The organism is Nostoc sp. MS1 (assembly GCF_019976755.1).
In the GTDB taxonomy this organism is placed as follows: domain Bacteria; phylum Cyanobacteriota; class Cyanobacteriia; order Cyanobacteriales; family Nostocaceae; genus Trichormus.
In genome coordinates, this window is sequence record NZ_AP023441.1 from 6,067,519 (window position 1) to 6,125,189 (window position 57,671).

47 protein-coding genes, 21 tRNA genes and 1 pseudogene (2 of these 69 only partly in view) are annotated in these 57,671 nt (G+C 40.8%); 44 read left to right on the top strand and 25 right to left on the bottom strand.

The window, feature by feature from the left end:
- Positions 1 to 333, bottom strand: partial view of a helicase-related protein gene (locus tag NSMS1_RS26090; protein WP_263432542.1) — the 5' portion only. It extends 27 nt beyond the left edge of the window; the window shows 333 of its 360 coding nt (coding positions 1-333); it begins with the start codon at positions 331 to 333; the stop codon falls past the left edge of the window.
- Between the two features lie 275 nt (positions 334 to 608).
- On the opposite strand from NSMS1_RS26090, the gene NSMS1_RS26095 reads away from it, so the two are divergent.
- Both NSMS1_RS26095 and NSMS1_RS26100 read left to right on the top strand, forming a co-directional pair.
- Complete coding sequence (locus tag NSMS1_RS26095) at positions 609 to 1,004, top strand: transposase family protein (protein WP_411908648.1); 396 nt, start codon at positions 609 to 611, stop codon at positions 1,002 to 1,004.
- A 288-nt stretch (positions 1,005 to 1,292) separates the two neighbouring features.
- A complete protein-coding gene (locus tag NSMS1_RS26100; RefSeq protein ID WP_224087574.1) occupies positions 1,293 to 2,600 on the top strand; it encodes an NF041680 family putative transposase in 1,308 nt (435 codons plus the stop codon).
- Between the two features lie 157 nt (positions 2,601 to 2,757).
- Here NSMS1_RS26100 and NSMS1_RS26105 read toward each other — a convergent pair whose 3' ends face one another.
- From NSMS1_RS26105 to NSMS1_RS26115, 3 genes are all read right to left on the bottom strand, one after another.
- The gene (locus NSMS1_RS26105) at positions 2,758 to 6,705 is read right to left on the bottom strand and encodes a DUF2157 domain-containing protein (RefSeq protein ID WP_224087575.1); all 3,948 of its coding nucleotides are present in this window, start codon (positions 6,703 to 6,705) and stop codon (positions 2,758 to 2,760) included.
- 579 nt (positions 6,706 to 7,284) lie between these two features.
- Positions 7,285 to 8,154 (bottom strand): GGDEF domain-containing protein, encoded by an 870-nt coding sequence (locus tag NSMS1_RS26110; RefSeq protein WP_224087576.1) that lies wholly within the window; start codon positions 8,152 to 8,154, stop codon positions 7,285 to 7,287.
- Between the two features lie 201 nt (positions 8,155 to 8,355).
- The gene (locus NSMS1_RS26115; protein WP_224087570.1) at positions 8,356 to 9,462 is read right to left on the bottom strand and encodes an IS630 family transposase; all 1,107 of its coding nucleotides are present in this window, start codon (positions 9,460 to 9,462) and stop codon (positions 8,356 to 8,358) included.
- A gap of 257 nt (positions 9,463 to 9,719) precedes the next feature.
- Between NSMS1_RS26115 and NSMS1_RS35190 the strand changes: the two genes are divergently transcribed.
- The 31 genes and pseudogenes from NSMS1_RS35190 (at position 9,720) to NSMS1_RS26265 (ending at position 23,763) form a co-directional block, all read left to right on the top strand.
- Positions 9,720 to 9,851 (top strand): hypothetical protein, encoded by a 132-nt coding sequence (locus tag NSMS1_RS35190; protein WP_263432521.1) that lies wholly within the window; start codon positions 9,720 to 9,722, stop codon positions 9,849 to 9,851.
- Between the two features lie 99 nt (positions 9,852 to 9,950).
- The gene (locus tag NSMS1_RS26120; RefSeq protein WP_263432520.1) at positions 9,951 to 10,100 is read left to right on the top strand and encodes a helix-turn-helix domain-containing protein; all 150 of its coding nucleotides are present in this window, start codon (positions 9,951 to 9,953) and stop codon (positions 10,098 to 10,100) included.
- Between the two features lie 29 nt (positions 10,101 to 10,129).
- Complete coding sequence (locus NSMS1_RS26125) at positions 10,130 to 10,636, top strand: HARBI1 family protein (RefSeq protein ID WP_224095360.1); 507 nt, start codon at positions 10,130 to 10,132, stop codon at positions 10,634 to 10,636.
- A 1,031-nt stretch (positions 10,637 to 11,667) separates the two neighbouring features.
- Complete coding sequence (gene ppsA / locus NSMS1_RS26130) at positions 11,668 to 14,136, top strand: phosphoenolpyruvate synthase (RefSeq protein ID WP_224087577.1); 2,469 nt, start codon at positions 11,668 to 11,670, stop codon at positions 14,134 to 14,136.
- A gap of 317 nt (positions 14,137 to 14,453) precedes the next feature.
- Complete coding sequence (locus NSMS1_RS26135) at positions 14,454 to 14,684, top strand: hypothetical protein (RefSeq protein ID WP_224087578.1); 231 nt, start codon at positions 14,454 to 14,456, stop codon at positions 14,682 to 14,684.
- Positions 14,685 to 14,768: 84 nt separating this feature from the next.
- Positions 14,769 to 15,319: pseudogene (locus NSMS1_RS26140) on the top strand (HNH endonuclease).
- Between the two features lie 200 nt (positions 15,320 to 15,519).
- Positions 15,520 to 15,594, top strand: a tRNA-Asp gene (locus NSMS1_RS26145).
- Positions 15,595 to 15,679: 85 nt separating this feature from the next.
- Positions 15,680 to 15,754, top strand: a tRNA-Cys gene (locus tag NSMS1_RS26150).
- A 201-nt stretch (positions 15,755 to 15,955) separates the two neighbouring features.
- Positions 15,956 to 16,023 (top strand) — tRNA-Lys (locus NSMS1_RS26155).
- Between the two features lie 34 nt (positions 16,024 to 16,057).
- Positions 16,058 to 16,154: transfer RNA gene (locus tag NSMS1_RS26160), tRNA-Glu, on the top strand.
- A 6-nt stretch (positions 16,155 to 16,160) separates the two neighbouring features.
- Positions 16,161 to 16,267: transfer RNA gene (locus NSMS1_RS26165), tRNA-Tyr, on the top strand.
- Positions 16,268 to 16,271: 4 nt separating this feature from the next.
- Positions 16,272 to 16,359, top strand: a tRNA-Ser gene (locus tag NSMS1_RS26170).
- Positions 16,360 to 16,364: 5 nt separating this feature from the next.
- Positions 16,365 to 16,438: transfer RNA gene (locus NSMS1_RS26175), tRNA-Arg, on the top strand.
- Between the two features lie 5 nt (positions 16,439 to 16,443).
- Positions 16,444 to 16,520: transfer RNA gene (locus tag NSMS1_RS26180), tRNA-Phe, on the top strand.
- 9 nt (positions 16,521 to 16,529) lie between these two features.
- Positions 16,530 to 16,604 (top strand) — tRNA-Asn (locus tag NSMS1_RS26185).
- A 5-nt stretch (positions 16,605 to 16,609) separates the two neighbouring features.
- A tRNA-Gln gene (locus NSMS1_RS26190) sits at positions 16,610 to 16,686 on the top strand.
- A 5-nt stretch (positions 16,687 to 16,691) separates the two neighbouring features.
- Positions 16,692 to 16,767: transfer RNA gene (locus NSMS1_RS26195), tRNA-Gln, on the top strand.
- A gap of 6 nt (positions 16,768 to 16,773) precedes the next feature.
- Positions 16,774 to 16,851: transfer RNA gene (locus tag NSMS1_RS26200), tRNA-Leu, on the top strand.
- Between the two features lie 4 nt (positions 16,852 to 16,855).
- Positions 16,856 to 16,932 (top strand) — tRNA-Pro (locus NSMS1_RS26205).
- A 3-nt stretch (positions 16,933 to 16,935) separates the two neighbouring features.
- Positions 16,936 to 17,009, top strand: a tRNA-Leu gene (locus NSMS1_RS26210).
- 20 nt (positions 17,010 to 17,029) lie between these two features.
- Positions 17,030 to 17,107: transfer RNA gene (locus NSMS1_RS26215), tRNA-Leu, on the top strand.
- A 4-nt stretch (positions 17,108 to 17,111) separates the two neighbouring features.
- Positions 17,112 to 17,186, top strand: a tRNA-Lys gene (locus tag NSMS1_RS26220).
- A 6-nt stretch (positions 17,187 to 17,192) separates the two neighbouring features.
- Positions 17,193 to 17,266 (top strand) — tRNA-Leu (locus tag NSMS1_RS26225).
- A gap of 1 nt (position 17,267) precedes the next feature.
- Positions 17,268 to 17,338: transfer RNA gene (locus NSMS1_RS26230), tRNA-Met, on the top strand.
- Positions 17,339 to 17,345: 7 nt separating this feature from the next.
- Positions 17,346 to 17,439 (top strand) — tRNA-Thr (locus NSMS1_RS26235).
- 84 nt (positions 17,440 to 17,523) lie between these two features.
- Positions 17,524 to 17,597: transfer RNA gene (locus NSMS1_RS26240), tRNA-Ala, on the top strand.
- Between the two features lie 86 nt (positions 17,598 to 17,683).
- Positions 17,684 to 17,768, top strand: a tRNA-Ser gene (locus NSMS1_RS26245).
- Positions 17,769 to 18,019: 251 nt separating this feature from the next.
- Positions 18,020 to 19,474 carry a dolichyl-phosphate-mannose--protein mannosyltransferase gene (locus NSMS1_RS26250; RefSeq protein WP_224087579.1) on the top strand — a complete coding sequence of 485 codons (1,455 nt, stop codon included), beginning with the start codon at positions 18,020 to 18,022 and terminating at the stop codon, positions 19,472 to 19,474.
- Between the two features lie 262 nt (positions 19,475 to 19,736).
- On the top strand, positions 19,737 to 22,043 hold the full coding sequence (locus NSMS1_RS26255) for a sensor histidine kinase (RefSeq protein ID WP_224087580.1): 2,307 nt from the start codon (positions 19,737 to 19,739) through the stop codon (positions 22,041 to 22,043).
- Positions 21,988 to 22,434, top strand: a complete 447-nt coding sequence (locus NSMS1_RS26260) for a response regulator (RefSeq protein WP_224087581.1) — start codon at positions 21,988 to 21,990, stop codon at positions 22,432 to 22,434. The genes NSMS1_RS26255 and NSMS1_RS26260 overlap by 56 nt, the downstream gene beginning before the upstream one ends.
- A 168-nt stretch (positions 22,435 to 22,602) precedes the next feature.
- Positions 22,603 to 23,763, top strand: coding sequence for a hybrid sensor histidine kinase/response regulator (locus NSMS1_RS26265; protein ID WP_224087582.1), 1,161 nt, complete (start codon positions 22,603 to 22,605; stop codon positions 23,761 to 23,763).
- A gap of 125 nt (positions 23,764 to 23,888) precedes the next feature.
- Here NSMS1_RS26265 and NSMS1_RS26270 read toward each other — a convergent pair whose 3' ends face one another.
- Complete coding sequence (locus NSMS1_RS26270) at positions 23,889 to 24,776, bottom strand: Uma2 family endonuclease (RefSeq protein ID WP_224087583.1); 888 nt, start codon at positions 24,774 to 24,776, stop codon at positions 23,889 to 23,891.
- Positions 24,777 to 24,906: 130 nt separating this feature from the next.
- Here NSMS1_RS26270 and NSMS1_RS26275 point away from each other — a divergent pair, with 130 nt between their 5' ends.
- Positions 24,907 to 25,425: an adenylate kinase gene (locus tag NSMS1_RS26275; protein WP_224087584.1), complete on the top strand. Its 519-nt coding sequence runs from the start codon at positions 24,907 to 24,909 to the stop codon at positions 25,423 to 25,425.
- Positions 25,426 to 25,486: 61 nt separating this feature from the next.
- Here the strand turns inward: NSMS1_RS26275 and NSMS1_RS26280 are convergent, their stop codons facing one another.
- The 6 genes from NSMS1_RS26280 to NSMS1_RS26305 form a co-directional block, all read right to left on the bottom strand.
- Complete coding sequence (locus tag NSMS1_RS26280) at positions 25,487 to 28,150, bottom strand: amino acid adenylation domain-containing protein (protein WP_224087585.1); 2,664 nt, start codon at positions 28,148 to 28,150, stop codon at positions 25,487 to 25,489.
- Between the two features lie 119 nt (positions 28,151 to 28,269).
- Positions 28,270 to 29,646, bottom strand: a complete 1,377-nt coding sequence (locus tag NSMS1_RS26285; RefSeq protein WP_224087586.1) for an ATP-grasp domain-containing protein — start codon at positions 29,644 to 29,646, stop codon at positions 28,270 to 28,272.
- A gap of 38 nt (positions 29,647 to 29,684) precedes the next feature.
- Positions 29,685 to 30,515 carry an O-methyltransferase gene (locus NSMS1_RS26290; RefSeq protein ID WP_224087587.1) on the bottom strand — a complete coding sequence of 277 codons (831 nt, stop codon included), beginning with the start codon at positions 30,513 to 30,515 and terminating at the stop codon, positions 29,685 to 29,687.
- Positions 30,516 to 30,608: 93 nt separating this feature from the next.
- Positions 30,609 to 31,841 (bottom strand): sedoheptulose 7-phosphate cyclase, encoded by a 1,233-nt coding sequence (locus tag NSMS1_RS26295; protein WP_224087588.1) that lies wholly within the window; start codon positions 31,839 to 31,841, stop codon positions 30,609 to 30,611.
- A gap of 1,289 nt (positions 31,842 to 33,130) precedes the next feature.
- Complete coding sequence (locus NSMS1_RS26300; protein ID WP_224087589.1) at positions 33,131 to 35,053, bottom strand: heavy metal translocating P-type ATPase; 1,923 nt, start codon at positions 35,051 to 35,053, stop codon at positions 33,131 to 33,133.
- Between the two features lie 188 nt (positions 35,054 to 35,241).
- Entirely contained in the window at positions 35,242 to 36,057 is an 816-nt protein-coding gene (locus NSMS1_RS26305) for a pentapeptide repeat-containing protein (protein WP_317986549.1), read from the bottom strand.
- A gap of 116 nt (positions 36,058 to 36,173) precedes the next feature.
- Between NSMS1_RS26305 and NSMS1_RS26310 the strand changes: the two genes are divergently transcribed.
- The 3 genes from NSMS1_RS26310 (at position 36,174) to NSMS1_RS26320 (ending at position 38,207) form a co-directional block, all read left to right on the top strand.
- Positions 36,174 to 36,380, top strand: a complete 207-nt coding sequence (locus tag NSMS1_RS26310; protein ID WP_224087591.1) for a hypothetical protein — start codon at positions 36,174 to 36,176, stop codon at positions 36,378 to 36,380.
- A gap of 234 nt (positions 36,381 to 36,614) precedes the next feature.
- Complete coding sequence (locus NSMS1_RS26315; RefSeq protein WP_224087592.1) at positions 36,615 to 37,070, top strand: DMT family transporter; 456 nt, start codon at positions 36,615 to 36,617, stop codon at positions 37,068 to 37,070.
- An 82-nt stretch (positions 37,071 to 37,152) separates the two neighbouring features.
- Positions 37,153 to 38,207, top strand: a protein-coding gene (locus tag NSMS1_RS26320) for an IS630 family transposase (protein WP_224085966.1) whose coding sequence is annotated in 2 segments (ribosomal slippage) — positions 37,153 to 37,545 and positions 37,548 to 38,207 — 1,053 coding nt in all. Because the reading frame shifts where the segments join, the coding sequence is not laid out codon by codon here.
- 226 nt (positions 38,208 to 38,433) lie between these two features.
- On the opposite strand, the gene NSMS1_RS26325 is transcribed toward NSMS1_RS26320, so the two are convergent.
- The 13 genes from NSMS1_RS26325 to NSMS1_RS26385 all read right to left on the bottom strand — a co-directional run bounded on the left by NSMS1_RS26325 (position 38,434) and on the right by NSMS1_RS26385 (position 51,489).
- Complete coding sequence (locus NSMS1_RS26325; protein WP_224087593.1) at positions 38,434 to 39,012, bottom strand: antibiotic biosynthesis monooxygenase; 579 nt, start codon at positions 39,010 to 39,012, stop codon at positions 38,434 to 38,436.
- A 67-nt stretch (positions 39,013 to 39,079) separates the two neighbouring features.
- Positions 39,080 to 39,667 (bottom strand): isochorismatase family protein, encoded by a 588-nt coding sequence (locus NSMS1_RS26330; RefSeq protein ID WP_224087594.1) that lies wholly within the window; start codon positions 39,665 to 39,667, stop codon positions 39,080 to 39,082.
- Positions 39,668 to 39,726: 59 nt separating this feature from the next.
- Positions 39,727 to 40,035 carry an antibiotic biosynthesis monooxygenase family protein gene (locus NSMS1_RS26335; protein WP_224087595.1) on the bottom strand — a complete coding sequence of 103 codons (309 nt, stop codon included), beginning with the start codon at positions 40,033 to 40,035 and terminating at the stop codon, positions 39,727 to 39,729.
- A 36-nt stretch (positions 40,036 to 40,071) separates the two neighbouring features.
- On the bottom strand, positions 40,072 to 41,757 hold the full coding sequence (locus NSMS1_RS26340) for an alpha/beta hydrolase (RefSeq protein WP_224087596.1): 1,686 nt from the start codon (positions 41,755 to 41,757) through the stop codon (positions 40,072 to 40,074).
- Positions 41,758 to 41,820: 63 nt separating this feature from the next.
- Positions 41,821 to 42,621 (bottom strand): nickel/cobalt transporter, encoded by an 801-nt coding sequence (locus NSMS1_RS26345; RefSeq protein WP_224087597.1) that lies wholly within the window; start codon positions 42,619 to 42,621, stop codon positions 41,821 to 41,823.
- Positions 42,622 to 42,656: 35 nt separating this feature from the next.
- The gene (locus tag NSMS1_RS26350) at positions 42,657 to 43,109 is read right to left on the bottom strand and encodes a DUF6640 family protein (protein ID WP_224087598.1); all 453 of its coding nucleotides are present in this window, start codon (positions 43,107 to 43,109) and stop codon (positions 42,657 to 42,659) included.
- Between the two features lie 93 nt (positions 43,110 to 43,202).
- Positions 43,203 to 43,919, bottom strand: coding sequence for an SDR family oxidoreductase (locus NSMS1_RS26355; protein ID WP_224087599.1), 717 nt, complete (start codon positions 43,917 to 43,919; stop codon positions 43,203 to 43,205).
- A 30-nt stretch (positions 43,920 to 43,949) separates the two neighbouring features.
- Complete coding sequence (locus tag NSMS1_RS26360; RefSeq protein ID WP_224087600.1) at positions 43,950 to 44,408, bottom strand: ester cyclase; 459 nt, start codon at positions 44,406 to 44,408, stop codon at positions 43,950 to 43,952.
- Positions 44,409 to 44,438: 30 nt separating this feature from the next.
- Positions 44,439 to 45,086, bottom strand: coding sequence for an NADPH-dependent F420 reductase (locus NSMS1_RS26365; protein ID WP_224087601.1), 648 nt, complete (start codon positions 45,084 to 45,086; stop codon positions 44,439 to 44,441).
- Positions 45,087 to 45,129: 43 nt separating this feature from the next.
- The gene (locus NSMS1_RS26370; RefSeq protein ID WP_224087602.1) at positions 45,130 to 45,468 is read right to left on the bottom strand and encodes a helix-turn-helix transcriptional regulator; all 339 of its coding nucleotides are present in this window, start codon (positions 45,466 to 45,468) and stop codon (positions 45,130 to 45,132) included.
- A gap of 4 nt (positions 45,469 to 45,472) precedes the next feature.
- Positions 45,473 to 46,579, bottom strand: a complete 1,107-nt coding sequence (locus NSMS1_RS26375) for an alkene reductase (RefSeq protein ID WP_224087603.1) — start codon at positions 46,577 to 46,579, stop codon at positions 45,473 to 45,475.
- 610 nt (positions 46,580 to 47,189) lie between these two features.
- Entirely contained in the window at positions 47,190 to 47,822 is a 633-nt protein-coding gene (locus tag NSMS1_RS26380) for a response regulator (protein WP_224087604.1), read from the bottom strand.
- 133 nt (positions 47,823 to 47,955) lie between these two features.
- Positions 47,956 to 51,489, bottom strand: coding sequence for a GAF domain-containing protein (locus tag NSMS1_RS26385; protein WP_224087605.1), 3,534 nt, complete (start codon positions 51,487 to 51,489; stop codon positions 47,956 to 47,958).
- Between the two features lie 437 nt (positions 51,490 to 51,926).
- Between NSMS1_RS26385 and NSMS1_RS26390 the strand changes: the two genes are divergently transcribed.
- From NSMS1_RS26390 to NSMS1_RS26410, 5 genes are all read left to right on the top strand, one after another.
- Entirely contained in the window at positions 51,927 to 52,907 is a 981-nt protein-coding gene (locus NSMS1_RS26390) for a decaprenyl-phosphate phosphoribosyltransferase (RefSeq protein WP_224087606.1), read from the top strand.
- A gap of 95 nt (positions 52,908 to 53,002) precedes the next feature.
- Complete coding sequence (locus tag NSMS1_RS26395; RefSeq protein ID WP_224087607.1) at positions 53,003 to 53,587, top strand: YqeG family HAD IIIA-type phosphatase; 585 nt, start codon at positions 53,003 to 53,005, stop codon at positions 53,585 to 53,587.
- An 87-nt stretch (positions 53,588 to 53,674) separates the two neighbouring features.
- Positions 53,675 to 54,013, top strand: coding sequence for a DMT family transporter (locus NSMS1_RS26400; RefSeq protein ID WP_224087608.1), 339 nt, complete (start codon positions 53,675 to 53,677; stop codon positions 54,011 to 54,013).
- Between the two features lie 281 nt (positions 54,014 to 54,294).
- Positions 54,295 to 54,879 carry a glycosyltransferase family 39 protein gene (locus NSMS1_RS26405; RefSeq protein WP_224087609.1) on the top strand — a complete coding sequence of 195 codons (585 nt, stop codon included), beginning with the start codon at positions 54,295 to 54,297 and terminating at the stop codon, positions 54,877 to 54,879.
- A gap of 260 nt (positions 54,880 to 55,139) precedes the next feature.
- Positions 55,140 to 55,877, top strand: a complete 738-nt coding sequence (locus NSMS1_RS26410) for a hypothetical protein (RefSeq protein WP_224087610.1) — start codon at positions 55,140 to 55,142, stop codon at positions 55,875 to 55,877.
- Positions 55,878 to 56,027: 150 nt separating this feature from the next.
- Here the strand turns inward: NSMS1_RS26410 and NSMS1_RS26415 are convergent, their stop codons facing one another.
- Positions 56,028 to 56,978, bottom strand: coding sequence for an NAD-dependent epimerase/dehydratase family protein (locus tag NSMS1_RS26415; protein ID WP_224087611.1), 951 nt, complete (start codon positions 56,976 to 56,978; stop codon positions 56,028 to 56,030).
- Between the two features lie 141 nt (positions 56,979 to 57,119).
- On the opposite strand from NSMS1_RS26415, the gene NSMS1_RS26420 reads away from it, so the two are divergent.
- Together NSMS1_RS26420 and purD are read left to right on the top strand one after the other, a co-directional pair.
- Positions 57,120 to 57,383: a hypothetical protein gene (locus NSMS1_RS26420; protein ID WP_224087612.1), complete on the top strand. Its 264-nt coding sequence runs from the start codon at positions 57,120 to 57,122 to the stop codon at positions 57,381 to 57,383.
- Positions 57,384 to 57,558: 175 nt separating this feature from the next.
- Positions 57,559 to 57,671: the beginning of a phosphoribosylamine--glycine ligase gene (gene purD / locus NSMS1_RS26425; protein WP_224087613.1), read on the top strand. The gene runs 1,165 nt beyond the window's last position; only the first 113 of its 1,278 coding nucleotides appear in the window; the start codon lies at positions 57,559 to 57,561; the stop codon falls past the right edge of the window.

Genomic DNA, 57,671 nt, shown 5'->3' on the forward strand with positions numbered 1-57,671 from the left:
TTCTTTGCCAATATCATTACATAGATGGGTTGCCCTTCCCAACATTTGCTCGTAGAGAATGCGAGAATTGATGCGACGAATAAACACCAAATTACAAATTGAGGGAACATCAATACCTGTGGTTAGCAAGTCCACTGTTACAGCCACTTTCGGATTAACTTCATTGCGGAACTTGCGAATCAACTCTAATGGCTTATCTGCATTGCCTGTAATCTTGACAATTGCATCATCCTCCACACTGCCATAGATAGCCTGAAACGCTTGCTTTAGCTGGTTAACAACAATATCCGCATGACCATCGGTAGCACAGAAAATTAAAGTTTTTTCAGGCAATGAATTGTAGACAGCTATGAGCAAGTCAGAGAAAGACCTGGAGATAATAAAGAGCAAGAAGAATATTACTCAGGTAAAGCAAGTAAACATAAGTAAGTCGGTGGGAAAAAACAAAACTAAGTTAAAAAAGGTAAACAAAGCTATAACCCTCTTCGCTTCTCCGCAGTTGCTCCACTTGGGCAAAGCCCAAGACCGCACTGCTCTCTGCCTCCTGCCTTGCAATAGCGATAATTTTTAACACTGAGCTACTTACATTTAAAAGTCAGATAATTATCTTGCCTAATGGCAGCGATATCGTTGATGTTGTGGCAGGAGAACCGGGTCCAAAAAGTGATATAACTTTATTCCGAGAAAACCGTGATAACTTTGAGCCACAACAGAAATTTCAGGGAGACTTAGGATATCTAGGCGAAGATTTAATTGATACTCCTATTAAAACACCAAGAAAAGGAAAGTTAACAATTGACCAGAAACAACAAAATCAAGAGTTTTCGTCCAAACGAGTATTTGTTGAACACCGAATCCGTTCAGTAAAAATATTTCGAGTTGTTCAAGAAAGATTTCGGTTAAATCCGAAAAAATATGCTGAGGTAATTTTGACAATTTGTGGACTAGTAAGATTCCGAATTGGCGCACTTATATTACCACCAGAAATCCACGCAAGCGCCTGAGATGAAATTAATGCACATCACCATATATTTTGGTCTTGTTCTCTATAATAAATATCTCAAACCCGTATTTTATCATATTCACTAGTTAGCTTTTGATGCTTGCATTTACGTCTCATAAGCTAGCCACAGCAAAGCTTTGATAGTTTTCGGAGATGTCTATTGGTGAATTTTACTCCTGGAGTTTAGACTAAATAGCCGCGCGACGAAGAAAAAATAAGGGGTGTGCTTGAACACAGGCCCCTTATTAGCAGAACCTGAGAGAAGAACCACCAACTCTCATCTGCCAATATGAAACGTGCCAAATTAGAGGAATTTCGTCAAGCAGCTTATAATCATTTGGGAAGAGCGCATGATGCAACATTTGAACTGATGGATGCAGTATTGCTGACTCGGAACGCTTACAGTTTGGCAGATTTAGCGCTATCACCAGCATTTAGACGTAAGTGGTCAAGCATCTACGAAGCATTACAAGATAGCAGACCGCAGCGACAAAAATTGATGCAGTTATACATCAAACAGATGCCACAACAGGGTCGTCCGTTGTTAGCAGGCGACCACACAGGTTGGTCACGCCCAGATGCAGTAACTTTGCAGGAGAGGACAATTGAACACAGCAGTGTCACCATAGCCGCAAACAAACCAATTACCGTTGGTCAGGGATATAGTACCATTGCTTGGATACCAGAGGATTCGGTCAGTTGGGCGTTACCTTTGAGACATGAGCGAATTAGCAGTTGGGAAAACCCGATACAAAAGGCCACCTGGCAACTACAGCAAGTGTGTGAAAATTTACCAAATAGACCAATTACAGTTTGGGATAGTGAGTATGGCTGCGCTCCTTTTGTGTTGAAGACGAACAATATCAAAGCGGACATTCTGGTTCGTTTGCGTTCAAATCTTTGTTTATGGGGCGCACCACCACCATATTCTGGCAAAGGGCGACCCAGGAAACATGGTGACAAATTCAAACTCAATGAACCACTCACATGGAGTGAAGCCAATGAGACTATAGAAGTCAACCATCCTCAACTGGGACGGGTGAAGGTGAGCTTGTGGTTTAATTTACACTTTCATCAAACTGCGACACGCCCAATGTCGCTGATTCGAGTTGAGCGTCTGGATGCAGAAGGCAACCTACGTATATCAAAACCTTTATGGTTGGCTTGGGTGGGAGAAGAAATGCCACCACTAGAAGAAGTTTGGCCACTCTACCTCCGACGTTTTACTGTTGACCACTGGTATCGTTTTTTGAAGCAACGCTTGCACTGGACATTACCTAAATTGAGTAGTCCCAAGCAATGTGAGCGTTGGAGTGACCTCATGCCTCTGATGACTTGGGAATTGTGGTTGGCTCGTGATATCGTTGCTGATAACCCTTTACCTTGGCACAAATCATTAGACAATTTGACTCCTGGCAGAGTTGCTCAAGCAATGGGGAGCATTTTTGCGGTGATTGGTACTCCAGCCCGTTCGCCTAAACCTCGCGGAAAGTCTCCAGGCTGGAAACCAGGAAAACCACGACAACGTAGAATTCGCTATCCCATAGTCAAAAAAACTACAACTAAGCCCCGCAAGAAGCAACCAGAATCTGCTTAGTACCTTAGATTTTCATCTCTAAAGCCTGTTTCTTTTCAACTCAGCGTTGCTGGGTCGTTTCTTGTTGCTTAGTCTAAACTCCAGTTTTAAAAAATCTGATACAGATGCAAACGCCCAAACCTTTACTACGTATCACTTTCTTAATTTTGAATTTATATTACTCCCATTCCTCAAATTGATTACTAGTATTACGAAGTAGAGAATTTAGTTGTGCGCGGCGGGTTTCAAAGTTAGCAGCGATGGAGATTAAGGCAATACCCACCAATAAACCGACTACCCATTTTAAGAAGGGGTAACGCAAGCTAAAAATTACTAACTGGTAAATGCTGGTAATGAAAAAGGTGGCTGTACCAACATAGAGAAATGCCCTAATTCGCAAAGCCAGTCCCGCAAAGATGGCAATTAAAGCAAAACTTCCAGGTATGAGGGGGGCATTTTGATAGAATAGAATTGCCCAGAAACATATTATGCCACTACCAAAAACTCGTAAGCTGTGACGACCTACTTTAGAGTCCGGTTGTGTTAGTTGTGGATCTATTTGGGCGATATACAGCAGTGATAAACCAATAACTGTGACGTACCATAAACTATCTGTAAGGCGTAATTGAGCAAACCAGTTAAATAATGCCCAATTTATCAACACCAGACTGATATAGGTAAAACGGATGTTTTCGGCTACCTTGGCTAAGAAGACGTAGAAGCCGGCGGCGATAAGTAGAGTGAAGGGGTGAACGTAGAGTCTGGTTTCCCCTAAAATTACCAGTGGCACAATATAGGCGGCTTGTTGCCAAGGTTTTTGTGACCATCCCCAACGTTGCCACGGTAATATATACAAAAAGTAGGCAAATACGCAAGCGATCGCTCCATTCCAAGGTACTAAGGGGCCTGTAATCCATTGTCCTACGGCAGTTTCTCGCCAGTAAACTCTCATCCCTGCTACTAACAAGAAGCCCAGGTAAACCCATAAATCTGCTGTACTGATGCGTCCGAAGACACGCGACACAGATGAGTCTGGTGCATTTTTACCTTGCAGGATGGCGTAGACAATTAAAACGGCTCCCGTTCCTAACCCCACAAGGCGGTTAACTTGGATAGGAAAGCTAATTGCTGTCATCAGTAAGGCGCTACTCCACAACCAATGGAGATGAGCAATTACTTGTAGTTCTTGGGTACTCAGGCGGAGGTAGTTTTTCAGCCAAGGGGTGAGGATGCGGTAGGCTGACATGATACTTGTGCCAAGGGCAGCCATAGCAATTAAGCCATCACCCAAACCGCCACCAGAGGCTTGTAACATTTGATAGAACAAGATTTCATAAGCGGAGACGGATACGCCAGCAATCCCCAAGTAAAGCAGGGGTTTGAAGTCTTGGCTACGTCGCCCGACACCAATGAAAATTAATGATACGCCTAAAGAACACAACCCAGACCAATCGGTAAAGGTGTTAATTCGTAACAGGACGCTAAATAGACCATAGAATATAGGTAGGATGTGGAAACTGCTGGGTAGTTTGGTTAATTGGTAACGTCTTCGCCACCATTCGCCTAAAACTTGCGTAAATAAACCCAAGGCAATGTTAGCGATCGCAATCCGAATAATTGAAGGTTCACGAAATCCTAGTACCTCAGCTACCATTAACTCAACACACCAACCAATTCCATAAAATGCCCAGTCTGTGGGTTGTCGCCAACTGCGATAAATAATTGCGCCTAAAGTTATGGCTATGGCAATTAAGTATAAAATTCCTGGCTTGGTAAAATCTTGGTAAATACCCAAGGAATGGTATGTAAGCAGCGATAATTCTACACCACATAGTGCGATCGCCCATTTATCAGCCGCAACTGCATATACACCTGCTAATTCCTGACTACGGCGTAATAGTAATGTGCGTCCTAACCATAAACTTAAAGTGGCGATCGCACCCACAATATACCATCCGGCAATGGCTAGGCGTGGTAAACCGGGAATACCTTCCCACAACAACGCCGCAATCAAACTTAAGCCAAAGCCAATGGTAACGCCTGCAACTTCTTGCTTGGGTAGATAGTGGCTATTGGCATACATCACACCCGTACTCACAGCCAAACTAATTAATCTGGTTCCGGGTAAGGGTAGGGTTAATAGCTGTGTCATCCCTACCGTTAGGATACTCAATAGACTATTAGTGGTGCGTTGCTTGGCAGTTGTACGACTGGCTAAACCTGTCAGGGTTATGGGTGTGGCTATCCACATTATGATCCACCAATGCCCTTTGTTGTATTCGCCCACCCAAGCGGGTTCGATATGAGTCCACAACAACAAGAAACTGATAATAGCTAACCCTAGTCCGATGTGCCATGCACTACGTCGCCATAATCCAGTTCCCAGACTATACGCCCACTCTACCACCATGAGGACGATGAGAATGCTTGCCCACAGGGGTACAGTGAGGCGGGGGAATAACTTATCTATGATTGATACTAGGGTTAATAATCCGCCAACGTGGGTGAGGTAAACTAAGGGAACAGGTACAGGAGAACGTCGTTGGCTGACGGTTGCTAAGGTGATGGTGGACAGTAATAAATTCAGCGATCGCAAGGTAGGATTAACTGTGGCGATCGTTGTTAAACAAGTGCCAAATATCAGTGCTAAAAACTCACCACATTGTGCCAATTCTCGCTTGCGCTGATGATGAAAGATTTCTGTGAGAACTACGACGAGAACTAAGTAAGGAAATAAGGCAATACTCAGTAATGCCCAAGGTTCATTTTGTGCTTGGGTAAGTTGCGTACCAACAATGATCGCTAATTTCTGCACTCCAGCAGGAACTAACCGCCAACCTAACCAAATCGCCTGTAAACCAACGACAAATGATAAGACAAAATCTGCTTGTAAGTTGTATCTGTATAGCCGCACTCCTTCAACCCATAAGATTAAACCACTAACTGCGATCGCCTGTTCTGGATGATCTATGACAGCTACTAGCCAACCGATGAATAGGAGGATACCGCCGAGTTTTTCCCAAGGGAAGGGGGTGGTGGTTCGGCTACGCTCACCAACCGGGGTTAGGGGAGTGGGGGGAGATGAGGGGGTTGTTTGTGGTTTTCTTTGTTGTTGTGCTAGCCAAGTTGTTAACCAACCGCAAACACCAATGGCTAAACCTAATTGGGTAATATCAACGCCAGCGACAAAAATAGCTCGTGATAAAAGCAGTAATAAAGAATAGACTATTACGGCAGCATAGATATTAATAATCTGTTTCTGGGGTTGTTCGCCTTCGTTTGCCAAGGGTATATATTGGCGGTGTTGCTGTCGGCGGCTGTGATAAATTGTGATGATGGTTGTGCTGATCATTGCCGCATAAACGGCAATCAAGGGGAATCCTGATAATTTCCAGCCCCAATGCAGATAACTTAAACCGAGAATATTTATTAAGGGTAAATTTCCTCTGGGGAAGTTACCGATAACTATGGGATTTCTACATAGCGATGTTGTCACTACTGTTAATATCGGGGCGGCGATCGCTAATGTTATCCAGTCTAGAGGATTATGCCACAACCCGAAGCTGTCCATTGCCCAGAAATTAACGGGAACTAATAACAGAGTGACAATTAATAATGTCTGCGCCGTCAATCTCAGGTTATTTTGTCTACCAGCCCAGAAACTGAACCCCCAAAAACTCAAAGTATAAGCCAATAAAACTCCATACTGCCCAGAAGCCGGGAATTTCTCCCACTGACTTGCAGCTAGTACACCAGATGAAACTACAACTAAAAATACTCCCAGAAACAGCAGCCACCGCACACTTAATTCTTCTCCCAAAGACTGCAACATTCGGGAAACGATGTTAGGTTGTGCTGGTTGTTTTGGTTGTTTTCTTTTTGGTTCTGGTAACTGGGCTATTAATGACTTTTCTGGTGTTCTGATTGCACCTATCCGTTCCTCTTCCGGCGAAGATTGGAGTTGTAACTGTACCCGACAAACAAGATATTCTCTACATATTTGCCTAACTTGAGTATCGCTTATCAAACCCAAACGCAACCATATATCCAACCCTTCTAGTAGTTGAGGATGGGAGGAAGGTAGCTTAACTTCGATTCTTAGTGAATGATCAGGAGGCGATGACATAAATCGCAGAGATATCGGAATATATATACATCTTCATTGGCTAAGTTTATAATTACGCGATCGCTGTGCCACTTGTTCTGCTGACTATTAAATTTTTTACAAGAGGCTAGAGGTTACGGGTCAAAGTATTTTTAACTAAAGCAAAAATGATGTAATTAAGATTTTATACTTAGTTATTTTTGCTATAACTAAACTTTATATTTTATATAGCTTTCTTCTATATCAATTATTGTTGACTAATTTATAAAGAATCTGTTACCTTTTTTAACAAAGGACAACAGTTGAGCTAAAAAAACTAGAAGCCTGCAAAACTTCACATTTATCCTTCAGGCAGTGGAGTTAGTACGATTAACTTGATGCGGTTATGATACGACCAACTTACCGCTTTCAGAAAAATTTCTTGTGTAGTTAGTTCATCACAATTGAATTAAGGTATCGGTATTTTCCATCGACATTTGGACTTCTCCTAATCACCTCGGTTGCATAGCCGGGGTTTTTTATTGGTCATTAATCATTAGTCATTAGTCATTAGTTATTTGGCTTACTCCCTACCAACACGCGCTAAACGCGCCGCTACCGCTAACAGCACTTATCACTCATCAATCCCAACTCATACAATTCATGTTCCAATAAGTTTTTACCTTTCTTTTTAGCGGAGTACATTAAATTATCAGCGATTTCGATAATTTCATTAACTGAACGTGGGGGACGCTCAAAAGTAACAGCGCCAATACTAAAAGTGACATGCAGATTTTCTTGCTGCATAGAACATAAAAGAGCTTGTTGTACTCTTTTTAGTACTACTTCAGCTGCTCCATAACTGGTACGTGGTAGTAAAATAGCAAATTCATCACCACCTATTCTGGCAATTACATCAATTTTTCTCAGGGTGGTTGTAGTAGTTTGGGCTACTAGTTGTAGTAAGCGATCGCCAAAATTATGCCCAAACTGATCATTAATTTGCTTGAAGTCATCCACATCGACGTAAGCTAATGTTAAAGGTTCTTGGTGTCTCAATGACTTTTCAATCTCACTATTGACTATATCTAAAAAAAAACCTCTATTGGTTAAACCTGTTAAATTATCTGTTCTGGCTAATTTTTCTAGATTTTTTAAGGTAACTTTTAGTTGTGAAAGCAGATGATTCACAAATAAAAAGAAAGCTAACATTACTAGTGCATTCCAAAAATGTATTAAAGGATGCAGATGGTAGTTATCCTGAATTTGATTAACTATGAGACTGCTCATATCACTGGCTACTGAGATTAAAAATCCCATATCCTGGTTAACAAACCATGAAGAAATACCAATAGGAATTAAATATAGTACTGATACGGAAATCTCTGGGGGTATATAGTAGTCAATTAAACTAATAACTAACATAAGCAATATGCTTAATAAGCTTGAGAACCATTTAGGTTTAGCCTCTAATGTTTGGATAAAACGCATATAACCTCTCCTAACAAGCTTTTTTGCCATTTCTTGCACACCGCCGTGTCTGTTATTATACTCAAATTTTATCTATACTTTATTAAAACTTAACTTATTAGTACCGAAAAATTACTCTTGACAAACTGAAAAACTCAATAGCCAAAAAATTTAAGACTGAGAGTCTGTGCTATATATTACTAAGCTGTTACGCAGCTAAAGTTAATAAACAGCATTACCTTTATTTTTAATCTTGCGTTCCCATTTAATAATAAGTCCACCTTGATTGAGCAATTTATTTAACAATTCTTCTAGCTGTGATACAGACTCAAACAATCTATGAGCTATATATTCTTTAGCTGAATGCCAAAGCAATTCAATTAAATTATAATCTGGACTATAAGGTGGAAGAAATTCTAGAATAATATTTGGCATTTCTGACTCAATTTTAGATAAAATATCTTTCCTTTTATGGAAACTAGCATTATCTAGTATGATAACTATTTTCGCTGAACCATCTTTAAATTCTTCAACTGATTTCCCTTGTTCTACCCATTCTTGTAACAGAAAATTATTTAGAGATTTAATCTGTTCATAGAATACATCTGCATTTCCTTTTTTTATGACAAAATTTATTCTTTTCTTGTCATGATAACGTAACCCTCCCATAATATTTACTCTTCCTCTTCTCCTTTGCCCTGTAACTTTTTTCCTTGTACCTTTCTTACCCCAACTTTTTCTTCTTATCACTCTTAAACTAAATCCACTTTCGTCCCAAAACCATACTTGTAAACGCTCTGGAGTTTTTTTGGTTATTCTTAAATATTCTGATAGCTTTTCTTGAAATGCCTTACGCTTTTCAGGATTCTGTTTGTCCTCTAGGCTATATTTTGCCCAGAGGTAAACGTACTTTTTTCGCTCTAATATTCTCCTAACTTGAGAGCCGCTTAACTTAATTCCTGTTGTTTCTTCAAGATATGTTGCTAATCTTGCCGCCGTCCATCGACCAAATTCATATCCATTTTCTACTGGGTCTTTCTCAATTATTTCTAATAACAAATTTTCATATTCTTTGGTAACTTTGCGGCAGTTACCTTCTCTTCTTCCATCTAAAAAGCTTTCTAAATTATCCGGGTCGCCGTGAACTGCCCAATATGCGACTGTCGGATATGCAATCTCTAAAAAATTGCTAATTTCTTGATATGTTTTTCCATCATTTATCAACAGAATAATCAGAATCTTCTCTCTTACATAAGGATTTTCATGCTCTTTTAGTGTTTTCAGTAGCCTTTCCTTCTGCTCTTGAGAAAGATGGTTTTTTGCTGGCATATATGGCCGATAATAGTTTTACTTAAGTTTATATTATACAATTAAGCTGCGTAGCAGCTTACTATAGGTATCATATTTTATGAAAAAATAAAAATAATTTGATTTTGTAGTTGTAAATTTATTGTTTAGATTACGTAATTTCAAGTTTTCAACCATAACAAATCAACAAGAGTTCGTAAAATAAGCTCATTAGACATCTCCAAAATAGTATATTTTGTGGTAAAAGAACATCATGAGAAGTTTTTTGACACTAAAATATGAGTAATATACTGAATCACATTGAGGAGAATCCGAAAGAAACAAAGCGGTTAATTGGTATGGAGTATGAACAGTTACAACAATTAATCCAAAATACAGAGCAGTTACACCATGAGAAACAAGCGTTGTGAGAATCCAAGAAAGTTAGAATTATTACTGGTGGTGGAGGTCGTAAACCAAAACTATCTATCAAAGAACAAATAATTTTAACCTTAGTATATCTGAGGCATATGACAACCTTTCAACTTTTGGGTATCCAGTTTGGAGTGAGCGAGTCTACAGCAAATGACACATTTAACTATTGGTTGCCACTCTTGAGAGAATTGTTACCATCCAGTTTAATTGAACAAGTAAAAAAAAAGAATCTGACTATCAAGTAGTTAAAGAGATACTCACAGATTATGAATTAATTGTAGATAGCTATGAGCAAGTCAGAGAAAGACCTGGAGATAATAAAGAGCAAGAAAAATATTACTCAGGTAAAGCAAGTAAACATACATTTAAAATTCAGATAATTATCTTGCCTAATGGCAGCGATATCGTTGATGTTGTGGCAGGAGAACCGGGTCCAAAAAGTGATATAACTTTATTCCGAGAAAACCGTGATAACTTTGAGCCACAACAGAAATTTCAGGGAGACTTAGGATATCTAGGCGAAGATTTAATTGATACTCCTATTAAAACACCAAGAAAAGGAAAGTTAACAATTGACCAGAAACAACAAAATCAAGAGTTTTCGTCCAAACGAGTATTTGTTGAACACCGAATCCGTTCAGTAAAAATATTTCGAGTTGTTCAAGAAAGATTTCGGTTAAATCCGAAAAAATATGCTGAGGTAATTTTGACAATTTGTGGACTAGTAAGATTCCGAATTGGCGCACTTATATTACCACCAGAAATCCACGCAAGCGCCTGAGATGAAATTAATGCACATCACCATATATTTTGGTCTTGTTCTCTATAATAAATATCTCAAACCCGTATTTTATCATATTCACTAGTTAGCTTTTGATGCTTGCATTTACGTCTCATAAGCTAGCCACAGCAAAGCTTTGATAGTTTTCGGAGATGTCTATTGCTAAGTATTTATACGAAAAAATAAAATAATTGTGACTTCTGGATGCAATAAATACACGTAAGTACGCTATTTGTTTTTGTGCAGATACCTTTGGCAAAGAATCTATTCTTTTGGCAAAACTATTAGCATAAGATATATCAGGTTACACCAAATTATGTCTTTGTAGTTCTTTCAAAGAAACTAAGATGTTTTCAGACAAGTCAAAGATTATGAACTCATAGATAGTTCTCTAATTTTGGAAGTTAGTTATGTAAGTTTATAGTAGAAAAGATGTCTACTAAATTTGCATTGAATTAAAATTGATTCTCAGAAATATTAACAGCGAGATGAGTGTACTCGTTTGCTAGATTTGTCTGTGTTTGGGGATCTAGCAATGGCTAATAGATAAGTATCTCTGTGCCTTTTAGCAATAGCCTCATAACTTAAAATAGTTGTATAAAATCTAAAAGATGTTTTATATGCTGGAATCAGATAGGTAATGTGACTAATTCCAAGAATCATTTTTATTTCAAAATCAATACAAAAAGAGGTTGATAGTGTAACAAATTATTACGCGAAACATCCATCAACAGACATAGATTCATCTAACTAGCGGAAGTCAAAAACCGAAGAATTAGATATGACTTGAATTATTTACAACAAATTTGCAGGATTTCTAGAGTTTTGGTTTGTTGAGAATCATGAACACATAGCATAGGAAACCAAAACTAATTTTTTTTTGCTATGGTGATCCCAAAGGAATTATTAAGTATACAGCGAAGGCAAAAACATGGTTCTTCGTATCTCTTGACTTATGATTGTCAATTAAAAAAAATAAATCCAAAAAACTAAATTCTTCAGAACCAGAGCAATATTAAGAGGTAATACTTATGGTGACAGTATCTCAAAACACTTATACACAGTTATCTAAAGAGAAATCGCTTGTTCTCTGGTTTGATGAGGTTGGTATTAAAGATATTGGCTTGGTAGGGGGTAAAAATGCCTCATTAGGGGAAATGATTCAACAGCTTACACCCAAAGGCGTAAACGTACCGACAGGGTTCGCCACAACAGCCTATGCTTATCGCTATTTCATTCAGTCGGCTGGGTTAGAAGCCAAGTTGCGCGAATTATTTGCAGATTTGGATGTGGAGGATGTGCGAAACCTACAAGAACGGGGGCTAAAAGCGCGATCGCTCCTCATGCACACCCCATTTCCTCTAGAATTACAAGAAGCGATCGCCACTGCATATCGCAGTTTATGTGACCAGTACAACCCTGACACAGATGTCGCCGTCCGTTCCAGCGCCACCGCCGAAGACCTCCCCGATGCAAGTTTTGCTGGACAACAAGAAACCTATCTCAATGTAGTAGGTGTAGAACAAGTATTAACAGCTTGCCACAAATGCTTTGCTTCCCTATTTACAGACCGAGCAATTTCCTATCGCCACACCAAAGGCTTTGACCATTTTAATGTTGCCTTGGCTGTGGGTGTGCAGAAAATGGTACGTTCTGACCTCGCCACATCTGGAGTCATGTTTTCTATTGACACAGAAACAGGTTTTAAAGATGCAGCATTAATTACAGCCGCCTATGGTTTAGGTGAAAACGTTGTCCAAGGTGCAGTCAATCCAGATGAATATTATGTTTTCAAACCTACATTAAAAGCAGGATTTAAACCAATCATTGATAAAAAATTGGGCAGCAAACAGTTAAAAATGGTCTATGATCAAGGCTCCCAATCTACAAAAAATGAACCCGTATTAACCCAAGAACAAAATCAATTTGCTCTAAGTGATGCAGAAATTTTACAACTAGCTCATTGGGCTTGTTTAATTGAGGATCATTATTCCCAAGCCCACGGTAGTTATACCCCGATGGATATCGAATGGGCAAAAGATGGCATTACTAACCAACTTTTTGTAGTGCAAGCACGTCCTGAAACCGTCCAGTCGCAGAAGAATGGCAACGTGTTGCGGAGTTATCGATTGGTATTAGGTAATAATGACTCCCCACTCCCCACTCCCCACTCCCTACTCCCCTTAGTTACTGGTCGTGCTGTTGGCGAAGCAATTAGCCAAGGGAAAGCACGAGTTATTTTAGACCCCAAACAAATAGAACAATTCCAAGCTGGGGAAGTTTTAGTAACTGAGAGAACTGACCCTGACTGGGAACCAATTATGAAACGTGCTAGTGCGATTATTACAAATTCTGGTGGTCGTACCTGTCATGCAGCAATTATTGCACGAGAATTAGGTGTGCCGGCGATCGTGGGGTGTGGTAACGCTACGCAAGTTTTAACAACTGGTCAAGAGGTGACAGTTTCTTGTGCGGAAGGAGAAGAAGGGAAAGTTTATCCAGGCTTATTACCTTTCGAGGTCAAAGAAGTTCCCTTAGAAAACTTACCTCGCACCCATACCCAAATCTTGATGAATGTGGGTAATCCTCAAGAAGCTTTTAGTTTATCTGCTATTCCTAATGATGGAGTTGGTTTAGCGCGGACAGAGTTTATCATTGCTAATCAAATCCAAGTTCATCCTTTGGCGTTGATCCACTTCGATAAATTGGCGGATGCAGAACAAAAAGCTAAAGTTGCGGCAATTACAAAAATGTATGATGACAAGCCGCAGTATTTTGTTGATAAGTTAGCCCAAGGAGTCGGAAGAATTGCGGCGGCCTTTTATCCCAAACCCGTGATTGTGCGAATGTCAGACTTTAAGAGTAATGAGTATCGCAACCTTGCAGGCGGCCCCCAATTTGAACCAGAAGAAGAAAATCCCATGCTTGGTTGGCGGGGGGCAGCACGTTATTATGATGTGGGTTATAGAGAAGGCTTTGCTTTAGAGTGTCATGCTATTAAACGAGTACGGGATGAGATGGGTTTAACTAACGTCATTCCCATGATTCCTTTCTGTCGCACACCAGAAGAAGGACGCTTAGTTTTAGCAGAGATGGCTAAACATGGTTTGAAACAAGGCGTGAATGACTTACAAGTTTATGTAATGTGCGAATTACCGAGTAACGTCATCCTAGCTGAACAGTTTGCCGAGGTGTTTGACGGCTTTTCCATTGGTTCCAATGACCTGACGCAATTAACACTGGGGTTAGATAGAGATTCGGCTTTGGTTGCACGACTGTTTGACGAACGTAGCCCGGCTGTAAAACAAATGGTGAAAATGGCGATCGCGTCTGCAAAAAAACAGCACCGCAAAATCGGCATTTGCGGACAAGCACCAAGCGATTACCCAGAATTTGCTCAGTTTTTAGTAGAAGAAGGAATCGATTCTATCAGTCTCAATCCCGACTCTGTATTAAAGACTATGCTGGAAATCGCTAAGGTAGAACAGCAAAGTAAATAACTTCTCTCCTTACTATCATTGCACCTTGCCAAAAAGCCCAGTCATTATGACTGGGCTTTTGTGGGATTATAGTCCCCTGGCTATTTATAGAAGTTATTTATAATCCATTTGTCTGATATTGACTACAGCCCCTAGATTTACTATTTCGGAAATTCGTTATACCGATTCCCAAAATTTTTGTAGCATATTTGCCAAGAAATAAATTATCCATCTTGTGGGGCGGACATCTTGCCTATCCTCGCATACAGGTAGTGGACAAAATAATACTACAATTGTAGTATATAACTAGCGTCAATTACAAATACTACAAAAATTCAATGATCAGCAAGTTTCCATTAACTATTAATAACTCGGTAGATTGCCGACCCCATCGGGGTACAGGCAGAGCAATTTCCTTGCGAGAAGTTGCTAGCTTCTACATGCGTAGCGTATTTGAAGCAATTTACCTCATCAGCGATAAATCCATAAGTGTTGGCATTTTTGGAGCATTAGCCTCTTGGCTGAATCAAGACAAACTCAACCAAAGCGGGGGGTGCAATGTTGTCTAGCACCCACACAGAAAGTATCAACTACCTGACCCCCGCTCCTTATCATCAGAGGCGGGGGTTATTTTTTGAGGAGTAATCAACATTATGGAAGCTCAACCACCAAGTCAGCCCCACACACTACAAAATTCAGTTGTAGTGTTCTCGAAAAACTACTTACCACTAGCACGCATCAATATCAAACGAGCAATTGTCCTTTTAGTCACAGGTCAAGCAGAATCAGTGAATTTTGGTACTACAAAGCAGTGGGAAGTTCGTTCGCCCAGTGTTGTACTACAAGTATCTGAACATATCCGTTTAACTGTTGGCAATCCTGAACGGTATTGGAAAGTACCTGCTGTAAACCGTCGTGAGATTTTGAGGCGAGACAATCCTGCCAATACTGCGGTAGCACCAAAAATTTAACGCTTGACCATGTAATTCCCCGTTCAAAAGGTGGACAACATACTTGGGACAACGTTGTCACAGCCTGTTCCAAGTGTAATTCAACAAAGAGCGATGTCTGCGACGGGCTACGCCTACGTTTACCCCATGAAGCAGGAATGGTACTCAAAACCAAACCCAAAGCTCCAATTCACCCAGCAGTTGCATTTGCTGAACAATTCTGGAACGCACAACGCCTGAGTGAAAACGAGTAATTGACTTCAAACTCAATCAGAGAGGGTAATACAACGATTACATCATGCTGCCCTCTCACCTCCCAAAAAATTTTGTAGTATCCCCTTGACACTTTGTAATACATTATGTAGTATATATGTAGTGAAGCAATAGAGCCTCCCAAAAAGGCATAGAGCAAACACTTCAGAACCATGAAAACTAAATAATTGCCACCCAACGTGGGGGTGTAACTCAGTTGGTTAAGAGTGCCTGTCTGTCGAACAGGAAGTCGCGAGTTCAAGTCTCGTCATCCCCGTGTAGCCTTGTGGACAAATAGAAAAGTCGCTTTGATTCTCAGTCAAAGAGAAGCGGGTGCAACTCCCGTCAAGGCTTCCAAGTGTGTCCGAGTAGCCAAGTGGGAAGGCGTTGGTCTGCAAAACCAACCATCGTGGGTTCAATCCCCACCTCGGACTCCAAACGTCGCAGCGTCACCTAACGGTAAGGTACTCGGCTCTAGCCCTTGGATATACGGGTTCAACTCCCGTCGCTGCTACCAAATGCACAGATGGTGTAATGGCAGCATCAAGGTCTCCAAAACCTTTGGTCAGGGTACCCTTCGGGAAGCCTACGGCTACAAATCCTTGTCTGTGCGTTGCCGTGTCCTAATCGAAAAAGCTTACATACTCGCCTAATGGTAAGGCAACTGTCTTTTAAACAGTCTATTCAGGTTCAATTCCTGTGTGTGAATCAACAGCTTTTTCAACTTGCACGGCATACATGGTGCAGAAGCGAAGTGGTCGAGCGGCACGTCTTTCAAGCGTGTAATTAGCGGGTACTCTTCGAGAACGCTTACGCGAACAAGTCCCGTCTGCACTGCCTCATGGGTTGGTATCCAAGTCTGGTTTAAGGAAACCGTCTGTAAAACGGATGCCTCTGTGCTTCGTAGGTACTCTTCGAGAAGGCTTCGCCAACAAATCCTACCCGACCCATCAAGGAGAGATTGCTATTGGTAGGGCAAGCTGTTTGCTAAACAGTGGTGAGATTCAACATCTCACTGTGGGTTCGACTCCCTCTCTCTCCGCCTTTGAGAACGTGGTGTAACTGGATAACACATCAGTCTACGAAACTGAAAAGTGAAGGTTCAAGTCCTTCCGTTCTCGTCTATCCCCTGGTAGCTCAGTTTTGGTAGAGAGCGCTGGTCTGAAAAATCAGAGGTCGTCGGTTCGATTCCGACCTGGGGGACTGGCACATTGCCCCATAGCTTAATGGCAGAGCAAGCGGCTGTTAACCGCGAGGTTGTAGGTTCAAGTCCTACTGGGGCAGCCATTCATTGCCGAGTGGACGAATTGGTAGAGTCACCTGTCTCTGAAACAGGAATTTGTAGGTTCAAGCCCTACCTCGGCAGCCATTCATTGCCCTGTGGTGTAACTGACAACATCCCTACCTTTGAAGTAGGAGATTCCAGGTTTAAATCCTGGCAGGGCAGCCAAAATATACTCCTGTAGCCCAACTGGCAGAGGCGGCTGTCTCAAAAACAGTCTGTGTACGGGTTCGACTCCCGTCAGGAGTACCAATATCGGGATGTAATTCAGTGGTCTAGAAGCCTTGTTTTGGGGACAAGGAGTCGTAGGTTCAAATCCTACCATCCCGACCATTTACCCCTGTGACGCAATTGGCAGACGTAGCCCGTTTAGACCGGGTTTGTTGCAGGTTCAACTCCTGTCAGGGGTACTGGGCATTTGCCCAACTATGCTCCCGTGGCGAAATTGGTAAACGCTTCCGTTTGAGCGACGTAATTTTTGCAGGTTCAATTCCTATCGGGAGTACCAAATTGGGTCGTTGGCAGAGCGGATATGCAGCCGCCTTTTAAGCGGACTTATCCAGGTTCAACCCCTGGGCGACCCACCAAAATTCGCCCCTGTGACGCAATTGGCAGACGTAGCCCGCTTAAACCGGGTTTGTTGCAGGTTCGACTCCTGTCAGGGGTATGCGGGGATAGAGCAAGAGCGGCTCGGCAGTCTCATAAGCTGCAAACGGTGAGTGCAACTCTCACCCCCGCTTCCAAATGCTAGTGTGGCTCAACGGCAGAGCGATCGCCTTGTAAGCGATAGGTTGCGGGTACCCTTCGGGATGCCTACGGCTACAACTCCTGTCACCAGCTTTAATGCGGGTGTGATGTAATGGCTAGCATCTGGGTGCGCCACACTCAGCGCATGGGTTCAAGTCCCTTCACTCCTGCCAATATGGGTCTGTAGCTTAATTGGGAAAGCGTCTGCCTTGCAAGCAGAAAGATGTCGGTTCGAGTCCGATCAGTATCCACTGATGGTGTCTGAAGCCAAAGCGAACGCGGCTCTGGTTTGTGGAACCAGTCATAGCGGGTTTAAGTCCCGTCTGACACCCCTTAAGGAAGATGCCGCTAAATGGTCGGCAACCGGTCTTGAAAACCGGGGTACAGGTAAATCTGTAGGGGTTCGATTCCTCCATCTTCCGCCTTCCACCTGAAGCCGAAAAGTGAGGCGCTGTGCTGATAACACAGTCATAGGAGGGGCAGTACCTCCCTGGTGGACTTACCCATAAAAACGAAAAATCTAGGGTTTAGATAAGGGTATAGCTGTTCAAAAGCCGTACTCCCAATCCGAACGGACAACCTTGGTACGTAAGTCCTGCAAAAAATATAGATAACTGTTGACTATGGACTCTTGACTATACATTATGGACTATGGACTAATGACTAATGACTAATGACTAAAAACCTTTATCGCAATGGCTTATTAACTATCTTTTTTCTATCCCTCTCCTTACGGTTTTGGGGACTGGGGAGATTTAATACTCTTGTATTCGATGAAATTTATTATGCTAAATACGGTCAAGACTATCTTAACCACTTGCCGTTTTTTGATGGTCATCCACCTTTTGGTAAATATATGATTGCTTTGGGGATGTGGCTGAGTAGCTACATTCCTTTTTGGCACGAGGGTGTCAATGGGTTGACAGGTGCAATGCGATCGCCTTGGAGTTATCGTTGGATGGATGCTCTGTCTGGCTCGTTTATTCCTATATTTACGGCTAATATTGCCTATCAAATCAGTAAACGTCCTGGATTTGCTTTACTTGCTGGTTTATTTACTGCCCTTGACGGTCTATTTCTTGTAGAATCTCGTTACGCACTCATCAATATTTATATTGTTATATTTGGTTTATTAGGGCAGTGGTTATTCTTATTAGCGTTATCTAATTACAGGGAAAAACGTAATTTATATCTAATATTGGCTGGTGTGGCTTTTGGTTGTTCAATTGCCACAAAATGGAATGGATTATTTTATTTAGTTGGTATTTATTTAATTTGGATTGTAGGCTGGTTTTGGCAGTTAATTGTAGGCAAGAATCACTTCACTGATGAACAGGAAACTAATACCCAAAATATATTGCCATTATACAAGCTAACACAAGTCAATATTGGGCAGATTATATTATTTTTAGGCATAATCCCTAGTGTAATTTATAGTTTGATTTGGATTCCCCATCTACAAATAAATACCAAATATAACTTTATCCAAGTTCATCAAGAAATCCTGGCTTTTCACGAACGTCTGGGAGGTAATACTGCACAAGTACACCCTTATTGTGCTGCTTGGTATAAATGGCCGTTGTTGACTAGACCAATGGCATATTATTATCAAACGGCTCAAAGTGTTAATGACCCATTACCTGTATGGGGGCCGCCTTTACCTGCTGGTGCGGGGAAAGTTATTTATGATGTTCATGCAATGGGTAATCCTTTTTTATGGTGGTTTAGTGTTGCAGCTTTATTATTTCTGTTAGGGATGCTGATAGCAAAAGTTTCGATTCCTTTAAGCGAACAACAGCCCCTTACTTTGCCAAAACAACTTTCTGTTGATAGTTGGATTGCTTTATATATACTGTTGAATTATGCAGTCAATTTATTACCTTGGACTAGGGTGTCGCGGTGTGCATTTATCTATCACTATATGACGGCTGTAGTGTTTGCGTTTTTAGCGATCGCCTGGTTTGTTGACCAATGTCTCCGCAGTTATCATCTCCCATTGCGAATTGCAGGTGTCACAATTTCTTTTATAATTATCGCTGCGTTCATTTTTTGGCTACCTGTTTATTTAGGTTTACCGATTTCTCCTGAAGGTTACAATATGCGGATGTGGTTTAGGTCTTGGGTATAAGTTTAGTTATTTGTGATGATTCTTGATGACATCGCTGCATTATGCCATGACTTTTTGTTACATAGCTAAATATTTACGGGTTAATTAATCACAGTTATTTTACATTTCTTATCTCTATGTATCTTTACTGACTGTTAGACTGTTAGCGCAAGCAATCAGTAATTTGTAATTCATAATTTAAGGAATGTAAATATTTAATTCCTTAGCTTAAAACTATATCAAAGTTATTTTGCTGATTCCCAAGAATCAAAGAGGATTCGTAATGAAAATAGACTTAGAATCACAGACAATTAATATAACTAGCTTAAAAGAAGCACCTATTCATCTTTCTGGACAAATTCAACCGCACGGAGTGCTTTTAGTCTTAGATGAGCCTGAGTTAAAGATATTACAAGTTAGTAATAATACGTGGAGTATTCTAGGCATCAGTGCTGAAGATATATTGCAAAAAAAGTTAGAAGACTTACTCGATTCCTTCCAAATCGAAAGGATTCAAGCAGGCTTATCCTCTGGAAATCTGGAATTTATTAATCCGACGAAAATTTGGATACGCAAAAAGGGTGATGATTATGCAGTATTTGATGCCGTTTTTCATCGCAATGCTGAAGGATTCTTGATTGTCGAGTTAGAACCTGCAATTACTCAAGAAAATATCCCGTTTCTTAGTTTTTATCATCTGGCGAAAGCTTCAATCAGCCAATTGCAGAAGACAGCTAATTTGCGGGATTTTTGCCAGATAATTGTGCAGGAAGTGCGAAAAGTCACGGATTTTGACCGGGTAATGTTATATAAATTCGATGATGATGGACATGGTAGCGTCATTGCGGAAGAAAAATTAGATACCCTAGAACCATACTTAGGACTGCACTACCCAGAATCAGATATTCCCAAACCAGCGAGAAAGTTATTTACTTCTAACTCTATCCGGGTGATTCCTAACGCTCAGGCTCAAGCTGTACAGATGATACCATCTGTAAATCCAGTAAGCGATCGCCCAGTAGATTTAACTAACTCTATTCTCAGAAGTGCGGCGGCTTGTCACCTAGAATATTTGCATAATATGGGTGTGGGTGCTTCCTTAACTATCTCATTAATTAAAGACAACAAACTTTGGGGATTAATAGCTTGTCATCATCAATCAGCAAAATATGTTTCCTATGAATTACGCAAAGCCTGCGAATTTTTAGGAAGGGTAATATTCACCGAAATCTCCGCTAGAGAGGAAACTGAAGATTACGATTATCGGATGAATCTTACACATATTCAATCGCTCTTGGTTGAATATATGTCGCAAGAAGATAACTTTATCGATGGTTTAGTCAAACATCAGCCTAATCTGTTAGATTTAACTGGCGCTAAAGGTGCGGCTGTGTGTTTTGGCGATCATTTCACCTTAATTGGTGAGACTCCCAAAGAGGAAGATTTAGTTTTCTTAGTTCAATGGTTGAAAAATAACGCCGAGGAAGACTTCTTCTTCACTGACTCCTTACCACAAATTTATCCAGATGCGGAAAGATATAAAAACGTAGCTAGTGGTTTATTAGCGATTCCTATTTCTCAACGCAACTACGTTTTGTGGTTCCGTCCAGAAGTAATTCAAACTGTTAACTGGGGTGGTGATCCTAATAAAGCATTTGAAGTTAATCAGTCCAATGGAAATGTGCGTCTGTGTCCGCGCAAATCTTTTGAATTGTGGAAAGAAACAGTCCGCCTCACCTCTCTACCTTGGAAGTATGTAGAAATTAAAGCCGCTTTAGAATTACGCAAAGCCATTGTCAACATTGTGCTGCGCCAAGCTGATGAATTGGCTCAGTTAGCACAAGATTTAGAACGTTCTAACGCTGAACTGAAGAAGTTCGCTTACGTTGCATCCCACGACTTACAAGAACCACTCAATCAAGTGGCGAATTATGTACAGTTGTTAGAAATGCGGTATCAAGAAGCACTAGACGAAGATGCCAACGAGTTTATCACCTTTGCGGTTGAGGGTGTGAGCTTAATGCAAACACTCATAGATGATGTATTGGCATATTCTAAAGTAGATACACAGGCGATCGCATTTCAACTAACCGAAGTAGAAAAAGCCTTAGAGAAAGCCTTGGGTAACTTGCGCCAACGCATCGCCGAAACAGGCGCAACCATAACTCACGACCCCTTACCAACCGTCATGGCTGGTAGCACGCAACTGATGCAGCTATTCCAAAACCTCATCGCCAACGCCATAAAATTCCGCAGTCACGAAGCACCACAAATTCATATAGGTGCAGAAAGACTAGAAGACGAATGGCTATTCTCCGTCAAGGATAATGGAATTGGTATTGATCCGCAATTTAGCGATCGCATTTTCGTCATATTCCAACGCTTACACACGCGGGACGAGTATCATGGTACAGGTATGGGTCTAGCAATTTGTAAAAAAATTATTGAGTGCCATAGGGGGCGAATTTGGGTAGAATCTCAACTCGGTCAAGGTGCTACCTTCTACTTTACAATACCAGTTGGAGGTCGAGAGCGTGAGCGTAGAAACGGAAGAAAAACACAGAACAATCTTTTTAGTCGAGGACAATAAAGCCGATATTCGCCTGATTCAAGAAGCATTTAAAAATAGCCAATTACCGCACGAAGTGGTAACAGTTAGAGATGGGATGGACGCAATGGCTTATCTACGCCAAGAGGGAGATTATACCCATGCTCCGCGTCCAGACCTAATTCTCTTGGATTTGAATCTACCTAGAAAGGACGGTAGAGAAGTGCTGGCGGAAATTAAAGCTGACCCTGTACTCAAACGTATACCCGTAGTAGTGTTAACAACATCTAGAAACGAAGACGACATTTTTCACAGCTACGACTTACACGTCAACTGCTACATCACCAAATCCCGTAACCTCACCCAGCTCTTCCAAATCGTCAAAGGAATTGAAGAGTTCTGGCTTTCTACCGTCACTCTACCGCCGGAATGAGGGATGAGGGAGATGAGGGGGATGAGGGAGATAAAGTAACTACTAATTATTTCCTATTTCCTTCTACTCTTAATATTTCCACTCCCCCCACTCCCTCATCTTCCCACTCCCTACTCCCTACTCCCCACTCCCCACTCACAACTCACAAGGGGGTAAAACCAGAAAATTATGGTTGGACACTCAGTCAGGATTTTGTTAATTGAGGATAGCCTTGCAGAAGCTCGGTTATTGCAGGAATATTTGCATCAAGCTGAGTCCAAGCAATTTGTTCTGGTTCATGTGAAGCGGTTACAGGAAGCACTCAATGAACTAAGACAAAACAGCTATGATGTGATTTTGTTAGACCTGACTTTACCCGACAGCCAAGGCTTATCATCATTACCTTTACTGATAGCTTGCGCTCCCAGCATACCAATTGTTGTGCTGACAAATACTAACGATGAAGATTTAGCGATCGCCGCAGTTAGACAGGGAGCGCAAGATTATCTTGTTAAGCGACAGGTAAATGTGAATGTATTAGTGCGTGCTGTCTGTTATGCGATCGAGCGTAAACAAGCATTGGAAAGTTTACGCACACTCAATACAACATTAGAACACCGAGTTGAAGAACGCACGGCGGAATTAGTGAAAGCACAAGAAATTAACCAGTTTAAATCTGAGTTTGTCTCTATGCTTTCCCATGACATTCGTAATCCTTTAAATACTATTTTGTTAGCTGCTGGTTTATTACAAAATAACGAAGATAAATTAACTCAAGAAAAAAAACGCTCTCATTTACAAATGATTCGGGTTGCTATCAAAAATATGGCACAAATATTAGATGAAGTTTCTTTAATAGGTAAAGCCGAGTCTGGTAAACTCCAGTGTGAAATCATTGCCATAGATTTAGAAGGATTCTGTCGCCAATTATTACAAGAAGCGCAATTAAATATTAACGAAAAGCAACTAAATATAATTTTTACCTGTAATAAAACATCCAACGAAGCCTTACTAGATGAAACCTTATTACGACACATTTTAGGGAATGTGCTAGGCAACGCCATCAAATATTCCCTTCCTGGTGGTACAATCAATTTTGAATTAACTGTTCAAAACCATGCAGTTATGTTCAAAATTCAAGATTGGGGAATTGGTATTTCTCCAGAAGACCAAAAGCAACTATTTCAGCCTTTCCATCGTGGAGAAAATGTAGGCGGAGTTGCAGGTACAGGCTTAGGACTAGCTATTGTCAAAAAATGCGTTGATGCTCACGGTGGCGAAATTATCGTCAACAGCGAGGTTGGTGTGGGTACGACTTTTACTGTCATCCTGCCATTAATTAATATTTAATACACAATTTTAGTTTAGTTTGGGAACTTCATCATATTCTAGATATTGGTAATAGGTAATTGAGTTTGACAATGACCAATCACCAATTACCAATTACTAATCAACAAATTTACACTTCTCCCATCCTAAATATTCAGTGCCTCTATTTCAGATGCAGTCAAACCTGTTATTGTAGCTACCTGTTCTACAGTCATTCCTGTTTGCAGCAAATTACGTGCAGTCTGTTGTAATTGTAACTCTGCTCTTTGAGCGCGTTGGGCTTCTTGTTCGGCACGTTGGGCTTCTTGTTCAGCGCGTTGACGTTCTTGTTCAGCACGTTGACTTTCTTGTTCGGCACGTTGGGCTTCTTGTTCGGCACGTTGGCGTTCTTGTTCAGTGAATGAACGTTCTTTTTCCTCAGCCGTTGGTAACAACTCCCCTGTCAAAGTAGCCCAGCGTAACCAAGTTGTCTCAACGCCTTTGTAATTTCCTTGCCAACGTAACAAAGCTAAACCTAATGCTTGACTGACTAAGAGATTTTCTGCATTCGGTGCGATCGCTTGATAAACTCCACCGACCAGAGAAAAACCAGCCCAGTCATCAGGGTTGAAAGGATCGTACCAGAAATAGTCCGGGACACGCATCTGATTTTGATAAATCAGCTTTTTCTCATTTTTATCATTAGCAGCTGTCCGGGGCGAGAGTAATTCAATCACGACATCAGGCCCTTTACCCTCTTCCCATACAACCCAACTGCGGCGTTCACCTTTAGGAACTCCCAACACAGCAAAAAAATCTGGGCCTCTAAAGTCTTGGTTTTTTAGCTGCGCCATACTGAAGTAGACAAACATATTGCCACTTGCATAACCATCCTCTTGTTCTTCTAACCAAGTACCAAAGGTATCAATTAACAATTCCATCTGCATTTTGTGCCTTTGGCTTTCCATTGGTACACCGTCATCGTAAGGTAGTTCTGCTTGGGTGGGAGGTGCGTTTACCTCTGTTGCTGGCGGGATAGTTTCTAAGGTTGACATAATGTCTACTCCCTGGACATTGTAAATTAATTTTTTGCCAGGATCACTTGATTTTGATTATAGCGATCGCCCATCTGTTAGGACTATCCTAAGTGGCTTAAGATTACTGAAGTAGATGAGGATATTGCTAATGAGAAAAGTAGCAGTGTTTGGCAACGCTGGAGGCGGTAAATCAACATTAAGCAAGAAACTATCCCAAATGACTGGTTTGCCATTTTATCCCTTGGACAAGATGAAATATCAATCAGGGGGTGCTGAGGTTTCCGTGGAAGAATATCAGCGTACCCATCAGCAAATCTTAGCTACCGACCAATGGATTATTGATGGATTCGGTAATATGGAAACTCTCTGGCCAAGACTGGAAGAGGCGGATACGCTAATTTTCATCGATCTACCGCTATATGTGCATTTCTGGTTGGTAACTAAACGACTAATCACTGGTTACTTTAGACAGCCTGAAGGGTGGCCGGAAAATAGTCCTATCCTGAAGGGTTCGCTTAATAGCTACCGTGTGCTTTGGTTATGTCACAAACTTTTGATCCCAAAATATAGGGAGTATATCAAGCAGGCTCAAAACACTAAGACCGTTTATCACCTGCGCTCAACTCAAGAGATTGCCCAATTTTTTAAATCAATTGTGAAAAATTAACCAACAGATACATTCCACAAAGTAACTACGTTAGCGGAGCGGGGCGTTAGCCCATTACGAATTACGAATTAATAAGGCAATCTTTTAAACGTTGTGCTAACACCTGTATATGAGGTTCCAGTACAAAAGAATAATGGTGTCCAGGTACATCAATAATCTTAATTTCCTCCGCCGCCATCACAGAAAATAACTCTACCCAAACTAAAGTCGGGTCAGGAGCCATGATATGTTTTTCTCTAGCTCTAAACACAGTAACCTTCCCTGGATATGGCTTTCTTGTATAGGAATAAGTCGCTTTGAGTGTCCCAACTAAAACATCAAGAATGCGGCGATTATTTTGACGTTCTACACCAGGAGGAAATATCCCAGCTTTTCTTGCCTTGTTAATAATATAATCAAGTTTTTCTTGTAACCCTAAATCCTCTATTTCTTCAGGTGTAACAAGGTTATCTTGACCAAACATTCCCCCAAACACTCTAGAAAGCACCCCAACCAAATAAACATCATCAATTGGCTTTTGTTTATCTAGTAATATGGGTACATAAGAATCTAATATCGCCAGCAAAGATACCTCTTGTCCTTGTCTACGCAACTGCTGTGCGACCTCATAAGCTACAACCCCACCAAACGACCAACCACCAAGACGATAAGACCCTTGCGGCTGAAATTCTCTAATAGTTTTGACGTAGAGACTAGCCATATCTTCTACTCGCGCCAAAGGTTCTTCATCACCATAAAAACCTTGAGCTTGTAAGCCGTAAAATGGCTGGTCATTGCCTATATAATGAGCGAGTTTAAAATAGCATAAAACATGACCACCAGCAGGATGTATACAAAAGAAAGGTTGTTGTGTACCTTGTGGTTGAATTGATACTAAAGGTGTATTATAAATTGGCTGGTTGCTTTGAATAACCTTTGCTAAATCTGCAATTACAGGATTTGTTAAAACTGTTGCTAATGGTATTTCTTTATTAAAAACCTCCTCAATTTTAGCAGTTAAATGTAGCGTCTTTAAAGAATCACCACCAATAGCAAAAAAGTTGTCTGTTACACCTATTTTCGGTAAATGCAGAATATCCGACCAAATTTGCACTAACTTTGCTTCTACCTCATTGCGAGGCGCGATATAAGCAACAGTTTCTACAAAGCTAGATAATTCTGGTTTTGGTAATGCTTTTCTGTCTACTTTACCACTTGGAGTTAAAGCTAGGGTTTCCAACATCACAAAAGCGGCTGGAATCATAAAATCTGGTAGCTTTGTTTTGAGGAAATCACGCAGGCTATTAATTGTAGGTTTTTGCTCATCATAGGTAATATAAGCAACAAGCTGTTTTTCTTGTGCATGATCATCACGCGCGATGACTACAGCTTCTCTTACTTCTGGGTGAGAGGATAGAGTATTTTCAATCTCTCCGATTTCGATTCTATAGCCACGAATTTTTACTTGAAAATCGGCTCGTCCAATATATTCAATGTTACCATCAGGTAAATAACGAGCTAAATCACCTGTTTTATAAAGACGCTGAGATGCTGAATTTGCAAAAGGATTAATTATAAACTTCTCATTAGTCAATTTTTCTTTATTCAAATAACCACGAGCGACACCCACACCTGCAATATAAATTTCTCCAGTGTAACCTATAGAAATTGGTCTTAAATCTGCATCAAGAATGTAAATTTGAGTATTAGCAATGGGACGACCGATAGGTACACTTTTTAAGTTACTGTTTTTTTGACATTGCCAAAAAGTGACATCTATCGCCGCTTCTGTAGGGCCATATAAGTTATGTAATTCGCATTCCAAACGTTGGAAAAATCTATTTTGTAAATCTACAGATAAAGCTTCACCGCTACAAATAACTCTTTTTAAAGATGTACATTTTTCCACATGGCGATTTTGTAAAAACGCTTGCAGCATTGAGGGGACAAAATGTAAGGTGGTGATTTGCTCTTGAGTAATTACATTGATGAGGTAATCACTATCTTTATGCCCACCCGGTTTAGCTATTACCAAACGTGCGCCAGTGATTAAAGTCCAGAAAAATTCCCAAACGGAAACATCAAAGCTAAAGGGAGTTTTTTGTAAGACACTATCTGTAGAATTTAGTTGATAAGCTTCCTGCATCCACAACAGGCGATTACAAATTCCTTTGTGGGTGTTCATCGCACCCTTTGGTTTACCTGTGGAACCAGAAGTGTATATTACATAAGCTAAATTATCTGGTTGAATATTGCTTTGGGGATTAGTATTTGGTTGGGTGGAAATTTTATCCCATTCTGCATCTACACAGATAGTTTGTGCTTGATGTAGAGGAATTTGATTTAATAATTTTTCTTGCTTTAGTAGTACCTTTACCTGAGAATCTTCTAGCATATAAGTTATGCGTTCTTGGGGATATTCAGGGTCAATAGGTACATAGGCTCCCCCAGCTTTGAGGATGCCTAAAATACATATCACCATCTCTAGGGAACGTTCAATACAAACACCTACAAGTATTTCGGGTTTTACTCCCAGTGTTTGTAGATAATGTCCTAGTTGGTTGGCTCTAGAATTTAACTCTTGATAAGTTAGTTGTTGTTGTGCGAAAGTGATAGCGATCGCATCTGGTGTTTTCTCTACCTGCGCTGCAAATAACTCATGTAACCCTTGAGATAGGTCGTAATCTCTTTCTGTCGCGTTCCACTCTGCAAGTAACTTATGTATATTTAAATCTATAGTTTGCATATCTTCTCACTCTGCTCATAAATAAAAAAATTGGCTCACGCATTCGCCGTCAGGCGTTCTCGCAGAGTAGGCGCAAAGGCGCAAAGAGGAAATCCTCCGCGTCCCTCTGCGTTTAAAACCTAATCTCCTCCTAATTCCACTAGCTTACCGATGTTGAAATCTATCCGCGTCCACCCCTTCAACCGACGCAAATTATTCAACAGCAGTAGAGGAATTTGCCAATGATGTACCATCAAAAACGGGAAAGGATCATCCGGCTGATAAATCGCATCAGTCCCCCGCCAAATATTACCTAACCATCTTCCCAACTGGCTAAAAGAACGAATCCCCGTCAAACGCCAAACTTCGTGATAAGTCCAATAAGTAGGCTTACTTGTCGCTAATGGCTGTAAGGTTTCCGTTGTCGCTTGCTTACTCAGGTATGCCTCTGCTACCTGGGGATGGTCGTAAAATGTAGTAATCGCTGAGTGGGTGCGGGGGTTACACTCAATGGCGTAAACTGTCCCGTCCTCTGCTTGGATGAAGTCAAAGGAAATCTGTCCTGTCAGCTTGAGTTCCTTGACAAAACGCTGTACCCATTCCTGAATTTGCGGGTTGTCTACATTCTCATAGTTGACTTGAAACGCTGAAGATTCACAACAGCAATGCAGCCTTAATTCCCCATCCCGGACTGTGCTGTGGGTGCAAAATTCTTTACCGGGAATAAATTCCTGCATAATCCACGGTTTTTCAGGACTAATTGGCAAACTTCTTACGAATGCTGCTGTTTCCTCTGGAGTTGCACAGGGAAGTTTGGTTAAGTCTAACCGCCGCACTGAGTCGTAGGGTATGCTTTTGAGGATGTATTTACGAGACTCACCGGAAAAGTCAAAGTTAATAACTTGTTCTGGCGAGGTAATTTTAAAGGATTTGGGTATTGATAAACCAAGCGATCGCGCTTTCTCTACCAATGCAAATTTATCATCCAACATTTGGGTAATATCTGCGTCAAAGTGAAACACTTCGCAATAACGCGATAATTCCGGTTTAGCTAATGAGTCATAATAGCTACCCACCGGACTGGTGACAGGAACGTAAATATCAATATTTTCTCGTTTGACAATATCTACCAAAGCCTGGATATAAGCTTGGGGATTTTCCTGTGGTGCGGGAACTGTATAAAACTTATCTACCGACCTGGAAAAACGATGACCAGTTAACCAGTATTTATGAGTTTCCAACAAGACAACTCTGTGTCCAGCCGCATGAAATGACCTAGCTAATTGTAAAGCCTTGGTCATTTTCCCACCACTGATAAGAATGTTTTGCGGATTTGCTGCTTTGACTGATTTCGGTCGAAAAATGAGCCAGGAAATAAAAACAATAGTGGCATTAATTGGCAATGCTAATAACAGCAAAGCTAAAGTACCAATATTTTGTAAAATTGCCGCCACTCTTGTCTGCCAAGGAATAGACTGTGTAGCAGATGAAGAAGAAAGAGAAAGGGATTGTGCCATAATATCAATTCAAAATTCAAAATTCAAAATTCAAAAAATCAAGAATTACGAATTATTGTCAATCCATCTCTTAACGGCAATAATACTTGTTCTACACGGGGGTCATTGGCTACTGTACGATTAAATTGAGCGATCGCTTCACCATTAACACTGCGTTCATCAGCAGGTAAATAAACTTCTCCTTGCAATAAAGTATTATCCACGCAGATAAACCCATTTGCTGCTAACAAACCACTATCTAGCAACTTATGAAAATAGGCTACATACTCTTTTTTGTCTGCGTCAATAAAAACTAAGTCAAAAGATTCCCCAGTTTGTGCTAACCTATCTAACGTTTCTAACGCTCCACCCAACTCTACACGAATCTTTGCACCGTGAGGAGATTCTTGGAAAGCCTTTTGTCCAATCTCCGCCGCATAAGGGTCAACTTCACAAGCCACCAAAACCCCATCCTCTGGTAATGCTTCCGCCATCGCCAGCGCCGAATAACCAGTAAACATCCCAATTTCCAACACTCTTTTAGCCTTGGTCATGTGAACAAACATCTTGAGGGTTTGTCCTTCTATATGACCAGAAAGCATTTCCTGTTCTAGAGGACGGACAGTTGTTCCACCGTTAAAGTGTGTATCCCAAGCTTCTGTGGCTGTTATTTTCGCCAACGCAGTCAATTCAGCCGACTCTGGAGTGGTACATTCCTCCAAATAAGGGTCTAAACCTGCGGCTAAACGCCAAGCATGATTAATCTCTGCGACCAATTCCGTAGGTAAATCTGGAAGTTGCTTAACCTCTTTGACAATAGCCTCTAACTTCTTAGCTAAAATCCCCAGTGGTGTAACAGGCCTAGCTGTCGGAACAATTACGTTTGTCATATCAATTCAAAGTTCTAAATTCAAAAAAAGATGAGACACAGTGGACAGTTGACAACTGATAACTGTCAATTGTCAACTGTCCACTGTTAAGTGTTAACTGATACTTCCAATTAACTCTTTCTCATAAGCTGGATAGACATCTACGCCTTCACCACCACGGGGATATTTAGTGCAGAGTTCTTTATGGTCGGCTAGTGCGGCTGCTAATTCTTCTCTGGTTAGGTCGTTGACGAAGAAGCAACTACCGATGGGTTTTGGCATGGCGGCTCTTAATAAGCCATCACGGGTTAATGTGATAGATTCAGTAGCACGCCACAACAACTCTTCATCCAACATGGGATGGTCGAGGGATAAACCAACACGACTCATCAATCCTAAAATGCGATCGCGTTCTGCAATTGTAATGTAACCTCTACGTGCGGCGATCGTTGCCGATAAAGCCATATCTACATTGACAGCGTGTCCGTGGAACATGGGTACACGCGGCGCAAGTTCCAATGTAGGACTCCAAGTATGACCGTAAGCAATTACTCTATCTAGGTCTAACTCGTGTAGGTTGGGAACTTCCAACTCCAACATCTTTTCGATAGCTTTATAGGTCAAACGATGAGCTACTTCTTTAATCTCTGGAGTTGCGTCTATATTGCCAAAATGAGTGTGTAGTAACTCTTCGCCATACTTTTCCAACAGTTCAAACACTTCTTGATGTGCAACTACAGCGATTTTTACCAACTCAGCCATCCCGTTACGCACTTGGTCTGTAGGTAGAGTACGTAGTAAGGAAAAATCTAGGAAAACTTTACGAGAAGCATGATAAGCACCCAATCGGTTTTTCAGCTTGCGATGATTAACTGCTACTTTAATGGCGACACTAGCATCAATTAATCCAATTAAGGTAGTAGGAATACGAATATAATTACTGCTGCGACGGTATGTAGAGCAAGCAAAACCGACAACATCTGTAATTAAACCGCCACCTACTACTAATACTGGCTCTTTACGAACTAATTTAAAATCAGCGAAGGCATCTATAACCTTCTCAAAGGTTTGAATGGTCTTATTTGGTTCGGTGATAGTGATGGGAAATAATCTTAGTTCAATACCGTAATACTGAAAATACTGTTGAATTTGCTTACCATACAACTGACTCACGTTAGCATCAACAATCGCCAAGCATCGTCCAAAACTTTTATATATGTCTGCTAGTTCAGTATTTTTGATTTCAAAAACACCATCTACATACACCAAATCATACTCAATTTTTTCGTATCCTTCTACATGAAAAGATGTTTCGTTGGCTTCAAACTTTGCTTGGACGATACTCATAATCTCTTGTCTCTTAAATGCAATACATGAACGTCAGGTTTGAACTAGAAGTTGCAAATTATATTCAAAATCTAGTCAGATTAAGAATTTACTTGTAGCAAGAATAACTCTCATTTATTTGATAAAAAAAGAGCGATAGTCACCAAAAGTTAATTCATGCCAAATTAAAGCACTAAAATTTTGGCAGATATGCCTGTATTCTAGACTTAGAAAGGATTTATTAGTTTTGTTTAAACCTCAGAAATACAGATAATGCAAACGGAAAATTGTATTTCCACGATTGCTGACTGATAATCCTAGATAGGTTTTATGATTGACGGAATAATGGCAGGCAAAAATTAAATGTAACTAACAGTAATAGTTTTACTGTGTAAGGTTACTTAAAATTTGCTTAACATTTTTAAACATATCATTTTTTATAAATTTTGCATATATTTTTAGTAAATTCTTCTGATTTATTTCTTAAACAATTCATAATCTTTACTTAAAATAAACTTTTACTATTAAGTCAGCACAATAGCCAGCAATTGAATTTGCTTTCTCAATAATCAACTGCTGCCAAACTAATTTAATTAATTAAAATTTTCCAAATGGATAGACCTCTAATTTATCAAGAAAAAGAGGTTTACTTTTATAAGACAGCTATTAGTTACATACACAAACATAGACGTTTCCATCTAAGAAAACATCTTTTTTCGTGAACGTGGCAAGAATGTTGTTAGTAGCTGTTGAACCTTAAAGTTCTACAAGTTTAGGCAATAAAAGTTCATATTTTAACTCTCATTTTTAATTTAACGGTTTTTAAAAAAAATCCACGTAGATAGCGGATTTTTCGATAAAATAGCACCTATTAAGCTAGAAAAGCCTTTTTTACTATTCTAATAGCTTAATTTTTGCTTTACATTGCTTAATGTAACATCGTTTGTAAAATCCTGCACCTAGCCAAAAGATACATTTTGCTACATGAGGAATAAGATAGAGATTTTTCTATCAAGGTTGTACTCGTTTAAGGGTAATTGGGAATTGGTCATTAGTGCATAGTCCAAAGCTATTCTCCCCTGTACCCTCTTGGGAGGGGTTATACCATTTCACAAAAAATCTGATACAGATACAAACGCCCAGACCTGTGCTAAGTATCACTTTCTTAATTTTGAATGCGGAAAGTTCTGTAGGCGGGTTTCCCGCCGTAGGAAACTTTCCAAGACGAATTTTGAATTTTGAATTGGTATTAGGGGTGGGTTTCTCCCACTCTACGAGAAGCAAGCTACATCTCCCCATTCTCAGTTAGTCTACTTCAGCAACCGTAGACCACTGAGGGTAACTAAAACTGTTGAACCCTCATGACCAATTACGCCGATGGGTAGGTTGATATTGCCGAGGAAGTTGCTGATTAACAATAGACCGATAAACCCCAAGGCTATAACTATATTTTGTTTGACGATCGCTTGCGATCGCCTGCCCAATTTCATCGCTACATCAATCTTCTCTAATCTATCCGCCATCAATACTATATCTGCGGTTTCTAAAGCCACATCGCTACCAGCCACACCCATAGCAATACCTACGGATGCTTGCGCCAGTGCTGGGGCATCGTTTATACCATCACCTACCATCGCTACTGTTTGATACTTTTGCTGCAACTTGCGAATTACATCTAGCTTATCTTCTGGTAAGAGTTCGGCAAATACTTGGTCAATTCCTACAGCTTGCGCCACACTCTCGGCAGTGCGTTGATTATCCCCCGTAATCATGACAATTTGTTCTATACCCAACTTCCGCAGCCGGGAAATAGTAGCAACAGCTTCTGGTCGAATCATATCCGCGATCGCAATCACACCAATGACCTTATACTCATTACTGCTTCCCTCTTGCGCCACCCAAACAACTGTTTTCCCCTCATGTTCCAAGGATGGTGCTACTTCTACTAACTCCTGTGGTAAATTATCTACATACTGCTGGATAAAAGCAACATTCCCCATGATCGCTTGTTGGTCATTAGTCGTACCTGTAATACCCTGTCCTGGTATCGCTTGTACCTCAACTGCCCGTACCCAATCTAAGCCGTTAGCAGCGCAAACAATAGCTTGGGCAATGGGATGTTCTGAAGATGACTCTAACGCGGCTGCTATTTCTAACACATTTGCTTGTGTATAATTATTGGCGGGAATTACTTGAGATACCTGTACTTGTCCTGTGGTGAGAGTACCAGTTTTATCGAAGGCGATCGCCCGGACTTTACCAATCTTCTCCAACTGTGCGCCATTCTTAAACAAAATCCCCTGTCTTGCACCATTGGCAATACCCGATAATAAAGTAGGCATAATCGCCGCCATCAACGCACAGGGAGAAGCCACCACCAAAAAAGTCAACGCGCGGTAAATTGTAGTTTCCCAGTCCCAACCCAAAATAAAAGGCGGTAAGGTTGCCAATAATACCCCAGCAATGACAATTACCTTTGCATACTTTCTCTCAAAACCCTCAATAAACTGTTGAGAAGGTGGTGCTTCGGTTTGTGCTTGTTCCACTAGACGAATGACTCGTTGAATCAAACTACTGGCGGCTGGTTTGTGTACCTTCAACCTCAGCGCCCCATAACCATTGAGTGTTCCAGCAAATGCTTCCTCGCCTACCGTCTTTTCCACTGGTAGAGACTCACCTGTAATTGCTGCTTGATTGATAGTGCTGTAACCAGAGACAATGATACCATCGGTAGGAATTAGCTCACCTGGCTTAACAACAATCTCATCACCCACCTGTAACTGACTAATAGGAATAGTTTCTTCCCCGGCTGGGTGGGCGATGGTAGCTGTGTCTGGTGTTAAACTCATCAAGCTCTTGATACTTTTTTCTGTGCGGCGCATAGCGTAACCCTCCAATGCACCACTAATAGCAAAGATGAGAATCAAAGTTGCCCCATCAATAATTAGATGATATTCCCTACGCCACCAACCTAAAGCAGCTGCCCCAAGAGCAGCTACAATCATCAGCAAATCGACATCCAGTTCCTTCTCCTTAATTAGCGTCGTTAGCCCCTCACGGGCGCTTTCGTAACCACCAATTACATAAGCAGCAGGTAACAGCAGCAACGCCAACCCCAACCACCCCAAAGACAAGGCGAACCATCCTAAAAACAGCAGCATCCCACAAAGCAAGGCGGCTAGCGTGTCGGCGTGTTCTTGAGTGAATTGCTGAAAACGTTGTGGGTAAAGCATGAGATTTATCTAAGTCAGGAATACCTTTACCCTAAACCTTGACATTGATGTTAAGGTCAACAGTATAGGTTACAGAAAATAGGTATTCCAGAGACATTAGTCATTAGTCATTAGTCCATAGTCATTAGTTATTCTCCCCCCTCTCCCTCATCTTCCTCATCTCCCCCCTCTCCCATCTTCCTCACAACTTAATTAGTATGTTCGTGTGGTTGCTCACTTATGGGCGATAAAGATGTACCAGTCTTCACAACATCGTTCAAATTTGCCCCATCCAAATTAGAACCACTGAGTCTAGTGCCGATGAGAATTGCTTGTTGCAAATTGGCTCGGTTTAAAGCTGCGTCAGTCACAAATGCCCCAGTTAAATCTGCCTTAATTAATGCGGCTTCAGTGAGATTTGCGCCGGTAAGGTCTGCCCCAGCTAAATTAACAGCCTCTAGGTTAGTCTTACCTAAGTCTGCCGCCGTAAGGTTGGCTCGTTTGATATTGGAACCAGTCAAGTTAACACCGTTCAAATTCGCTCCAACTAGCACAGCCGCACTCAGATCAGATTGTGTCAAAATTGCACCGTTTAAGTTTGACTGAGTAAGTTCTGCTGCATGAAGATAAGCTTTGTGCATCTGTGCCTGATTGAGCTTTGCTCCTGTGAAAGTTGCTCCAGCAAATAACCCTTCCTGTAAGTTGGCATTAGTCAAATCTGCGTTAGTAAATTTGCCCCAAAATACATTTGCTTTATTGAAGTTCGCTTTACTTAAATTTGCCCCAGTTAAATCAATCCCTGTCATTTGACTGCCGCTAAAGTCCACCTCACTCGCATTCACACCTATTGATTTGACTCCAAACAAATCAGCTTTAGTTAATTTTACTTTTGTTAAAATCGCTTGGCTTAAATCTGCTGAGTGCAAAAAGGCTCCACTCATATTTGCCTCACTCAAGTCTACACCACGTAAATACGCTGTAATCAAATCTGCGCTACATGAATAATATTTTGATTGGCTTACCAATTTTTTTAATATTCTTTAGAAGACGCATTTTAACTTTCCTGTGGGAAAACACCAAAGTCCAAATCCGGGTTCCATCAATCACAACTTTATGATGTTTATCAAGCTCAGATAGCCGCTTGCGACCCAAAGCTATCACTGCTACTGCTCATAAGCTGGCACGAATTTTTTACCGACTTTGGACGAATGGAGGTAAATATCAAGATTCTGGTATGGATTATGATGAGCAACGTTACCAAGAACGAGTTATCAATAACCTACAGAAAAAGGCTCTAGCTTTAGGTGTTGAGCTTACTCGTCAGCCCCAAGCAAATACTGTTTCTTAGGAGCAGGATATTTCAATTTTTACAAAAATAGACAAGATTAAAACTAGCTTAGTCCAGCATACTAAAATTTAATTCAAAAAGAGCCTAATAGTATTTTGATGAGTTGATTGAGTATGAAAGCGATCGCAATTGAGCATTTTGGTGAACCAAGCATCTTTCAACTGGTAAATTTGCCGTGTTTGAACTGGTATTAAAATCCAGAATCGAAAATCGTATTATGAGGTTTCCTTATCAATGAACGAACGGACAATCTATCTTTTAGCAGCCCTGGCAGGTGGGGCTATCCTTCCAGTTCAAGTTGCCATCAATACCTTGCTACGGCGCTATGTGAGCGAACCTATGCAGGTGACATTTATATCCTACCTAGCAGGAACTTTAGCATCGCTCTTGATCTGCTTGGTTGCACGCTACCCACTTCCCGTTACAACTGAACTTGCTCAAACCTCTTGGTGGATGTGGATAGGCGGTTGTTTGGGTACGTTGTATGTCTGGTCAACTATCTTTGCTACCCCCAAAATTGGCGCAGCACTGGCACTAGCACTAACGATCGCCGGTCAGATGATAGCAGCCCTGTTTTTAGATCATTATGGAGCTATTGGACTAGTCAAACACACAGCCACTCCCACACGAATTGCAGGAGTGGTACTAGTGGTTTTAGGCGTTTCCCTAGTTGCCTATGCCAAACGGTAATAGTTAAGTAGAACAAGGTGAAAAAACCAAAGTGTGTAAAGATAAGTAAATACATAAATGTGTCTACCAAGGTAACAGGGATATGGGCAGCCGTTTAAGGGTATTTCTGACTCCTAAGCAAGATAAAATTTTGTTCAACCTGAGAACGGCAGATGTACCCCAGAAAGTGAAAGACCGAGCCGAAGTGATCAGATTAAGCGCACATGGTTGGTACGTAGAGAAGATAGCAGATCACTTTGACTGGACTGCCCAAACAGTAAGAGAAGTTTTGCATAGATGGGAAAAACAAGGTCTAGAAGGACTGTGGGAGAAAGCAGGGCGGGGAGGAAAATCAAGGTGGGCAGAAGCTGACATGGCGTTCTTAGAAAAATGCTTGGAGCAAGAACCACGTACATATAATAGTGTTCAATTAGCCCAAAAATTAGAGCAAGAACGCTCCGTGAAATTGAGTCCTGACTGGTTAAGGCAGGTACTCAAAAAAAGGGGGTCATTTGGAAGCGAACTAGAAAAAGCCACAAAGGAAAGCAAGACAAAGTATTGCAGCAAATCAAACAGGCAGACTTAGAGATGTTGGAATTATCTGCTGCTGCTGGAGAAATCGATTTAAAGTATATGGATGAATCAGGGTTTTGTGCCTGGAGTGAACCCAGTTACAGTTACTACTTCCGAGGTCAGCAAAAACGCCTGGAGCAGAGTAAGCGTCGGGGTCGAAGGTTAAGTATTATTGGGTTTCTTCAACCCCTAATTAGTTTTGTGTACGGTCTAGTGATTGGTGGCGTTTCACGCAAATCCTATATTCAAATGATGGAGCTTGAAGCACTTGAAGCCCAAAAAGCAGGTCGTATCAGAGTCATCGTTCAGGACAACGGCCCGATACATCGGTGCAAAGAAGTTCAGCAATTATGGACAAAGTGGGAAGAGATGGGTTTGTACATCTTCTTTTTACCTAAATATTGCTCAGAGATGAATCCAATTGAATTGGAGTGGCAACACCTGAAAAAAAATGAACTAGCTTCTCAAAGTTTTGAGGATGAATTAGACCTTGCCTATGCTGTCATTGATGGAGTTCAAAATAGAGGAGAAAAGGGAAACTACAGTACGCAACGTGTAAAATTTAACTCTTATTCTTCTGCTTAATTCTTTGTTACATACTTATAAATTTTCTCCACGACTTACTTAATCGGTAATTGTTTTCTGCCATTACCGATTACCAATTCGCAATTACCAACCCCACGACATGATAGGTTTTTAAGCGAACTTATACCATTTTGGATTTTAGATTTTAGATTTTGGATTTTGAAATGCTTCATTAGTGAACTTTTCAGTCATCCATTTGTCGCAATCATTTTTCAAATTGGTATTACTACTTATTGGGATAAAGCCATCCCTTAAACAGGCGAGTCACTTGGGGCATAACTACCCAAGTCATCAACGGCATCATAATACAAATGCTCACCAAATTAGCCAACCAGAAAGGTAAACCGCTAGTAATTGGTCTGAGGATGGTGGGCATGATGGAGATGATTGGATAAAGCCCGACTGCACTCACAATCGCCGTTTTCCATTTGGGCGGGGGTGGTGACTTGGGGATTTCTGGTAGGGCAAACCAAGCCTCTAAACTATTGACATGAATCACTTGTGGATCATCTACAGTTAAGGCTTCGGCTCGCGCAATCCAACCTTGACAGATGACTGATTCTTCCCATTCTTGCAGATGTTGAGGAGTATCAAATCTGACAATTAGCTGCCATAAACCGCGTTTAGTGCTGGGATACAGTACATTACTTCCCAAGTAACCAGGGAAAGTGCTGGCGGCTAAAGTCACACCTCGGAGAGCTTCTTCAAAAGCGGCTTCTAATCCTGGTTTAACACAGTGAGCGATCGCCACAACACCAGGAGCAGGATTGCTCGATTGTTTAATGTAATTTATCGACTCTTTCATAGGATGTTGAAGCAATTAGAACAATGTAGGAAATTCAAGTGAGATTGATACCCGAACTTGAGGCTTTTTATAAACGATTACCCCAATAACTAAAGTCTTGGTACAGTTGACCTACAGCTGACCCCTCTGGGCTTTGCCAATCTTTCATAATTTCTGAAGCCACCGAAGCCCAAGATACCAAAACCGCACCTGCTTGAGTTAAACGCAATAAAGCAGCCGTTTCGTTCAAAGTAGTGTCAGAACCAGAGACATCAACCACTACATAAGGTTCATAACCTGCCCCTAGTAAATCTATAGCTAATTGGAGTGTACAAATATCTAGAGAGATACCACCAAGCAAAACCTTTTTACGACCAATTGCTGCTAGTTTTTCCCGAAAAACTGGTTCATCCCAAGCACTGGGGGTATGGCGTTCAACGCGGATTGCATGGTCGGCATGAGCAACAACTTCTGGAAAGAATTTACCGCGAAAACCCCCTTCTTCTCCCAACATGATTGTAGGCAGGTTAAAGATTTTGGATAGCCGTGTAAATGCTTCGGCATTCTTCCGCAGTAAGTCATGATTAATCGTTTTTAAACCTGGAAAAAAGCCATCTAAAAAGTCAACAAGAACGACTACACAGTTATCACGGGTGAGTTTTTCGCTGTAGTTCATAATTAAGCCTTTTGGTAATGAAAAATCTAATTAGATGCTGTTATTTCCACAGCTAAAACTTAAATAGGAAACACCTCAAAAGCACTACTGTAAACATGAGGTTCAACTTTAGCTATCGCTTGATAAAATTCCTCATCGTGCAGTGCTTGAAATCGTGGGTGCTGCCTCAAAGCGGCGATTTGTGCTGCTGATTCCCAATGAGCAATAGCTGTGACTTTTTCACCATCATCACTTTTCAGCAATTGTGCATCCAAAAAACCAGGCTGATACTTAACCACTTCGGTATAAATTTGATGAATGCGTTGGAACGCATCTTCTTGTCGTCCAGGTTGGACAGTGAAAATATTCACGAAAGTAATTTTACTCATCTATATTTGTAGAAAATAGATTGAATATAGACATAGTTACGGAGTTTGGTAAACCTGACTCAACAGTTGGGAAATTTTCTCTCCATCACCAGAATCAACTAAAGTCAAATTTAAAGGTGATTGACTGATAAATTGAGCGTAGGCAGGTGTTAAATAAGACTTGTATTCTTGGCGATGACCTACGGTCGGTCGGAGACCATCGCTCAGATAAGTTTGGAAAAAAGCCACACCCAAAGCATTCATATAAGTGTGAACATTTTTTCTATCAGGCCCTAGTAATCCTTGCGGTACAGGAATTACATTTTCACCATTTGGGAGGTCTGATTGAACGGAGAAGTGGGTTCCATTCTCAATCACAGCCAAATATTTATCTTTACTGGGTAAATTGGTAAATGGTCGAATTTGTTCGGGAACTGCAGGGGTAAATATATCTTGACTTCCAGCCACCATCATTACAGGAACTGGGATTGTACTCATACCTTTCTGCCCAAAAATGACACTACCTAAAGGATTCATTACCATAATCGCTTTAACGCGATCGTCTTTAATAGGATAGTTGTCTGGTTTCAGGTCGAGGGCGCGACATTGAAGAAAGGTGGAAATATTTAGGGAACGATTGGGGTTACATTCTTGGCGAATTTTGGCAAAATCAAAGCTACCACCAGCTAACGCCAAAGCTGTATAACCGCCAAGTGAATGTCCAATTACACCCACCTGTTGCAGATTTAATTTATTTTTAAATCTAGAATCTGTTTCGCTCAAGCGTTGGAGTTCATCTAAAAGGTATTTGATATCTAAAGGACGGTCAATTAATTCCGTCGGTCGGGGAGGACTAGCAATTCCGGCTAAAAATTGTTGAAATTGCTTGGAGTTAGCAACCGGATGGTCAAGCGCAGCAACGGCGAAACCATGAGATGCTAAATGTTGAGCGAGATAAACAAAGCCATTGCGATTATCCGCCAAACCGTGAGAAATGACGATGACTGGGTAAGGTGTTGCTGATTCTGCTTGAGGTAAGTAAACATCAACATCATATTTCCGTTCTAGAACAGTTCTAGACTGTCCATCACGAGAGCGATCGTGTAGGTTTATGGTTATTTTTGTAGTATTAAATGTACCAGATTTACGAATATCTGGTCTTTGATTAAAATCTATTGGTGGTAAATTGGTAGCCTCTTGGTTTGCTAGTTGTTGAATTTTAGCAATTACTACATCCCTTTTTTGTATGAGTTCTGATAACTGCCCCATTGTCTGTACAGTTTCAGAAAAATTGAGACGAATACTGGGGCTGGAATAATTTTTAACTATATTAACTAAAGAAAGCCCTTCAGAGCTTGCTGCTGATAATATTAGGGCAGAACGCAGGGCGTAAAAACCATTTTGTCTGTTTTGAGTTTGAATTAATTCTCCGAAACGTTGCAGCATCTTTTCACCAATTGGAGAATAGGTAAATTGAGACACAAGCGTCGGAGAAACAGGAAATTTAGTACTCAAAAAATTCCTAGCCAGCTTTAATTGTTCTGGGTTAGCACGGTTGGCGTAAAATCCAAAGTCCTTGGTAATTTCACCTTTATTAACAAATACTTCTAAATCTGCTGTAGCAATATCAAAATCCCCAAACGGTGGGTAATTAAATACAATACGTTCTGCTGCAAGTGCAGGAGTAGTGATAGTTATGCTGGAAACTATGCCTAAGAAATAGCCAACAGATTTTTTCCACATAAGGGATTGACGGACTTGAATTTATAAGGTTGTAGATAGATAGATTGAAATAGTAAGTCTTTGTTACATAACTGCGATCGCGCTCAAAGCTGCACCAGTGACAATGACAACAATAGCACCTACCAGCGATAACTTTTGCAGTAATTTACCACTATTGGGTAAGCGGTCTATCCATTGATGAGCATACACAACAACTAACCCAATAGCTACCAACACCGAAGCTAAACCCAGGCTAAATGCACTAATTAATACTACACCATAAGCTGCTTGATGTAAGGCGATCGCACTTAACAATAAAACTAGCGCTGATGGACAAGGTACAATACCCCCAGCAATACCCAAGGTAATTAATGATTGGGTTGTAACAGATTTACTATGTGGGTGATGGTGGTGATGATGGTCATGTTCATGAGTGTCAAGACGTTGATCCAATAACCAAAACCCTACTGCACATATACTCAGTCCACTAAGTAAACTCAGAATCGGGTAAAGAGTATCTGGGAGAATATATTGTGAAGCTACCAATGCGACAATTCCCAGCGTAAAAACTCCCAGTGTATGAGTAATAGTCGTCACTACGCCCAATAAGATAGCCTGTTGAGGTGTTCCCTGCGAACCTATCAAATAGGCTGCCACCATTGTTTTACCATGTCCAGGCGCAAGGGCGTGTCCCGCTCCAAAGAGAAAGGCGATACCAAATCCGGTAATCACCAAACTTGGTGTTAGTTGTTGATGAATCAGTGTTTTGGTGAAAAATTCACCGTGTCCAATATGGGCAAGAGCAGGTTTTGCCATCAATAAGACAAATATTGCTGATACTACTGCCCAAAAGTAAGACAACCACTGCCTATGCCATATAAACATAAGTGTAAATTATTAAACCTGTACCCTATCCTCTGCTATATCTCTCTCTTAAAAGCCTGATGACTGTGGTAGAGCCAATAACCAATTGCCGCTAAAATTTCGTTGACAGTGGCAATCGCAACATTTGGATAAATTGGTATCCCGGCAAGCGTGGGTAGGGGTTCATTGGGAATTGCGATTAAGCTAGTGCCAGGAACTAGTAGAGTGGTAAAGAAAAAGGGAAACCAGAAAAGCATAGGAACCAAAGTGGCGATCGCAAAGCTGACTTGTGGTTCGGCTGATCGCCGCCAAAGTAACCACAGAGCAATTGCTGATAAACTACTAAGTAACCACAGCATCACCACATCATGAAATCGGGCATGAGGAACCCAAGTCGGGTTGAAGATATGGGTAGCATTCCAATCTACAGCAACGGAAACTACTGCTGTATTGACAATTACTACAGAGAGTAAAATTCGGCTTAGTTTTGCTTTTGACACAGGGTTCACAATTATATAGAGGTAATGGAAAAACCTTGTAGGGTGGGCAATGCCCACCACCTGCTTCCACTCGAAAATGCAAGATATGAATGTAATAACTTATTACGCTGATTGATTAGCCGGTGTAACTAATAGGCGACCGATATTCACATTGCTTGGTTGTTCGAGGATGAAACGAATTGCTTTAGCAATATCTTGAGCAACAAGGGGCTGTTCTATGTTCATCATTTGCTTTTGCTCATCGCTCCAGTTTTGATAGAGATTTGTCGCTACTTTTCCTGGTTCAACACAACCTACACCAACCCCACTACCTGCTAATTCCAAACGTAGGCAATCAGTAAAGGACTCAATGGCGTGTTTTGTACCACAATAAGCAGCCATTGTAGGATAGTTAGTTGTTCCAGAAATACTAGATAGATTGACAATAAAACCGTTGCTTTGTTGTTTAAAATGTTTAGCAAAAAAGTACGCTAATCGAAATGCAGACTCTACATTGATGCGAACCATTTGACAAATTTCTTCAATCTCAATAGTCTCCACAGTACCAACAACCATCACACCCGCATTATTTACCAGTGCATCTACTCGTCCAAAGGAATTAAGCGCTGTCTCTAATAAGCGTTGAGGTAAATCTGGCTCTGTAACTTCGCTGGCAACAAAAGTAGCATTGGTAAGTTTGTTAGCGAGTTTCTCAAGTTTATCTTGATTTCTAGCAGTGAGAACAAGACTAACACCTGCACTATCTAATTCGTAAGCCGTGGCTTCACCAATCCCACTACTAGCACCAGTGATGATGGCAACTTTATTTTGTAAGTTCATAAGTTTGTTTGTTGATTGTAATATGAAGTCTCAGATTTCTACCGCCAAATTACCAATCACAGCATCCTTCAATACTGGATACATAATGTATTCAAAGGGGAAGTTTGTACCGCTCACGATGTTTTCTACAATCTTGCCCTCTTTTAAGGTAAGAATATGAACTTCCTTTAGAGGTACAATTTGATGAGTAGCTTTTACACCGTAATAATCTTTCTGAAAAACAGTTGTTGCAGTGAACCTGACTACAACTTTGTTATCAACGCCGAAAATATCATCAATTACAAAATGCTTCACAGGCCAAGCATCGGCAAAAGCAGAAAAGATTTGTTTGTAGTTTTCCAGTCCTTGAATGGGTGCGGCAGGACTTAAGCCAGTTGTTACTGTAATATTTGCATCTAGGGTTTCATCAAATATTTCTAAATTAGCTTTGCCGATTCCTTCATTCATGAATTGGAGCGCGATCGCTAAGTTTTGTTCGACTTGAGTCATTTGTAGCTCACAATAACTTTTATTAGCTATCTACCGTCGCAATGCTTGCAATCCTAAATTGGGAAACAATTTACTGGCCACGGCAAACTGTACCCAAGCTGTTGCTAATGTTTCTAGGGAACGGGCTACTATCAACTCACCCGCGTCTACAGGTTCATATCCACATTCCCTAATCAAATCAGCGACAATTGTCTTCGCTTCAGCATCATCACCACAATAAAAAATACTGGGGCAATCACTACCAAATTGTCTAGACTCAGCAGCAATTATTTCTGCAAAGGTAATATTAAAGGCTTCCACAACATTTGCTTTTGGTGCAAATTGCTGAATTATTTCGGCAACAGATGTTTTTAATTCAGTGGCAATACCGATTGTTTTACCAGTAAAGTCTGGTTGTAAGCCACTCACACAAGTAATGATAATTTTGCCATCAAGAGAACCGATAGATTTTAAGGCTTCTTCTAAAAAAGGAACCCATACAGCCAACAGAACTACATCACTTTGGGCAACTGCATCTTCAGGCGTTCCCACTTTTGCATTCTCACCAGCCGCCGCCGCTAATTGATGTAATTTATTCTCATCTCTGGAGTAAGAAAAAATTACTTGATGCCCAGCTTTTGCCCAAATCTTCCCCAAGCCACCACCCATATTTCCTGAACCGACTATACCAATTTTCATAGTTTATTTGTTGTGTTAATGAAAGTTTAATAGTCAGAATGATTTAAGCAACCCTGGTTATGCTGCTATTTTCGGCAAAGTATTTGGGTGTAACTCCGGTATATTTTTTGAAGTGTTTTGTCAAATGGCTTTGATCTGCACAGCCAACCATGAGAGCAATATCGGCGATCGCATATTTTCCTTGCTGGAGTAATTCTTTAGCTTTTTCCATCCGTTGCTGAAGTACATATTGATAGGGTGCAATACCCATAGATTGCTTAAACAATCGGCAAAAATAATATGGACTAATGCCGTAAATTCTGGCTAGTTCAGTTAACTGGATTGGTTGGTCTAAATGGCTATGGATATAGCTTAATACTTGCTGAAATCTATGAGCTGACACAAAATCACTCGATAGTTGTTGATTGCATAAATGGATAGTCGGTATAACCTTTCTCATCACCACCATAGAAGGTATTGCGGTCGGGTTGATTAAATGAGGTATTTAACCGCAGACGTTCTGGTAAATCTGGATTAGCTAAAAATAGTTGACCAAAAGAAACTAAGTCAGCAACACCATTAGCGATCGCCGCATCCCCTTTTTCTCTGTCGTAACCCCCATTAGCAATTAGCGTTCCTGTATAAAGAGGGCGAAAATCAGAGACAGGAATCGACTTACCTCCATGTCTGATATCTGCTGGCGATGCTTCCATTAGGTGAAGATAGCCTAAACCAAAGGTATTGAGGGCAGCGATCGCATAGCTAAATAAAGCTTCGGGGTCAGAGTCATGGACATCGTTATATGTGTTGCTGGGTGAAAGCTTAATTCCTACACGTTCTGCACCCCAAACACTACATACAGCTTCCGTAACTTCCAACAGAAACCGCACTCGATTTTCAATAGAACCACCATAAATATCAGTGCGTTTATTAGTTCCATCTTGGAGAAACTGATCAATTATGTATCCGAAAGCACCGTGTATTTCTACCCCATCAAATCCAGCCGTCAAAGCATTTTTAGCCCCCTGACGAAATTGCTCAATCACACCCGGAATTTCCTCTGTTTCCAAAGCGCGAGGCGTAACAAACGGTTGAGAACCTGTGTAAGTCGAGGTGTTACCTCTAGGTGCGATCGCGGAAGGTGCTACAGGTAATGCACCATCTGGTTGTAAAGAAGGATGAGAAATCCGTCCTGTATGCCATAGTTGCAAAAAGATCCGTCCACCTGCACTATGCACTGCATCTGTTACCAATCGCCAACCATCAATCTGTTCTGGAGAATGAATCCCTGGCGTTCCTGGATAACCAAGACCCTGCGGTGATACTTGGGTACATTCCGTTACAATCAGTCCAGCCGTGGCACGTTGAGCATAATAAGTAGCATTAAGTTGCGTAGGGACATTTCCCACACCCGCACGATTACGAGTCATGGGAGCCATAACAATTCGATTTGGCAATGTGTAAGAGCCAAGCTGAACGGGTGAGAATAAGTCTGTTTGAGTTACTTGAATCATAGACTATGGGAAAGTGCTGAATGCTAAGTGCTGAGTAGTGTTAGCGGTAGCGGCGCGTTTAGCGCGTGCTGAGTAGTGAGTTAAAAGTAACTCTGCCTCCTGCCTTTTGACTATGGACTAATGACTAATGACTATTCAACAATGGACAATTAACAATTGACTTTTTCCCTCTCCCAGGAAGTGAGAGGATTGGAGACAAGGATTTATTTTTTGATTTTTTCTCCTTAAAAGGAGAGGTCTTAAACCTTGAATGAAACAATTGTCAATTATCAATTGTCAATTATCAATTGATAACCAATGACTTCACTCTATAGAATCAGCCAGATTTTGTCTCTAGGCCAAAGTTCGAGTTATTCCCATAAAGAAAAGTCAGTTTATTCTCAAACCTAAGATGAGGAAAATACCTTAACTTAAGTCTAGGTTTGATTATAGCTATAGGGAAAAGTCTCTAATTATCAGTGTTTTATGATGAATTTATGCCTTAATCCATCTGGCTACTGCTATATATTCAACTTATAAAAATATATCTTTTGATTGTTGACAATTGACTTTTAATAGTCAATTGTAGATCAAGATTGGATATTTAATCAAGCGAACCTGAGCAATATCCTTATTGGAGAGTGACAATTCCTCGTCTGAGGGCAGTAATCACAGCTTGAGTGCGATCGCTTACGCCTAATTTGCTGAGAATATTATTAACGTGGTACTTGACAGTACCCTCGGATATCTGCAATGCAGTACCAATTTCTTGATTACTTTTACCAGTAGCCATGAGGCGAATCACATCTAGTTCTCTACTGCTTAGTTGCAGGATACCTATACGCTCTGCCAGTTTCGCTCCCACTGAAGGCGGAATATATTTCTGCCCTACATTGACAACGCGAATGGCTGCAAGTAGTTCATCCGGTTCAGCATCCTTGAGCAAATAACCTTTAGCCCCAGCTTTGAGTCCACTGTAGATATCTTCATCGCCATCGTAAGTAGTCAGGACAATAATCCGGGCGTTTTCAAATTCATTACAAATAGTAGTAATTGCCGTCACTCCATCCATTTCTGGCATTCGCAAATCCATCAGTGTGACATCCGGTTGATGTTGACGAAATTCTGCAACCGCCTCACGACCATTACAAACCTGTGCCACAACAGCCATATCCGACTCACGGTTAATCATCGCTGCTAAACCCTGGCGAACCACTGGATGATCATCAACAATCAAGATACGAATAGGGTTTTGTAAAGTCATTGTTATTAGTCATTAGTCATTGGTCATTAGTCAAAAGGCAGTAGGCAGGAGGCAGAAGGTTCTTTCCCCTTTCCCTTTGCCCTTTTCCCCTTTCTCCTTCATCTCCCTCATCTCCCCCCATCTCCCCCACTCTCTAAATCCTGACGAGTATGATAATCTCCGTTCCCCCTCCTGGGGTGCTTTGGATTGTTAGTTGCGCTCCTATGCGATCGCTACGTTCTTTGATACCCATCAAGCCAAAACCTTTTACCATTGATAAACTATCTGTATCCAGTCCTTGTCCATTATCTTTAACTCGCAAGATAAATTGTGTCGGGTCATAGACTAGTTCTATCTTGATTTCACTAGCCAACGCATGTTTCAAGGCATTTGTCAATGCTTCTTGCCCAATACGTAGTAAGTTATTTTCTACTTCTGCTGATAAGGAATATACTTGACCGATGATATTGCAGACAATTTGCCGATCAAGGGAGGCAGACATTTGGCTGACAAGACGGTTAAAAGCTTTGGGTAAATTATTAGTTTCTAAGATTTGGGGACGGAGAGCGTTGAGCGATCGCCTGGCTTCAGCTAGTCCTTCTCGTGCTAGATCCCTTGCTTGGATGATGTGTGTGTGTACTTCTGCTAAATCATCCGTAGTTAGGCGAGAGGCTGCACCCAATTGGACAATTACACCTGTGAAGGCTTGGGCTAGGGTATCATGAATTTCCCGCGCCATGCGGTTGCGTTCTTCTAAAATGGCAGCTTGGCGGCTGTTTTCGGCTAAATTGGTCAAATGAATTGCTAGGGTGGCTTGTTGCGCCAATGTCATAATCAATTCTATGTTTTGGGGTAGCCTAGTTCTATATTCCCAAAAGCAAAAACCAATAAATCCCAGAGGACGGGAACCTAAAATTAAAGGTACAAGCACAATAGAACGGTGTCCTTGAGTATAATGCCAGTCTATGTGCGGACAACGTTCCTCATTAGTATCATCCAAGTTAAAGAAGACAGCTTCGCCTTTTAAAAGCGAGCTTTCCCAGACAGCGCAAGTATTGACAGGTATTGGATTTGTCAATACTTCAAATTCTGGATTTTTATAGATATTAATTACCTGTCCTTCCCTAACATATCGCTTCATCACTCGGACGTGATTAAACAAATCCTGGTAGAGAAACATTGCAGATGCACAGGAATTGATTTGAGCAGAAGCCTCTAAAAGTAGATGCTCTAGAAATGTTTCCGAGTCGAGTTCGTCTGCTAATCGATTTACACAACTTCTTAAGGCTTCGTTAGCTCTAGCTAATTCTTTTAGTTGCTGTTGGGCGGCTTTTTCTTGTTCACGAGTCACTGCGGCTTGTTTTGCTTGTTCTGCCATGCGTAGCAGTTGAATTGCCAACGTTGCTTGATGTGCTAAAGCTTGAATGAGTTCGAGTTCTTCTGCTTGCAAATCCCGTTTTGTAGTAAACCGGACGGTAAAAGTACCCACTACTTCCGCGCCAATGAGTAAGGGTACACCCAGTAAGGTTTTTACGCCTAAACTTTCCATAAATTGGCGGGATTTTTGGGATAATTCCGGTGAGTTATCTACATGATAGATAACTGGACGGCGATCGCGGATATGCTTTTTGATGATTAAATCTCTGGGAAATTTTCCTTTTCTGACCCAATGTCCTGTTAATTTGTCAAGGTTTTCGGGTATTGCTGCCAAAATTTGACCATCAAGATAGACCAGATGTAGTGAGAAGTTTTCATTTTCTTGATTGTAGAACCACAGAGCAGCAGAGGTGGACTCTAATTGTTCAGTCATGACTTGTAATACATGACCAAGGGAGCGATCAATTTCCGGTTCTGTTGCCAATACATCTAAAGTTTTCTTGAGTACGGTATTCGCTTGAGCCAATTGCCTTAACTGCTCTTGGGCAGCTTTTTCTTGTTCATAGGCTACTGCGGTTTGCTTTGCTTGTTCTGCTAACTGGGTGAGTTGAATTGCTAAGGTTGCTTGATGGGCTAAAGCTTGAGCTAATTCAAAATCCTCTGGATGGAAACTAGTTTTGTGAGTAAACGCTAACCCCAAGAAACCCAAGGGAATATCACCCAAGAGTAGGGGTATATACATGGCTTTTTGATGTCCTCGCTGACGATGCCACTCTAGGGCTAAAGACCAATGTTCAGGATGGGCATTGTCCCAAATGCCCACTTCTAGAGGTTTTTTTGCCTGCACTAAAATCTCCCACCCACGAGTAATATCTGCGGGAATTGGCGCTAGGAAAGGGTCAATGTTTTGTAATTTATCTTTAGGTAGTACCTGATCTGCTTGAAAACCTAGATGCAGGCGCAATGTATGGGATAGTGCATCATAGAGAAATAAATGCGCCGATTGAGCATTTAATTGATGTTGAATTTCTAAGATGATATGGCTCAGGAAAGTATCAAGTTCAGAAACTGCGGCTAGACGAGCCAGACTATTTTTCAGGGCAGTATTAGCCTGAGACAGTTCTACTAATTTCTTTTGGGAAGCTTGAAAACGCTCGGTGACTAGGTGTTCTACTAATTGTTTGCGGTGTAGTGCGGCTCCAATGCTCTCAGCCGCAGTAGTCAGTACATCGATTTCTTGCTGACTCCAGTGTCGGTATTGGGCGCAATCATCAAAGGCGACAGCACCAATGTAACGTCCTTCGATAAATAAGGGAACTCCCCCGGTTGATTTGATGCCTATGGATGCAAATTCATCTCTAATTGGCTCAGGTAAGTCCTCAACTATACGCCAAATAGAACGCCCTGCACACAATTCCTTCAGTATGACCTCGACATGCTCATTCTCAATCACTGCCATAGTGGGATGGTTGATTTGGGGCGTAATTCCTGGGGCTACCCACTCATAAGTAATCCAATGATATAGTTTTTGTGTAGTTAGGTCTTGGGATTCGAGAATCAGTTGCACGCGACTCATGTTTGCCACTTCGCCGATCGCCTGCAAAGCTGTAGGAATTGCTACATCAATATCTTCAGTTTCTAATAAGTTTTTCGTAACTTGAGCAACCACAGAAAGTAAGCGATCGCGCTGTTGCAAAGCTTCATTAATTCTGGCCAGTTCGGCGGCACGTTCTTTTTCAGCTTGTAGTAAAGTTTCTTGCATCCGTTGACGCTCGATAGCACTACCGATACAAAGGGCTGCGGTTTTCAGTACTGCTAACTCATCGGCATTGCGGCGCTTGGCTTCTCGACAGTCGTCAAAACCCACACACCCCCAACATTTACCATCAATCAAGATAGGAACTACATGCAGTGCTTTGACTCCAATCGCCGCTTGTCCACTACGAAACGGCTCTGGCATTTCTTCCAGTAGGTAACTTAGTACCTGTCCTTGAGAAATGCGATCGTACCAATTAGTAATTCCTTTATATGTTCCTTGGGCTACTTGATGATGAGAAATCTGTGGCACTGTATAGGGTGAATGCCATTCATAAATGATCTTCCACCAAGGAAGTAATTCTGATGGTTGCTCAAAATGCTCAATTACACAAACCCGATCCGTATCCAAACTCATGCCAATAATTTGCAGTGCCATATTCACTGCCTGATCAAAATTACCTACAGTTAATAGCACGTTTGCTACCGAAGCCGTCGCTTCTAATAAAAGCGTTTGTTGTGTCGTATCTTTTGGCTGACTTGTAGAAATGAGCATGAGGTAATTTCAGTTCACATAGCAACTATGGAAAATTTTAGGTAAACGAGGTAGAGCAGTAGCCACATAAGTTAGGAGATTTTCAAAGCGGGAATGGTGGGAATATAAGACTTTATTTCCTGTGCTACACATCTTCGCTGTGTCCCAACCTACATCGTTGTACCAAACTTGCCAGAGGAAAACAAGATGGGAATCTGCTGTATGTACTTACGTAGCAGGGGATTTCAGCTTAAGAATAAACTCTAAAAATGAGTATAGATTTACAAGTATTTACTCATCTCCACATAATGCTTTTATTTAAGCTTCAGTAAAAACTAATAAAGATTAGGTAAATTAACTCATTTTTTTAGGAAAAGTGGAATAAAAATAGTACTATCTTCTTAGTAAAAAAAATTACGTAGTTAACTTAACAAATATTTATTAAGTAATAATACCATATGGACACTGGACGCAACTCTTTTTCCACAGGCTCCTTATTAGCCAATACTTACCAGAATTTTGCGTACCATCTAGCTGCTATGCGTCCCAGGCAATGGACAAAAAATTTGGTAGTATTTGCTGCACCGTTGTTCGCTTTCAGTATTAATATCCCGTCCTTATTAGGTAGTTTATTTGCATTTATATTATTTTGTTGTGCCTCTAGTGGCTTTTATTTAATCAACGATATTGCAGATGTTGCTGCCGATCGCCTGCATCCTGTGAAATGTAAGCGGCCTATTGCTGCTGGACTTGTGAGCATTCCAGTAGCCATAGGTATGGCAGTGATCTTGTTGGTAGGTGCTTTAAGTATTAGTTGGTGGCGATCGCCACAATTGGGTGCAGCGATTACAGGCTATGCCATTTTACAGGTTGCCTATAACCTCAAACTCAAACGGATGGTGATTTTAGATGTAGTGGCGATCGCAACTGGGTTTGTCTTACGTGCCTTTGGAGGTGCGGCTGCTACTAACATTGTTCTTTCAGCTTGGTTCCTGCTCTGTACAGCCATGTTGGCGTTATTTTTAGGTATCGAAAAACGTAAAGCTGAACTACGCCTAGCACAAATCCAAGGTACAAAACTCCGTAGTGTACTTAGACGCTATTCCTTACCTTTATTAGCACGGATGGAAAGCGTAGTTACTACAGGCACAGTTGTCACCTATGCACTTTGGAGTGCTGGCCCTGATTTAAAAGGTGCATCTACCTCTTGGATGCTACTCACCCTACCATTTGTATTGTATGGAATATTCCGCTATCAACTTCTCAGCGATCCCCAAGAAATTTCTCATGCAGAAGATGAGCATTTAGAAAAAGGTGGACGCACTGAAAGACCAGAAGAAGTATTGTTAAAAGATAAAGGAATCCTATTCACAGTGATTGGTTGGATTTGTACTTGCTTCATAATTCTGTGGTTAAAAAATCAAGGAATTATCCAATAACTTACTGTAATATCTTGTCAGCCGTTAGTTATCTTTACTCTGAATATCAGCCTAAACATATCTCTGCAACTGACAACTGACAAAAAACTTGAGCAATGACCCATATAAAAACTTGGTTAAGTAAACTGCATCACTTAACCTTTACTAAGCAACTGGAACAATTACCAAAAAAAACTGTTACCTTAGCAGAAATTGATATTGATTGGCTCAAAGCGGCTGGGATTAGGGGTGTGATACTAGACCTAGACAATACTATTATTTCCGAAGACGATCGCTACCTTTCCCCTTGGGCAGAAAATTGGATTGCTGAAGCTAAGTTAGCAGGTTTAAAACTGTTCATCCTGTCCAATGGAAAACGCCGCTACCGCGTTAAATATTGGTCACATCGCCTCGATATTGCCGCCATCAGTCCAGCTAAAAAACCGTTTCCCCCGGCATTCCGTAAAGCTATGAATCAGATGCGTTTATCATCTAAGAACGTAGTAGTCATAGGTGATAGTTTGCATACTGATGTTATGGGAGCAAAACTGTGTGGATGTTATTATATCCAAGTTGCCAGCCTACCCCATCCTCCCCGATGGTGGGAAAAGTTAGCAGGAAAGTGGGTGCAGATACCTTACCCTAAAGAAAAAGAACTGTGGGATTTTCATGGTGCTTTTGGTTATAAAATATTTTTCTAAATAAGCCGAAAATTTTTAATTTTGGCAATAAAAAGTGAAAAGTTAGACTAACATAGTGATTTGCAACTCTTTAGCCAATTAATATTTATGAGTAATCCCCTTATTTTTGGTTTACTAATTTTAATTACAGTAAGTTTAAATACAATAGCACAAACTTTATTAAAACTAGGCGCAGGACAAAATTCTCTCAACTTTTATCTATTAGGTGGGATATGTTGCTACGGATTAAGTACAGTTTTTTATATATTGGTATTAGGTAAATTAAACTTATCTATTGCTTATCCGTTAGTGATTGGATTAACAATTGTTGTCACTACAATAGTAGGGGCTATAGTTTTGCGAGAAAAAGTATTAGTTACCCAATGGATAGGTATAGGTTTACTGTTGAGTGGAATTAGTGCGATCGCCTTAGCAAAACCATCTTAATATTATTATAAGTAGAAGGACTAAATTAAACTTAACTTGAGAGCGTCGGGTTTCGACACTTCTCTACGAGACGCTAACGCGAACGACAAAGCTCAGTGACCACTGCGCTCAACCATCTTCTAATAAGGTTAACGAGCATTGAGCGTAGTCGAAATACGTCTTATAAATAATTGTGTCCACCTAATTATGAAGCCTAATGATTTATGAAATTATCATTACACAAATTGAAACTCAGGCTAGGCAGCATCTTTCAAGTTTCGGACAATAACTTATATTCATTTATGAATATTTTTAAATTGTTCATTATTAGTGTATTAATCGTAGGAATATTTTTTCGTTTTATTAATATTGATAAAAAAGTATTTTGGGGAGATGAAACTAGTACATTAGTGCGTATTTTTGGGTATACGTTTCAAGAAATGCGACAAAACTTCCTAACTAATTACCAACTGAATGTAGCAGATTTACAGAAATATCAAAGATTGCGTTCAGACAAAGGAACGTTGGAGGTAATTAAAGGATTAGCTGTGGAAGAACCCCAACTTCCACCAGCTTACTTTATCTTGTTGCGTAGTTGGGTTCAATTATTCAGTAGCTCTATAATTTCAGCCAGAAGTTTTTCTGCTGTCATCAGCTTGTTAGCTTTGCCAGCTATCTATTGGTTGTGTCGTGAGTTATTTCCCTCATCAAATACAGCATGGATGGCGCTTGGGTTATTAGCAATTTCTCCATTTCAAGTTCTCTACGCTCAAGAAGCCCGTCCTCAAAGTCTTTGGACTGTAACAATTCTTTTATCTAGCGCTGCTTTACTAAAGTCACTGCGTCAAGGTACAAAGTTAAACTGGTTATTTATACAGTTACTCTAACTATCAGCTTATATACATACCTTTTCTCTTGCTTAGTTGCCATAGGGCATGGCTTATATATTCTAATTTATGAAGGTTTCCGATTCACAAAAACTCTCAGGGCTTATTTACTCTCTTCATTACTATCTCTTTTACTCTTTAGTCCCTGGTTAATTGTCACTGCTAGTAGCTTTTCTAAATTAGATCAAGAAACAAGCTGGTCTAAAATAGCTGTTCCTTTAGAGGTTTTAATTAAAACTTGGTTGTTGAATATTAGTAGATTGTTTCTTGATGTTAATTATAATTTAGTTATTAAAAATAACATTTTATACCTGGGTATTGGAGCGATCGCAGTTCTAGTTATTTACTCAATTTACTTTCTGTGTCGTCAAACTCACAAAAAAACTTGGTTATTTATCCTCATATTAATCAGTGTTACAGCATTAGCGTTAGTTTTACCCGATTTAATTACAGGAGGAAGGCGTTCGAGTATTGCACGATATCTAATCCCTTTCTTCTTAGGTATTCAATTAGCAGTAGCTTATTGCTTGTCTTCCCATCTCTTTTTTGTCACCAGTCGAGTTTGGCATCAACAATTATGGAGAATCATCACTATTAGTTTGCTCTCTGTTGGTATCCTATCTTGTGTATTTATATCTCAGGCAGATGCTTGGTGGAATAAATATAATTGTATTTATATACCTAATGTCGCTAGTGTAATTAAGCAATCTACTAATCCTATTCTTATTGCCTCTGGTTATCCGCCTTTAGATTTGGCTTATTTCTTCAAACCTGAAGCGAATTTTCTCATACAATCACCAGAACAAGGTATACCTTGTGAGACTAACGATGTCTCTATTCTCAGTCGCAATTATTCTTCTAAATATTTAGATGAAGTATTGCAGAAAGCCAAGAATTGTCGTGTTTCTAAATTCTACAATTGGAAGGGAAATGTAGAACCTACATTTGAAACCAAAATTATGCTTTGGAAGTTGAGTGCAAATCCGTTAAAATCTTAGATGATGAGCGGAGAGTAAATATTGGCGTTGCTGAATCAAGGGATGATTCTTTTAGGGTAGGCATCCTGCCTGCTCTATAATACAAGGGACGGGCAAGATGCCCATCCCATAAAAGATGTTTTTTATTTGCCAGTTCCTAACTTGAGTAGTCTAGGTGTACAAAGACTTTACCCATTGCCATTCTTGAACCAAACCCTCCTTCAACGTGACATTTGGCGCATATCCTAGAATTTTCCTTGCCTTCGATACATCAGCAGCCGTGTGACGTGCGTCTCCCATCGCCTTATCTATGTGATTTCGCTTAATTGGCTGACCAGCGATTTGTTCCATTGTGTCTAACACCTCAGCTAAAACTACCCTACTACCACCACCAACATTAAATATTTCCCCTATAGCCGCCAATTCTCTAGCAGCAGCTAAATTTGCCGCTACAGCATCACTCACAAACGTAAAATCACGAGTTTGCTGTCCATCACCATAAACAGGAATGGCTTCATCCTGCAAAACAGATTTAAAAAACTTATGGAAAGCCATATCAGGGCGCTGTCTAGGGCCATAAACTGTGAAATAACGCAGAGCCACAAAAGGCACACCAAAGTTTTTGTGATATAGCCCACATAAACGTTCGGCAGCTAGCTTTGTAATGCCATAGGGAGAAACTGGTTGCGGAGGAATCCCTTCATGGGTAGGTAGTGTTTCCGCATCCCCATATACACTAGAAGTAGATGCAAATACGAATCTAGTTAATTGTTTAGCATCCTTCGCCGCTTCCAACAAAACTTGTGTAGCATTAATGTTGCGTTCAGTATAAGCGCGGAATCCTTTACCCCAACTCGCCCTTACACCTGCCTGCGCCGCCTGATGGTACACCACAGTTACATCTTGTAGGAGTTTCTGCCAATCTAAAAATTGAATATCTCCTTCAATAAAGGTAAAGTTAGGCGACGATTGTAAATTAGCAATATTCTTACGTTTTAATAAAGGGTCGTAGTAATCGTTCACTTCATCAATCCCGATGACATCTTCACCTTGTTTGAGCAAGGCTTCCACTAGATGCGAACCAATAAACCCTGCTGCTCCAGTAACTATAATTTTGGCCATGTTACCTATTTTATTTTGTATGTTCTAAGTCTTTATATCTACAGGTTAATAGTGATGATGAAATAAAGTCATTATTTCCTAGTTAGTTTTAAAACAATTATGTTGAGTTTGGCAAATTAAATGAAATTGGGAGGAAGAGAGATGTGGTTCTCCTTCTCTCGGGGAAACTGTGCGAATGGAGACGCTAACGCTAACGACTGTGCAGTAATAGAGTTTCGGCTATGCGGGAGTTTCAACTTGGCGGGAGTTTTGACTTCGCTCAACTCCCGCCAAGTCGAGATTTGCCCACAGGGAGATGAGGTAGACAAGGCGGATGGGGAAATTTATTACTCAGCAGGCGCTAAACGCGCTGCTACCGCTAACACCACTCATCCTCAACACTTGCATCAGGGTCAGATTTGGTGAAAAATTGATCCGCGAGTAGTTTGATACCAATTCCCAGAAGCCAATATCTGGATTTCTTAATTTTGAATTTTGCGGAAAGTTCTGTAGGCGGGTTTCCCGCCGTAGGAAACTTTTCAAGACGAATTTTGAATTGAATTGGTACTTCTCGTTTTGCCAGAGACGCAAGAGGGAATCAGTGAAAGTTATAGTTGTAGGTAACGGGGGACGGGAACACGCTCTAGCGTGGAAACTGTTGCAATCACCGCAAGTTGAGCAAGTCGCCTGTGTGCCAGGAAATGGAGGAACGGC

Coding starts and splice junctions, on each gene's coding strand:
- NSMS1_RS26100 (WP_224087574.1), top strand. CDS start 1,293: ATGAAACGTGCCAAATTAGAGGAATTTCGTCAAGCAGCTTATAATCAT.
- NSMS1_RS26105 (WP_224087575.1), bottom strand. CDS start 6,705: ATGTCATCGCCTCCTGATCATTCACTAAGAATCGAAGTTAAGCTACCT.
- NSMS1_RS26110 (WP_224087576.1), bottom strand. CDS start 8,154: ATGCGTTTTATCCAAACATTAGAGGCTAAACCTAAATGGTTCTCAAGC.
- NSMS1_RS26115 (WP_224087570.1), bottom strand. CDS start 9,462: ATGCCAGCAAAAAACCATCTTTCTCAAGAGCAGAAGGAAAGGCTACTG.
- NSMS1_RS35190 (WP_263432521.1), top strand. CDS start 9,720: ATGAGTAATATACTGAATCACATTGAGGAGAATCCGAAAGAAACAAAG.
- NSMS1_RS26120 (WP_263432520.1), top strand. CDS start 9,951: ATGACAACCTTTCAACTTTTGGGTATCCAGTTTGGAGTGAGCGAGTCT.
- ppsA (WP_224087577.1), top strand. CDS start 11,668: ATGGTGACAGTATCTCAAAACACTTATACACAGTTATCTAAAGAGAAA.
- NSMS1_RS26135 (WP_224087578.1), top strand. CDS start 14,454: ATGATCAGCAAGTTTCCATTAACTATTAATAACTCGGTAGATTGCCGA.
- NSMS1_RS26250 (WP_224087579.1), top strand. CDS start 18,020: ATGACTAAAAACCTTTATCGCAATGGCTTATTAACTATCTTTTTTCTA.
- NSMS1_RS26255 (WP_224087580.1), top strand. CDS start 19,737: ATGAAAATAGACTTAGAATCACAGACAATTAATATAACTAGCTTAAAA.
- NSMS1_RS26265 (WP_224087582.1), top strand. CDS start 22,603: ATGGTTGGACACTCAGTCAGGATTTTGTTAATTGAGGATAGCCTTGCA.
- NSMS1_RS26270 (WP_224087583.1), bottom strand. CDS start 24,776: ATGTCAACCTTAGAAACTATCCCGCCAGCAACAGAGGTAAACGCACCT.
- NSMS1_RS26275 (WP_224087584.1), top strand. CDS start 24,907: ATGAGAAAAGTAGCAGTGTTTGGCAACGCTGGAGGCGGTAAATCAACA.
- NSMS1_RS26280 (WP_224087585.1), bottom strand. CDS start 28,150: ATGCAAACTATAGATTTAAATATACATAAGTTACTTGCAGAGTGGAAC.
- NSMS1_RS26285 (WP_224087586.1), bottom strand. CDS start 29,646: ATGGCACAATCCCTTTCTCTTTCTTCTTCATCTGCTACACAGTCTATT.
- NSMS1_RS26290 (WP_224087587.1), bottom strand. CDS start 30,515: ATGACAAACGTAATTGTTCCGACAGCTAGGCCTGTTACACCACTGGGG.
- NSMS1_RS26295 (WP_224087588.1), bottom strand. CDS start 31,841: ATGAGTATCGTCCAAGCAAAGTTTGAAGCCAACGAAACATCTTTTCAT.
- NSMS1_RS26300 (WP_224087589.1), bottom strand. CDS start 35,053: ATGCTTTACCCACAACGTTTTCAGCAATTCACTCAAGAACACGCCGAC.
- NSMS1_RS26315 (WP_224087592.1), top strand. CDS start 36,615: ATGAACGAACGGACAATCTATCTTTTAGCAGCCCTGGCAGGTGGGGCT.
- NSMS1_RS26325 (WP_224087593.1), bottom strand. CDS start 39,012: ATGAAAGAGTCGATAAATTACATTAAACAATCGAGCAATCCTGCTCCT.
- NSMS1_RS26330 (WP_224087594.1), bottom strand. CDS start 39,667: ATGAACTACAGCGAAAAACTCACCCGTGATAACTGTGTAGTCGTTCTT.
- NSMS1_RS26335 (WP_224087595.1), bottom strand. CDS start 40,035: ATGAGTAAAATTACTTTCGTGAATATTTTCACTGTCCAACCTGGACGA.
- NSMS1_RS26340 (WP_224087596.1), bottom strand. CDS start 41,757: ATGTGGAAAAAATCTGTTGGCTATTTCTTAGGCATAGTTTCCAGCATA.
- NSMS1_RS26345 (WP_224087597.1), bottom strand. CDS start 42,621: ATGTTTATATGGCATAGGCAGTGGTTGTCTTACTTTTGGGCAGTAGTA.
- NSMS1_RS26355 (WP_224087599.1), bottom strand. CDS start 43,919: ATGAACTTACAAAATAAAGTTGCCATCATCACTGGTGCTAGTAGTGGG.
- NSMS1_RS26360 (WP_224087600.1), bottom strand. CDS start 44,408: ATGACTCAAGTCGAACAAAACTTAGCGATCGCGCTCCAATTCATGAAT.
- NSMS1_RS26365 (WP_224087601.1), bottom strand. CDS start 45,086: ATGAAAATTGGTATAGTCGGTTCAGGAAATATGGGTGGTGGCTTGGGG.
- NSMS1_RS26375 (WP_224087603.1), bottom strand. CDS start 46,579: ATGATTCAAGTAACTCAAACAGACTTATTCTCACCCGTTCAGCTTGGC.
- NSMS1_RS26380 (WP_224087604.1), bottom strand. CDS start 47,822: ATGACTTTACAAAACCCTATTCGTATCTTGATTGTTGATGATCATCCA.
- NSMS1_RS26385 (WP_224087605.1), bottom strand. CDS start 51,489: ATGCTCATTTCTACAAGTCAGCCAAAAGATACGACACAACAAACGCTT.
- NSMS1_RS26390 (WP_224087606.1), top strand. CDS start 51,927: ATGGACACTGGACGCAACTCTTTTTCCACAGGCTCCTTATTAGCCAAT.
- NSMS1_RS26395 (WP_224087607.1), top strand. CDS start 53,003: ATGACCCATATAAAAACTTGGTTAAGTAAACTGCATCACTTAACCTTT.
- NSMS1_RS26400 (WP_224087608.1), top strand. CDS start 53,675: ATGAGTAATCCCCTTATTTTTGGTTTACTAATTTTAATTACAGTAAGT.
- NSMS1_RS26405 (WP_224087609.1), top strand. CDS start 54,295: ATGAATATTTTTAAATTGTTCATTATTAGTGTATTAATCGTAGGAATA.
- NSMS1_RS26415 (WP_224087611.1), bottom strand. CDS start 56,978: ATGGCCAAAATTATAGTTACTGGAGCAGCAGGGTTTATTGGTTCGCAT.
- NSMS1_RS26420 (WP_224087612.1), top strand. CDS start 57,120: ATGTGGTTCTCCTTCTCTCGGGGAAACTGTGCGAATGGAGACGCTAAC.